The organism is Streptomyces achromogenes subsp. achromogenes (assembly GCF_000720835.1).
GTDB lineage: Bacteria > Actinomycetota > Actinomycetes > Streptomycetales > Streptomycetaceae > Streptomyces > Streptomyces achromogenes.
On sequence record NZ_JODT01000023.1, the window covers coordinates 1 to 56,012 of the forward strand.

Genomic DNA, 56,012 nt, shown 5'->3' on the forward strand with positions numbered 1-56,012 from the left:
CGGTCGCGGCCAGCACGGCACCGTTCGCCGCCCGCTGGGAGACGACCAGCTGCCCCTTGACCGCTTCACGCACCCGGTCCCGGTCACGCGGATCGACGGACCACGCGGTGTAGTCCTTCAGGTGCGGGAACCTCGCCTTCTGCGCGTCGGTCAGGGCCGTCTTCTCCAGCCTGATCCAGCGCTCGTCGTCGCTGCTCAGGGTCCCGTCCCGGACGGTCAGGGAGCCGTCGCGGGAGTACAGCAGCTGGGTGGAGGCGGCGCCCGCCACGCCGTTCCAGGCGACGGTGTCCCGGTCGATCCAGACCGCCTTGGAGGTGGTGAGGTCGAGGGCGGCGGCGGTGCCGGCCGGCTGCGGCAGCAGGTGCTTCTCCTGGCCGTTCACCAGCCACACCTCGTGGCCGTCGGCCTTGAGGTCCAGGTCCCGGTCGGTCGGGAGTTCCTTCTCGTCGCCCTTGTGGATGATGTAGCCGAGGTGGGTGGCACCCTCGGTGAGGGGCACCTCGAAGACCGCGCCATAGGCATCAGTCTTCACCGGCTTCAGCGGCTGCGACCAGTCGGTGGGGTGCGCGGCGCCCGTCCAGACGTGCAGGCCCCAGCCGTCGTAGTCCCCGTCGGCGCGGTGGTAGTGCAGGACGGCCTTGGTGGTGTCCTGGGCGGGGTACTCCGGCCGCTCGGTGCGTACGTCGGCCTTGCCCTGCTCGATCCACACCTCGCCGGTGCGGGTGACGTCGATGGACCGGTCGGCGGACACGTCCTTGTTCCCGTCCTTGTCGACAACCAGGAAGCCGACGTTCGAGGCGCCCGGCTCGAGCTTGACGTAGGCGAAGGCGCCGTAGGCGTCCCGGCCGGTGAAGGGGTGGCCGGCCGGCCAGGTGGTGGCCTCGCCGTCGGCCAGGTCGCCCCAGGCGTACAGGCCCCAGTCGGCGTAGTCGCCGTCGGCGCGCTTGTAGTGGACGATCGCGTAGTCCCGGGAGGAGGCCCTGGGGACCTCGGGCGCGGGCGGGGTGCCGCTGGTGCTCGCGGCCGTGGCGCTCGCGGTGTGCCCGGCCGCGTCCACGACGACGGCCTTGTAGCGCAGGGGGGTCCCGGCGGGCACGTCGGCGCCGAGGGTCTGGGTGACCTTGTAGGGGGCGTGGTCGGCGGAGCCGAGCGTCTGCCACGGCCCGTCGCCCACCTGGGCGGCGAAGACGACCCGGGCGAGCTGTCCGCCGGTGACGTCCGCGCTCGGCTCCACGGTGCCGGTGGCGCCGGGGGCGGGGGCCGTCAGGGTGAGGGACGGTGCGGTGGCGGGGGCGGCGGGCTTCCCGGTCGCCTCGTAGACGACGGCGGACCCGGCCGGGACGGTGACGGTGAGCTTCCGGTCGCCGTCGGACCGCACCGAGCCGCCGGCGCCGTGGATCCCTCGGTACGTCATGTCCGCCGACCCGGTCGCGAAGGTCGCCGTCCGCTCCGACCCGGCGTTGTTGAAGGCGACGACGTACTCCTGGCCGGACGCGGCGTCGGTGCGGGTGAAGGCGTAGATCCCGGGGCCGTCGGCCGCGTACCGCTCGGTCTGCACGCCGTCCGTGAGGGCCGGATGGGCCTTGCGGAGCCGGGCCAGGTCCGCGATCTGCCGGTACAGCGGGGCGCTGGTGTCGTAGGCGGCGCTCGCGTGGGTGCGGTCGGTGCCGATCTCGTCGTCGTCCAGGTAGTCGGCGACCTTGGAGGCGAACATGGTCTGGCGGGCGTCCTTGTCGCCGCCGGAGCCGGTGAAGCCCTGCTCGTCGCCGTAGTAGACGACGGGGTTGCCCCGGCTGAGGAACATCAGCTCGTTGGCGAGCCGGTCCTTGGCGAGGATCTCGGCGTCGGTCGCGTTCGGGTTGTCCTGCTTCAGGAAGGTCCCGATGCGGCCCATGTCGTGGTTGCCGAGGAAGGTGACCTGTTCGTAGGCGTTGGCCTTGTCGGTCGTGTACTTGTAGTCGGCGCCGAAGACGGCCGCCAGCTTCCGGGCGCTGCCGCCCTGGGAGGCGTAGGCGCGGGCCGCGTCCTGGAAGGGGAAGTCGAGGGTGGCGTCGAGCCGGCCCCGGGTGACGTAGGGGGCGGTGACGGAGGGGTCGGCGGAGTAGACCTCGCCGAACATGAAGAAGTTCTTCCGGCCGCGCTCGGCCGCGTAGCGGTCCAGGGCGGTGGCCCACTGGGTCCAGAACTCCATGTTCACGTGCTTGACGGTGTCGATCCGGAAGCCGTCGACGGCGAAGTCCCGCACCCAGCGCTGGTAGATCCGCTCCATGCCGTGGACGACCTCGGGGCGCTCGGTCCACAGGTCGTCCAGGCCGGAGAAGTCGCCGTAGGTGGTGGACTCGCCGGCGTAGGTCGAGTCGCCCCGGTTGTGGTACATCGCCGGGTCGTTGAGCCAGGCCGGGACCTTGGTCTGGCCGGTCGTCCTGGGGGTGTACGGGAAGGAGCCGGTGCCGACGGGCGGGAACCGCTTCGTGCCGTCGGCGTAGTCGGCGTCGTCGAAGGGCCGGCCGTCCTTGGTCAGGTAGGGGAAGGCGCCCTTGGAGAGGTAGTCGTAGGACTTCTCGTCGTAGTCGACGACATCGGCGGTGTGGTTGGTGATGACGTCGAAGAAGACCTTCATGCCCTTGGCGTGGGCCTTGGAGATGAGGTCCTTCAGGTCCTGGTTGGTGCCGAAGTGGGGGTCGACCTGGGTGAAGTCGGTGATCCAGTACCCGTGGTAGCCGGCCGAGGCGTTCTCACCGGTGCCCTGCACGGGGCGGTTCTTGAAGATCGGAGCCAGCCAGATGGCCGTGGTGCCGAGGCCCTTGACGTAGTCCAGCTTCCCGGTCAGGCCCTTGAGGTCGCCGCCCTGGTAGAAGCCCTTGTCGGCGGGGTCGTAGCCGGTGCTGAGGCGGGAGCCGGTCAGGCCGCCGCGGTCGTTGGACGGGTCGCCGTTGGCGAAACGGTCCGGCAGGACGAAGTAGAACTGCTCGCGGGTGTCGTCGTGCCGGGCCGGTACGGCGGCGAGCACGGCGTCCGAGGGGGGCGCGGGCGGGCCGGCCGCGCGGGCGGCCAGGGGCGGGAGCAGGGTGGCGGCGAGGGCCGCGGCGGTGACGGCCGCCGCTCTCGCGCGGCGCCTGCGCGGCGCCTGCCGTCTTGGTATCACTGGGTCACTCCTCAGCAGTTCGGCTTGCCGGCGTAGAGCGCCAGGGCGGTGTCGGCGGCCAGGGTCGCGGTGAACCGGCCACCGGCGTCCACGGTCACCGGGGTGTTGCTCTGGACGTCGCAGTACGTCCCGGCGGGCAGGGAGGTCTGGTAGGTGCGCGTTATGCTCCCCGGCTCGTGGTTGACGGCCACGTACCCCTTGGTGCCCCGGCCGAAGGCGATCCGGTTGCCGCCGTTGTCCCACCAGTTCGTGACCGCCTGGCCGCGGGTCGCGTTGCGGAAGGCGACCATGGACTCGATCTGCGGCCAGGCGTGCTGGCACTTCCAGCCGTTCTGCCAGCAGGCGTCCACCTGGCCGCCGCTCGGCGGGCCGGCGTCGGCGTCCGACCACTCGTAGCCGGAGTTGACGTCGGGGGCGCCGTACGGCCAGGCCAGCATGAAGACGTTGGCCAGCGTGTAGCTCGCGCCGCTCTTGTAATTGAGCGTGCTGCCGTTGCGCTCGGTGTCGTGGTTGTCCACGAAGACGCCCGCGACCGAGCCGCTCAAGTAACCCCAGCCCTCGCCGTAGTTCTTCAGGTACGCCAGCTTCTCGGCGGTGAAGACCCGCTTGAGGTCGTAGGCGTAGCGGAACTCCTGGACGTCTCCGTTGCCGGTGTACTCGGCGGGCTGGACGGCCTCGCCCGCGCCGTAGACGACCTCCTGCTTCCAGTAGACCGACGGATTGGTCAGACGGCTCTTGACGTCCGCCAGGTCCGCGGCCGGTATGTGCTTGGCCGCGTCGATCCGGAAGCCGTCCACGCCCAGGCTCAGCAGGTCGTTCAGATAGCCGGCGATCGTCTTGCGGACGTACTCCTCGCCGGTGTCCAGGTCGGCCAGGCCGACGAGTTCGCAGTGCTGGACGTTCCAGCGGTCGGAGTAATGGGAGATCTGGGCGGTGCAGTCGTCGAAGTCGTAGGACGAGTACAGGCCCGGGTAGGCGTACTTGGTGTACGACGAGCCGCCCGTGCCGGTGCCCGAGCCGGCCGACATGTGGTTGACGACGGCGTCGGCGACGACCTTCACCCCGGCCGCGTGGCAGGTGTCCACCATGTTCTTGAACGCGGTGCGGTCGCCGAGCCGGCCGGCGATCCGGTACGACACCGGCTGGTACGACGTCCACCACTGGGCGCCCTGGATGTGCTCGGCGGGCGGGGAGACCTGGACGTGTCCGTAGCCGGCGGGTCCGAGGGCGGTGGTGCATTCCCTGGCCACGGAGGCGTAGTTCCACTCGAAGAGGACGGCGGTGACGTCCTTGGTGCCGGGCGGCGCGGCCTCGGCGGTGGTCGGGGTCATGCCGATCAAGGCGGCGGCGGTGAGGGCGACCGCCGTGGGGAGTGCGCTGCGTGCCATGTGGGGTCCTTCGACGGTGAAGGCAGTGGGGTCCGCTGAAGCGGTTTGCTGAAACTTTGCAGCAGGCTTGCGGTGACGCAGAGGGTAACGGCCCGCCGCCCGAAAGGCAGCGGGCCGTCAGGAAGGTGATGCGGGACGTTCCCGGACGGGGCGTCAGGGTGCCCCGCCGGTGCGGGGGTCAGCGCTCCGCGGTCCACCAGACGGTGGTGTCGGCGGGCACCTTCGCCTCGCCGTCCGCCTCGGTGACCTCGCCGCTGGTGAGCAGGACCCGGCCGTAGGACGGGATCGTCACGGACTCGCCGGTGGTGTTGGCCACGCACACGAAGTCGCCCCGGCGGAAGGCCAGGACGCCCTCCGGCGCGCGCAGCCACTCCACCGACTCGCCCGCGCCCAGGTCCGGCCGCTCCCGGCGGACCCGCAGCGCCGCCCGGTACAGCTCCAGCGTGGAGCCGGGGACACCGGTCTGCGCCTCCACGCTCAGCTCGGCCCAGACCGGCGGCTGGGGCAGCCAGCTGCCGCCGTCACCGAAGCCGTAGGAGGAGCCCGTACGGGTCCACGGGATCGGCACCCGGCAGCCGTCACGGAAGCCGTCCTGGCCCGCGCCCCGGAAGTACGCCGGGTCCTGGCGCACCTCGTCGGGCAGGTCCACCACGTCCGGGAGGCCCAGTTCCTCGCCCTGGTAGACGTAGGCCGAGCCGGGCAGGGCGAGCATCAGCAGGGTGGCGGCGCGGGCGCGGCGCAGGCCCAGCTCGCGGTCGCCGGCCGTGCGGATCTGGGTGCCGAGGCCGGGCGGGTTGGCGAAGCGGGTGGCATGCCGGGTGACGTCGTGGTTGGACAGCACCCAGGTGGCGGGGGCGCCGACGGGGCGCATCGCGTCCAGGGTGCGGTCGATGACCGTCCGCAGTTCCTTCGCGTCCCAGGCCGTCCCCAGGTACTGGAAGTTGAACGCCTGGTGGAGTTCGTCGGGGCGGACGTAGTTCGCGGTGCGCTCTACGGTCGGGGTCCACGCCTCGGCGACGAAGATGCGGTCTGGGGGTCCCCCCTGCACGGAGTGCTTGGGGGCGTACTCGTCGAGGATGCGGCGCCACTGGCGGTAGATGGCGTGCACGCCGTCCTGGTCGAAGAACGGCATGACGTCGTTGCCCAGCAGCTTGACCTGGTCGTGGGCGCCGAGGTCGGGCAGGCCCTCCGCCTTGACCAGGCCGTGGGCGACGTCGATGCGGAAGCCGTCCACGCCCATGTCCAGCCAGAAGCGCAGGATCGAGCGGAACTCGTCGCCGACGGCCGGGTGGTCCCAGTTGAAGTCGGGCTGCTCGGGGGCGAACAGGTGCAGGTACCACTCGCCGGGGGTGCCGTCCGGCTCGGTCACCCGGGTCCAGGCCGGGCCGCCGAAGATGGACTCCCAGTCGTTGGGCGGCAGTTCGCCGTTCTCCCCCTTGCCGGGGCGGAAGTGGTAGCGCTCGCGCAGCGGGGATCCGGGGCCCTCGGCGAGGGCGCGCTTGAACCACTCGTGCCGGTCGGAGGAGTGGTTGGGGACCAGGTCCACGATGATGCGCAGGCCCAGCGCGTGGGCGTCGCGGATCAGCGCGTCGGCGTCCAGCAGGGAGCCGAACATCGGGTCGACGGCACGGTAGTCGGCGACGTCGTAGCCGGCGTCGGCCTGCGGGGAGGCGTAGAAGGGGCTGAGCCACACCGCGTCCACGCCGAGATCGCGCAGATACGGCAGGCGGGAGCGTACGCCCTCCAGGTCGCCCATGCCGTCGCCGTTGCTGTCGGCGAAACTGCGCGGATAGACCTGGTAGATGACCGCGTCCCGCCACCAGTCGCGGCGGTCGGCGACGGAGACGGTGGCGAAGTGGCGGGCCGGTGCGGCGGAGTGCTGCTGGCTCATGGCGTCCTTGATACGTAACTGGGTCATGACGGTCGGTCTTCGGGTGGCCGGGTGCGAGGCGGGCCGCGGTGGCAGCGGGGTCGGATGGGCCACCGCGGCCCGCCTGGCCTGGTGGGGCGTCAGCCCTTGGTGCCGCCGGCGGTGAGGCCGGTGACCAGGTTCTTCTGCACGAGGTAGAAGAACACCGTCACCGGTATCGCGATCAGCACCGCGGTGGCGGCCATGTAGTTCCACTGGGCGTCGTGCTCACTGACGAAGGTCTGCAGGCCGACGGCGAAGGTGTACTTGGAGTCGTCCAGCAGGAAGGTCGTCGCGAAGGCGACCTCGCCGACGGCGGTGATGAAGGTGTAGAACGCGGCGACGGCCAGGCCCGGGCGGGCCAGCGGCAGGATCAGCCGGAAGAAGGTGCCGAAGGGGGTGAGCCCGTCCACCCGCCCGGCCTCGTCGATCTCGAACGGGATGGTGTCGAAGTACCCCTTGAGCAGCCAGGCGCTGTACGGCACGGCGGTGGAGCAGTTGATGGCGATCAGCGCCCAGTAGGTGTCGATGAGGCCGAGCTCGCTGAAGATCTCGTACATCGGCACGATCAGGATGGCGATCGGGAAGGCCTGGGTGAGCAGCAGGACCCACATCAGCGGCTTGTAGCCGGGAAAGCGCATCCGGGAGACGGCGTAGCCGGTGGTGGCGGCGACGAGGACACCGACCACGGTGGTGCCGAGGGCCACGATCAGCGTCGACTTGAACCAGTCGAGGAAGCCGGTGTGCTGGAGCACGAAGCCGTAGTTGGAGAAGGTCAGCTTGCCCGCGATGCCGCCCGGGTGGAGGTAGTCGTCCTTGTCCGGGCCGAGGGACAGGTAGCACAGCCAGGCCACCGGGGCGAGCGCGATCAGGCTCGCCAGGACGAGGCCGCCGTGCAGCAGGGCGGTGCCGAGCGGTCCGCGCTCGCCGCGCCGGCGGGTGCGGCGGGCGGGTACGGCGGCGGGGGCCGGCGCGGTCTTCGTGGTGTCCAGGGTCGTGGTGCTCATGGCGGCGGCTCCTGCGGCGTCAGACGGCGAGCTGGTCATTGCGCTTCAGCCAGCGGAAGTAGAAGGAGGTGAAGACGGTGAGGATCGACAGCAGCAGCACGCCGTAGGCGGCGGACTGGGCGAAGTCGCGCGGCTGCTGGCCGAAGCCCAGCTGGTAGGCCCAGGTGACGAGGATCTGGGCGTCCGGGGCGGAGTTCTTGCCGAACAGCAGGAAGATGATCACGAACTGGTTGAAGGTCCAGATGACGCCGAGCAGGACCACGGTGGAGCTGACCGCGCGCAGCCCGGGCAGGGTGACGTGGCGGAAGCGCTGCCAGGCGCTCGCGCCGTCCATCTCGGCGGCCTCGTAGAGCGTGGAGTCGATGGACTGCAGCCCGCCGAGCAGCGAGAGCATCATGAACGGCACACCGCACCAGGTGTTCACCATGATCGCGGCGAACCGCTGCCAGAAGGTGTCCTCCAGCCACGCCGGCTGGGGCAGGTGGAGGGCGCCGAGGAGCTGGTTGAGCGCGCCGGAGTCGGCGAGCATGATCCGCCAGGAGAAGACGGTGACGAAGGTCGGCACCGCCCAGGGCAGGACGAGCAGCAGCCGGTAGACGGTGCGGCCGCGCAGCTTCTGGTGCAGCATGAGGGCGAGGCCGAGCCCGAGGGTGTAGTGCAGGGCGACGCAGGCGGCCGTCCAGAACACGGTCCACAGGAAGTGCGACCAGAACCGGTCGTAGGCCGTCGGGCCGAACAGGATGTCCTGGTAGTTGTCCAGGCCGATGAACTCGTAGGTGGCGTCGATGTGGTTGACGCCGATCGTCCGCGCCGAGTTGAGGCTGTTGGCGTCGGTCAGGGTGAGGTAGAAGCCCCGCGCCAGCGGATAGCCGACGAGGACGCCGAGCACGATGACCACCGGGGCGATCATCGCGTAGGCGTACCAGTACTTCTGGAAGCCGTTCTTGACGCGCTGCCCCAGCCCGGGACGAGGCGCGCGGTCACCGCGGCGCTTGCCGGTGGCGCGGTCGATGGCGACTGTCATGGTTCGACACCTTCAAAGGATCAGGAGGACGGGCTGGGTGCGGGGCGGTGGCCGCCGGCCTCCTCCCCCGCGTGCGGCGGGGGCGGCCGGCGGCCACCCGGGCTCACTTGCCGAAGCCGTCCACCAGCTTGGAGATGGCCAGCTCGGCGTTGTCCAGGCCCTTGTCCAGCGACTCCTTGCCGCCGGCGACCTTGGCCAGCTCGGTGTCGAGCGGGACCCACAGGGAGCTGTACTCGGGCAGGGCCGGGCGGGGCTGGGCGGCGGCCAGGACACCCTGGTAGCCGGCGATGCCCGGGTCGGCCTTGACCTTCGCGGTGTAGGCGTCGGAGCGGGTGGGCAGGGTGGAGTTCTTCACGGCGACGGTCTCCTGCGCCTGGGCGGAGGTCATGAAGTTCACGAACTTCAGGGCCGCCTCCTGGTGGGCCTTGTCCGAGCCGGCGTAGACCGACAGGTTGTGGCCGCCGGTCGGGGCGCCCGCCTTGCCGGTGGAGCCGGCCGGGACGGTGGCGATGCCCAGGTTCTTCTTGTCCTTGAAGGCGCTGCCCTTGTAGAAGTTCGTGATCTCCCAGGGGCCCTGGATGATCGCGGCGACCTTGCCGTTGACGAACGCGTCCTGGATGTGGGCGTAGGCGTCGGCGGTGGCGTCGGCCTTGTGCAGGCCCTTGCCGGAGAACAGGCTCTGCCAGGTGCCGTAGCCCTTCTGCGCGGCCGGCGAGTTCACGGTGATCTTCTTGGCGGCGGCGTCGACGGTGTCGGTGCCCTCGCCGTAGAGGAAGGGCTGGGCGTAGTAGGCCTGGGCGGAGCCCCAGTAGCCGTCGGCCCCCGTCTTGTCCTTGATCTTCGCGGCGGCGGCCTTCAGCTCGTCCCAGGTCCCCGGGGCCTCGGTGATGCCGGCCTTCTCGAACAGGGCCTTGTTGTAGACCAGCGCGAGGGTGTCGGTGACCAGCGGCACACCGTAGGTCTTGCCCTCGTACTGGGCCTGCTTGATCAGGCTCGGCTGGAACTTGGCCTGGTCGGCGAGGGCCTCGGTGCCGTCCAGCGGCAGGAAGAAGCCCTTCTTGGCGAAGGCCGGGGTCCAGCCGACCTCGGAGCGCAGCACGTCCGGGGCACCGGTGGCGCCGGCCGCGGTGTCGAACTTGTTCTGCGCCTGGTCGAAGGGCACGTTGACGTACTTGACCTTGATGTCCTTGTGCGCGGCCTCGAACTGCTCCACCAGGGCCCGGTACGTCGGGGCCTCGTTGGTGGCGTTGGAGGTGTCCCACCAGGTGATCGTGACCGGGCCGTCCGACTTCCCGCTGTCGCCGTCGCTCCCGCCGCACGCCGTCGCCGTCAGGGCGAGGGACGCCACCAGCGCGGAGGCCGCTATGCCACGCCGCATGAGTTCTCCTTGAGGGTTGAAGCCCGAGTGGTACAGGGGGCGGTGCCGTCCGCCCCTTGCGACTTGCCGACTGCGCCGTTGCCGCGGCCGGGCGACAGGGAACGTAACAGCGATGTAAGCGCCGCGAAAGACCTTGCAGAAAAAAAGTGCAAGGGAACACGATGGTTACCCGGTCGTAACCGTTCGGCGGCCGATGGACACTTGTGCAAGACTCTGCAAGCTCTTGCCACCATGATTCGAGGGAGCCGCGATGAGGCAGCAACCCACTGCGGGGCCTCCGGCCGTCCGCGCCCGGCGTCCGGCCGGTGTGCAAGGGCGGGGCCGACCGGTACAGTCCAGTGGCGTGACCACACGGCTTGCCGACATCGCTGCGCAGGCGGGGGTGAGCGAAGCGACCGTCAGCCGGGTCCTCAACGGAAAACCGGGCGTCGCCGCCACCACCCGCCAGTCCGTGCTCGCCGCCCTGGACGTCCTGGGCTACGAGCGACCGGTACGGCTGCGGCAGCGCAGCGAGGGCCTGGTCGGGCTGATCACGCCCGAGCTGGAGAACCCTATATTCCCGGCCCTGGCGCAGGTCATCGGTCAGGCGCTGACCCGCCAGGGCTACACCCCGGTGCTCGCCACGCAGACCCCCGGCGGGTCGACCGAGGACGAGCTGACCGAGATGCTGGTGGACCGCGGGGTCGCCGGGATCATCTACGTCTCCGGGCTGCACGCCGACACCACCGCCGACATGCAGCGCTATGAGCGGCTACGGGCGCAGGGCGTGCCGTTCGTGCTGGTGGACGGCTTCTCGCCGCGGGTGCAGGCGCCGTTCATCTCCCCCGACGACCGGGCGGCGATGACGCTCGCGGTGACGCACCTGGTGTCCCTCGGGCACACCCGGATCGGGCTCGCCCTCGGGCCCAAGCGGTTCGTGCCGGTGCAGCGCAAGATCGAGGGCTTCGTGCGGGCCGTACAGGACCAGCTGGGGCTTCCCGCGCAGACCGTGGAGAGCGAGCTGATCCAGCACTCGCTGTACACACTGGAGGGCGGCCAGGCCGCGGCGGCGGCGCTCATCGAGCGGGGCTGTACGGCGGTGGTGTGCGCCAGCGACATGATGGCGCTGGGCGCGATACGCACGGCCCGGCAGCGGGGGCTGGAGGTGCCCCGGGACGTGTCGGTGGTCGGCTTCGACGACTCCCCGCTGATCGCCTTCACCGACCCGCCGCTGACCACGGTCCGCAAGCCGGTCCCGGCGATGGGGCAGGCGGCGGTGCGCACGCTGCTGGAGGAGATCGGCGGCACCCCGGCGCCGCACAGCGAGTTCGTGTTCATGCCGGAGCTGGTGGTGCGCGGCTCGACCGCCTCGGCTCCGCACGGTTCGCGCGCGACGTAGGGCCGCGGGACCCGTGCGCGCCCTGGCCGCACGGTTCGCGCGCCCGGGTCGCGGGGCCCGCGTCCGGCCCAGAAGGTGCGCGGCGGAGCCGGGCTTGGGATGATCGGCCGGGGAAACAACCTTTTCTGGCAGACTCTGTGACCATGAGTGACTCGACCGTGACAGAGCCGGACGGTCGCGAGGAGGTGGCCGCTCCGCGGGCCGTCACGGGCGAGAACAGGCCGGGTCGGCCGCGGCGGCCGCGCCCGCGCCGGCCCCGGCTGTGGTTCGAGATCCTTCTGGTCGCGGTGAGTTACTGGACGTACTCGCTGGTACGCAACGCCGTTCCGGAGCAGCGGGCCGCCGCGCTGCGCAACGCGGACTGGATCTGGCGGTTCGAGCACGCGATCGGCGTCGGCGTGGAGCAGACGGTCAACCACGCCGCCAACTCGGTGTCTTGGCTCATCATCGGGATGAACTACTACTACGCGACACTGCACTTCGTCATCACGCTCGGGGTGCTGGTGTGGCTGTACCGGTGGCATCCCGGCCGGTACGCGGCGACCCGGCTGGTGCTGTTCGCGACCACCGGTGTGGCCCTGCTCGGTTACTACCTGTTCCCGCTCGCACCCCCTCGGTTGATGCGCGGCGGGCACTTCGTGGACACCGTGATGGTGCACCACACCTGGGGTTCGATGGCCTCCGGCGACCTCAAGCACATGTCCAACCAGTACGCGGCGATGCCCTCGATGCACATCGGCTGGTCGCTGTGGTGCGGGCTGACGGTGTACGCGCTGGCGTCGGTGCCGTGGGCGCGGGTGCTGGGGCTGCTGTATCCGGCGGTCACGCTCGTGGTGATCGTCGCCACGGCCAACCACTTCTGGCTGGACGCGGTGGGCGGGGTGCTCTGCCTCGCCTTCGGCTTCGCGGCGGCCCGCGTCTGCTACGGCAGCCCGCCGTACGCGCTGCCCCGGCTGGTCCCCCGGCCCGCGGGGCGGGCGTGGGGGTCGGCGCCGTCCTTGTAGCCCGGGGGCCGCGGTCTGTCGGCGGGTGGGGGCTGTGGTCTGCCGGCCCGTGGGGGCGGCGGTCTGCCGTCAGTCCCCGTAGAACAGCTCGTCCACGACCGTGCGGGCCCGGCGGGCGGTGCGGCGGTAGGCGTCCAGCATGTCTCCGGCGTGGCCGGCGCCGTAGCCGAGGTAGCGGCCCACCGCCGCCAGCTCGCGCGGCTCGGTGGGGAAGGTGTCCCCGGCCCGGCCGCGCACCAGCATCACCGCGTTGCGCACCCGGCTCGCCAGCACCCACGCCTCGTCCAGGATCTCCGCGTCCTCGGCGGACAGCAGCCCGGCCGCGCGGGCGGCGGCCAGCGCCTCGCGGGTGCGGGTGGTGCGCAGGCCCGGCTCGTGGTGGGCGTGGCGGAGCTGGAGCAGCTGGACCGTCCACTCCACGTCGGACAGGCCGCCGGGGCCCAGCTTGGTGTGCAGCTTGGGGTCGGCGCCGCGCGGCAGCCGCTCGGACTCCATCCGCGCCTTGAGCCGGCGGATCTCGCGCACCGCGTCCTCGGTGAGGCCCTTGGCCGGGTAGCGCAGCGGGTCGATCAGCTCGACGAAGCGCCGGCCCAGATCGGGGTCGCCGGCCACCGGCTCGGCCCGCAGCAGCGCCTGTGACTCCCAGACCAGGGACCAGCGGCGGTAGTACGCCTCGTACGACTTCAGGGTGCGCACCAGCGGCCCCGACTTGCCCTCCGGGCGCAGGTCGGCGTCGATGAGCAGCGGCGGGTCGGCGCTGGGCAGCTGGAGCAGCCGGCGCATCTCGGCGACGACCCGGTTGGCGGCGGCCGACGCCTCCTGCTCGGCCACGCCCTCCCTCGGCTCGTGCACGAACAATACGTCGGCGTCGGAGCCGTAGCCCAGCTCGTGCCCGCCGAAGCGGCCCATGCCGATGACCGCGAACCGGGTGGGCAGGGTGTCGCCCCAGCCCTCCCGGACGACCGCGCGCAGGGTGCCGGCCAGGGTGGCCTTGGTGAGGTCGGAGACGGCCGCGCCGACCCGGTCCACCAGGGCGCCCTGGTCCGCCTCGGCGGGGCTGGTCTCGGTGCCGTAGGAGCCGACGATGTCGGCGGCGGCGGTGCGGAACAGCTCGCGGCGGCGGACGCCACGGGCCGCCGTGACGCCCTGTGCGGCGTTCTCGGCGCGGCCCACGGCCGCCAGGATCTCCTGCTCCAGCGCGGCGTGCTGCCGGGGGGCGAGGCCGCCGCCGTCGCCGTCGCCGAGCAGGGCCACCGCCTCCGGGGCGCGCATCAGCAGGTCGGGGGCGAGGCGGCCCGCCGACAGCACACGGGCCAGGTTCTCCGCCGCGGCGCCCTCGTCGCGCAGCAGCCGCAGGTACCAGGGGGTCTTGCCGAGCGCGTCGGAGACCTTGCGGAAGTTCAGCAGGCCGGCGTCCGGGTCGGCGGAGTCGGCGAACCAGCCGAGCAGCACGGGCAGCAGGGTGCGCTGGATGGCCGCCTTGCGGGTCACGCCGGAGGCCAGGGCCTCCAGGTGGCGCAGGGCGGCGGCCGGGTCGGCGTAGCCGAGGGCGATGAGGCGTTCCCGGGCCGCCTCCGCGCTCAACCTCGCTTCACCCGGCGCGAGTTGGGCGACCGCGTCGAGCAGCGGGCGGTAGAACAGCTTCTCGTGCAGGCGGCGTACGACCGTGCTGTGCCGCTTCCACTCGCGGGTCAGCCCGGCCACCGGGTCGGTGCGCAGGCCCAGCGAGCGGCCGAGGCGGCGCAGGTCGGCCTCCGCCTCCGGGACGAGGTGGGTGCGGCGCAGGCGGTACAGCTGGATGCGGTGCTCCATGGAGCGCAGGAAGCGGTACGCCTCGTCCAGCCGGGCCGCGTCCTCACGGCCCACGTAGCCGCCCGCGGCCAGGGCCCGCAGGGCGTCCAGGGTGGTGCCGCTGCGCAGGGCGGGGTCGGTGCGGCCGTGCACCAGCTGGAGGAGCTGCACGGCGAACTCCACGTCGCGCAGGCCGCCCGGGCCGAGCTTGAGCTCCCGGTCGATCTCGGCGGCGGGGATGTTCTCCACGACGCGGCGGCGCATCTTCTGCACGTCCGCCACGAAGTTGTCCCGTTCGGCCGCCTGCCAGACGAGGGGGTGCAGCGCGTCCAGGTACGCCTGGCCGAGCGCCGGGTCGCCGGCCACCGGGCGGGCCTTGAGGAGGGCCTGGAACTCCCAGGTCTTGGCCCAGCGTTGGTAGTAGGCGACGTGGCTGCTGAGGGTGCGCACGAGGGGGCCGTTGCGGCCCTCGGGGCGGAGGTTGGCGTCCACCGGCCAGATGGAGCCCTCCACGGTCGTCTCCGAGCAGATCCGCATCAGGTGGGAGGCGAGTTTCGTGGCGGACCTCAGTGCCTGGGGTTCCGGGGTGCCCTCCGCCGGTTCCGCCACGAAGATCACGTCGACGTCGGAGACGTAGTTCAGTTCGTGGCCGCCGCACTTGCCCATCGCGATCACCGCGAGGCGGCAGGCGGCGGCGTCCTCGGGGGCGGCGTCCTCTGCGAGGGCCAGGGCCGTGCGGAGGGCGGCGGTGGCCAGGTCGGCGAGTTCGCCTGCGGTCTCGGCGACGTCCGTGGTGCCGCAGACGTCGCGGGCGGCGATGGAGAGCAGGCAGCGGCGGTAGGCGACGCGGAGGGAGACCGGGTCGGTGGCCTCGGCCAGGCCGCGTTCGAACTCCGTGACGCCCGGGTGGAGGTCGTGCGGTTCGTACGTGACCAGGGCGTGCCAGTCGGTGGGGTGGCGGGTGAGGTGGTCGGCGAGGGCGGTGGAGGCGCCGAGGATGCCGAGGAGGCGGTCGCGGAGGGGTTTGGCCGCGATGAGGGTGTCCAGCAGTTCGCGGTGGGCGGTGGGGGTGGGCTGGGCCTCCAGGAGGCGGACCAGGCCGTGCAGGGCGAGGTCGGGGTCGGCGGTGGCGCCGAGGGCTTCGAGGAGGACGGGGTCGTCGCGGACGGTGGTCAGTTCGGGGCCGTCCAGGAGGCGTTCGGCTGCGGAGGGGTCGGTGAAGCCGTGTCGGAGCAGACGGGTGAAGGTGCTGCTTCTGCGCCCCGGCGTCATGTCCGTGGTCTCCTCGTGGTGTGTGCGGCGTCCTGGCCAGAGCGTAACCGGCGGGGGGTGGGGGGCTTCGGCCGTGGGCCGGGGGGTGGCGGTGATTCGTTGTCTGCGGGTGCGTGGCCTTCATGCCTGCGGCGGCCTGTGCGGGTGCGTCGTGGTTGCGGTCGCGCCCACTGCCGTGTGTGCGTCGGGGCCGCGGCGGGCAGTGTCCGTCCTCGGGCCGGCGCCCTGTTTCTCGTGCGTTGCCGGGCTTTTCGCCGGCCGCTGCGGGCGGACACAACCCGCCACGTCCCCTTCCCGCCGTGTGCGGCCTCGGGTTCGTGGCCCCTACCCGTCATCGGCCCACCGCCGGGCGCGGGCTCGGGTCGCTTCCGCTACGGCTCCGTCCGTGTCTCTTCCGGCGCTGTCCTCTGGTGGGGGATTCCGCTCCTGGTCAGTAGTTCTCGCATCGTTGCGGCTGCCTTCGGGGAGGCGTCTCCGCAGCAGTTGTTGAAGAGGAGGTGGATTTCGGTGGCGGTCGTCGCCGCGGTGTGGATGCGGGGGAGCCACTCCTCGAGTTCCTGTTCGGTATAGGTGTGGCGGAAGCGGTCTTCCTTGGTGCCGGTGCGCCAGTGGGGGCTGCGGCCGTGGAAGCGGACGATGGTGAGGCCGGTGGTGACGGGGACGGGGTACCGGGGGTCGGGGGTGTCCGTGGCCACCGCCGTGGCGTTGAGGTCCTTGAGGAAGGCGTTCGTACGGGGGGCGTGGGCCGGGTGCCACCAGGCGGGGTCGCGGAACTCGACGGCGAACGGCCAGTCGTGGGCGCGTTCGCGGGCGGTGCGGATGAAGGTCTCGGCCTCGGGGCCGGGGTGGAGGGAGGCCGGGTACTGGAAGAGGAGCGTGCCCAGGCGGCCGGAGTGCAGCAGGGGGGCGACTGCTTGTGCGTAGCGGGTCCAGACTTCCGTGCGCAGGGCCTCGTTCCTGGGGTGGCTGCGCAGGTCCGGGGGGAGGGCCGCGGGGCGGGTGGGGTGGCCGGTGAGGAGGGAGAACGCCTTGACGTCGAAGCGGAAGCCGGGGGGTGTGCGCTCCGCCCAGTGGGTGGTGGTGCGGGGGGACGGCAGGGCGTAGTACGGGGAGTCCGCCTCCACCACGGGGAAGCGGGTGGCGTAGTGGCGCAGGCGTTTTTCGGGGGTGCCGGTGCCCGGTGGGTACCAGCCGCTCTTGAGCAGGCTCGGGTCGGTCCAGCCGCAGGTGCCGATGAGGATGTCCGCCATGGGAGCGGGGGTACCCGGCGTTCATCCGGTCTTCACCCGCGGGGTTGGCCCGCGTGGGGCGCGGGAATGTTGGCGTGTGCATGCTCTGTCCGCACCGCCAGCCGTCCATCCATCACCGGAGGTTGATGTGTCCGGCAGTTCCGTGTACCGCCGTGCCCGGGCCCTCGTGGCCGGCGCGGCGGCCCTCGCCGCCGCCTCGTTCGGCCTGTGGACCGGCCTGGGCCAGGGGTCCGCGCACGCCGCGGGCGCCGTGCCCCGCCCGGACCACGTCGTGGTCGTGGTCTTCGAGAACCACGCGTACAGCCAGGTCATCGGGTCGTCCAGCGCGCCGTACATCAACTCGCTGAAGGCGGGAGGTGCCAACCTCACCCAGTCGTACGCCGAGACCCACCCGAGCCAGCCCAACTACTTCGCGATGTTCTCCGGCTCCACGCAGGGGATCACCGACGACAGCTGCTACACCCCGGGCTTCTCCTCGGCGCCCAACCTGGCGTCCGAGATGATCGCCGCCGGGCGCAGCTGGGCCAGCTACAACGAGACCCTGCCGAGCCAGGGCTCCACGACGTGCGGCAGCGGTGACTACGCGCGCAAGCACAACCCGTGGTTCGGGTTCGGCAATGTGCCGACGTCCAGCGCCAAGACCTTCGCGCAGTTCCCCACCGACTACTCGACCCTGCCCCAGCTGTCGTTCGTGGTGCCGAACCTGTGCAGCGACATGCACGACTGTTCGGTGTCCACCGGTGACACCTGGCTGAAGAACAAGCTGGGCGCCTACGCCACCTGGGCCAAGACCCACAACAGCCTGCTCGTCGTCACCTTCGACGAGGACAACCGGCTGAGCGGGAACCGGATCCCGACCGTGTTCTACGGACAGCCCGTCCTCGCCGGGTCCTCGTCGAGCACCACCTACAACCACTACGACCTGCTGCGCACCCTGGAGGACACCCAGGGTCTGACCACGCACGCGGGCAACGCGGCCGCCGCCGAGGACATCACCGGGATCTGGGCGTCCTGACGTGTACGTAGCGGACAGTCGTGCCAGTACGTCCGCTCATGACGCCGTCCGGCCCCCGGCCGGGCGGCGCCGTGCGGCGGTCGCGCCGACCGTGCTCGCGCTGGGGACGGTGAGCCTGGTCACCGACGTCTCCTCGGAGATGGTGACGGCGGTGCTGCCGCTGTACCTGGTGAGCGGTCTGGGTCTGTCGCCGTTGGGGTTCGGGCTCCTGGACGGCGTCTACAACGGGTTCTCCGCGCTCGTCCGGCTGGTCGGCGGGCACTTCGCCGACCGGGGCGGCGGGCGGCACAAGTGGATCGCCGGGCTGGGCTACGGCATCTCCGCCGTGTGCAAGCCGCTGCTGCTGGTGGCGCACTCGCTGACCCCGATCGGGATCGTGCTCGCCGCCGACCGGACCGGCAAGGGGCTGCGGACCGCGCCCCGGGACGCGCTGATCTCGCTGTCCAGCACGCCCGAGACGCGCGGCCGGGCCTTCGGTGTGCACCGGGCGATGGACACCGCCGGGGCGCTGCTCGGGCCGCTGGTGGCGTTCTGGATCCTGCGCGCCACCGTGGACGGCTACGACGCGGTGTTCACCGTCAGCTTCTGTGTCGCCGCGGCCGGTGTGCTGGTGCTGGTGCTGTTCGTGCCCGGCGGGCGGGGTGCGCGGGCAGTGGGGCCCCGGCCCACGCTGCGGGCCGCCTTCGCCCTGCTGCGCCGCCGCGAGCTGCGCCGGATCACCGGGTGCGCGCTGCTGCTGGGCCTGGCCACGGTCAGCGACTCCTTCGTGTACCTGCTGCTCCAGCGGCGGCTCGGGGTGCCCGACCGCTGGTTCGCGCTGCTGCCGCTCGGCACGGCCGCCGCGTTCCTGCTGCTGGCGGTGCCGCTCGGCCGGCTCGCGGACCGGGTGGGCCGCTGGACGGTCTTCCTCGCCGGGCACGGCGCCCTGCTCGCCGGGTACGGGCTGCTGCTCGGCTCCTGGCGCGGCACCGCGCTGCCCTGGCTGGTGCTCGCCCTGCACGGCTGCTTCTACGCGGCCACCGACGGGGTGCTGATGGCCGCCGCCTCCGACAGCGTGCCTCAGGCGCTGCGCTCCTCGGGGCTGGCCGTCGTACAGACCGGGCAGGCGCTGACCCGGTTCGTCTGCTCGCTGCTGTTCGGCGCGGCCTGGACGGTGTGGGGCGACCGGGCGGCGCTGGCCGGGGCGGCGGTGGCGCTGGTGGGCTGCGCGGCGTTCGCGCTGGCGCTGCGTCCGAAGGGGGTGGTGGGCGCGTGAGCGTACGCAATCGGGTCCTGGTTCTCGTCTCGGCCCTCGCCGTGCTCGCGGGGGTCGGGCTGGCCGCCGTCCTGCACGCGTCCGCGCGGGCGGAGCGCCGCGACCACACGCAGGCGGGCGGGCCGCGCGTCACGTCCGGCGCGGTGTCGCTGCGCGGGTCCGGGCGGCTGGTGTTCCGGAATTTGGCGTGGGGGCCGCACCGGGACGAGCTGACCAGCGTCCCCGCGGACGACCCGGACGGGCCGCGCACCGCCGCCGGGCTGAAGTGCCTCAGGTTCTACGCCGCCGCGGGCACCGGAGTGTGTCTGCAAGCCGTGCACGGGCCGGTGTCGGACACCTACCGCGCGCTGGTCCTGGACGCCTCCCTGCGCACCCGGGCCCGCTACGACGTGCCGGGCATCCCCTCCCGCGCCCGGGTCTCCCCCACCGGGCACTTCGCCGCCTGGACGGCGTTCGTGGGCGGCGACTCGTACGCGGGGACGAACTTCTCCACCCGGACGGCGGTCGTGGACACCCGCAGCGGCACGCTGATCCCGTCGCTGGAGGCGTTCCGGATCGTCAAGGACGGGCGGGCCTACCGGGCGGCGGACGTCAACTTCTGGGGGGTGACGTTCGCGGACGACGACCGCACGTTCTACGCCACGCTGGCGACGAAGGGCCGCACCTACCTGGTCCGCGGCGACCTGCGCGCGCGTACGGTCACCACCCTGCACGCCAACGTGGAGTGCCCGTCGCTGTCGCCGGACGGCACCCGGGTCGCGTACAAGAAGCGGGTCGCGGGGCTGCCGAAGGACGCGCCCTGGCGGCTGTACGTCCTCGATCTGCGGACGATGCGGGAGACCGCGCTCGCCGAGCCGCGCAGCGTGGACGACCAGGCGGTGTGGCGGGACGCGCGCACGCTCGTGTACACGCTCCCCGGGGACTACGGCGCCGACCTGTACCAGGTGCCGGCGGACGGGTCGGGCCGGGCCCGGGAGATCAGCCCGGCCGCGGTGTCACCGGCGTACCTCGGTTAGCCGCCCGCTTGCGGCTACGCGGTGGTGGGACCGGCGCTGTCCGGGTGACCTGCCGTCGCCGTCACCCGGCCGTCCGGCGGGCCGCGCCGGAGACTTTCCGCGGTGGCGGCCGGGCGGCCGCCGGGAGAGGGCAGGGCACCGGATGAGTGAGAGCAGGATCCTGGTGGCGGTGCCGGAGCACCCGCGTGCGGAGGGTGCCGGCGCCGAGCAGTTGCGCAAGATCCGGGAGGCGGTGGAGGCGGACGGCTTCGGGGTGCGCTGGGCCGTCACCGCCGAGGACGCCGACGCGGTACTGCGCACCGAGGCGGGCCTGGCGGCGGCCCTCGTGGCGTGGGACCTGCCCGGGGGCGCCCGGGCCGGCGACGGTCCCGGGGCGGCGCTCGCCGGGCCGGCCGGCACCCTCGAGGAGAGCCCGGGCGGGGCCGCCGTACTGCGCCGGATCGGGCGGCGCTACCGGGATCTGCCGGTGTTCCTGGTCATGGCCGAGGAGGGCGTGCGGGAACTGCCGCTGTGGGTGTCGGAGACGGTCGTCGGGTACGTCTGGCCGCTGGAGGACACCCCCGGCTTCATCGCGGGCCGCATCACCAGCGCCGCCCGCCACTACCGGGAGGACGTGCTGCCGCCGTTCTTCCGGGCGCTGCGCCACTTCCACGACGCGCACGAGTACTCCTGGCACACCCCGGCCCACTCCGGCGGTGTCGCCTTCCTGAAGTCGCCCGCCGGGCGCGCCTTCCACGACTACTTCGGCGAGCGGCTGCTGCGCTCCGACCTGTCGATCTCGGTGGAGGAGCTGGGCTCGCTGTTCGAGCACACCGGTCCCATCGGCGAGGCCGAGCGCAACGCGGCCCGGGTCTTCGGCTCGGAGCTGACCTACTTCGTGCTGCACGGCGACTCCACCTGCAACCGCCTGGTGGGCCACTTCAGCGTCACCCGGGACGAGCTGGCGCTGGTGGACCGCAACTGCCACAAGTCGGTGCTGCAGGGCCTGGTGGTCTCCGGCGCCCGGCCGGTCTACCTCATCCCGACCCGCAACGGCTACGGCCTGGCCGGCCCGCTGCCCCCGGCCGAGCTGGCGGCGGAGTCGATCGCGGCCCGGATCGCCGCGCACCCGCTCGCCGAGGGCGCGTCCTCGCGCGAGCCCCAGTACGCGGTGTTCACCAACTCCACGTACGACGGCCTGAGTTACGACGCCGTACCGGTCGCGAAGGCACTCGCGGCCAGCACTCCCCGGGTGCACTTCGACGAGGCGTGGTTCGCCTACGCCCGCTTCCACCCGCTGTACGCGGGCCGGTACGGCATGTCCGTGGACGAGGCGGCCTTCCCCGGCCCTCGGCGGCCGACGGTGTTCGCCACCCAGTCCACGCACAAGCTGCTGGCCGCGCTGTCGCAGTCGGCGATGGTGCACGTGCGGCCGGCGCCCCGGGCCCCGGTGGAGCACGACCGGTTCAACGAGGCCCTGATGATGCACGGGACCACCTCCCCGCTGTACCCGATGATCGCCTCGCTGGACGTGGCGACGGCGATGATGGACGGGCCGCAGGGCGAGTGGCTGGTGGACGAGGCGGTCACCGAGGCCGTCCGGTTCCGGCAGGAGATGGTGCGGCTGGGGCGGCGGGTGGCGAGCGCCGGGGACCGGCCGCCGTGGTTCTTCGGCGTCTGGCAGCCGGAGGAGGTCACCGATCCGGCGACGGACGAGCGGCTGGCCTTCGACGAGGCCCCGCCGGAGCTGCTGGGCCGGGAGCAGTCCTGCTGGCTGCTGGAGCCGGGCGCGGCCTGGCACGGCTTCCCCGGGCTGACCGAGGGCCACTGCATGCTGGACCCGGTCAAGGTCACGCTGACCTGCCCGGGGATCACGGCGACCGGTGAGATGGCCGAGGAGGGCATCCCGGCGCGGGTGCTGACGGCGTACCTGGCGACCCGGAGCATCGTGGTCGAGAAGACCGACAGCTACACCACGCTGATCCTGTTCTCGATGGGCATCACGAAGGGCAAGTGGGGCACGCTGCTGGACGCCCTGATGGACTTCAAGGCCCTCTACGACGGCGACGCCCCGCTGGACCGGGTCCTGCCCGAGGCGGTCGCCGCGCACCCGCGCCGGTACTCCGGGATGACCCTGCGGCAGCTGTGCCAGGAGATGCACGACCAGCTGCGCTCGGCCCGCCTGGTGGAGCTGCTGGACACCGCGTTCCAGGAGCTGCCGGAGCCGGTTCACCCGCCGCAGTACTGCTACCAGCGGCTGGTGCGCGGCGGCACGGAACGCGTCCGCATCGCCGACGCGGCGCACCGGGTGGCGGCGGCGATGGTCACGGTCACCCCGCCCGGCATCCCGGTCCTCATGCCCGGCGAGTCCACCGGCACCCCCGACGGCCCCCTCCTGCGCTACCTCACCGCCCTGGAGGCCTTCGACCGCCGCTTCCCGGGCTTCCGCAGCGAGACCCACGGGGTGACGATCGACGAGGACACGGGGGATTACGAGATCGAGTGCCTCAGACAGGACTGACGCGTGCGAAGGGCCGGCGGTCCGCACGACCGCCGGCCCCCGGGCGTTCCGGTGGCGCTCAGCCGAGGACCCCCGTCCAGCGGAGAGCGCGCACGATCCCCATCACGACGAGCACGGTCAGGAACACGGCCTCGCCCGCGTGCCGGCGCGAGCAGAACAGGCGCGGTGTCCGCCGCGGGCTCTCCGGCAGCGGGCCGCCGCACTTCAGGCACGTACGCCGCCCGGCGTGCCGCGCCCGCTCTTCCCCACCCATGGGGAGTGACCCTAGCGGGCCCGGCCTGCGCCTACAGCACCGGCAGGTTCTTCCGCAGTTCGAAGGCCGTGACCTCGCTGCGGTACTCCTCCCACTCCTGGCGCTTGTTGCGCAGGAAGAAGTCGAAGACGTGCTCGCCGAGGGTCTCGGCGACCAGGTCGCTGCCCTCCATGAGGGTCAGGGCCTCGCCGAGGTTCTGCGGGAGGGGTTCGATGCCCATCGCGCGGCGCTCGGCGTTGGACAGGGCCCAGACGTCGTCCTCGGCGCCCGGCGGGAGCTCGTAGCCCTCCTCGATGCCCTTCAGGCCGGCGGCGAGCAGGACGGCGTAGGACAGGTACGGGTTCGCGCCGGAGTCCAGGGAACGGACCTCCACGCGCGCCGAGCCGGTCTTGCCCGGCTTGTACATCGGGACGCGGACCAGGGCGCTGCGGTTGTTGTGGCCCCAGCAGATGTACGACGGGGCCTCGCCGCCGGCGCCCGCCGTGCGCTCGGAGCCGCCCCAGATGCGCTTGTAGGAGTTCACCCACTGGTTGGTGACCGCGGAGATCTCGGCGGCGTGCCGGAGCAGGCCCGCGATGAAGGAGCGGCCGACCTTGGAGAGCTGGTACTCGGCGCCGGACTCGTAGAACGCGTTGCGGTCGCCCTCGAAGAGCGACAGGTGGGTGTGCATGCCGGAGCCGGGGTGCTCGGAGAACGGCTTCGGCATGAACGTCGCGTGGACCCCCTGCTCCAGCGCCACCTGCTTCATGACCAGGCGGAAGGTCATGATGTTGTCGGCCGTGGACAGCGCGTCGGCGTAGCGCAGGTCGATCTCCTGCTGGCCGGGCGCGCCCTCGTGGTGGGAGAACTCCACCGAGATGCCCATCGACTCGAGCATGGTGATCGCCTGGCGGCGGAAGTCCATGCCGACGTTGGTCGGGGTGTGGTCGAAGTAGCCCGAGTTGTCGGCCGGGGTGGGGCGGGAGCCGTCCAGCGGGCGGTCCTTCAGCAGGAAGAACTCGATCTCGGGGTGGGTGTAGAAGGTGAAGCCCAGGTCGGAGGTGCGGGCGAGGGCCCGCTTGAGGACGTAGCGCGGGTCGGCGAAGGACGGGGAGCCGTCCGGCATGAGGATGTCGCAGAACATGCGGGCCGTACCGGGGGTCTCCGCGCGCCACGGCAGGACCTGGAAGGTGGCCGGGTCCGGCTTGGCGATCATGTCGGACTCGTAGACCCGGGCGAAGCCCTCGATCGCGGAGCCGTCGAAGCCGATGCCCTCGTCGAAGGCCTGTTCCAGTTCGGCGGGAGCCACGGCGACGGACTTGAGGAAGCCCAGCACGTCCGTGAACCACAGGCGTACGAACCGGATGTCGCGCTCCTCCAAGGTCCGGAGCACGAACTCCTGCTGCTTGTCCATCTTCCGCTTCCCCATCCTTGCTGGTCAGGCCGCCTGTCCCCGTACTGCGGGAGGCGGTCGGGCACCTGAGCATCCCACCACAACAGCATTTCACGCGCGTTGCGGAGCGTGATCGCCCGAGCGTCCTCGCGCCGAAGGCCTGCTGTACGGCACGTGTACTGCGCTCTCGCCCATCTTGCCTGCTCGCACCGACATCCGTAATGGGCGGCCGGGCCCGGGCCCGGCCGGCGGGGTGCGCGGCGCTCTCAGCCCTGGGAGGCGGCCTCGATCACCGTGTCCAGCAGGGCGCGGGAGCGCTGGAGGTCCCGGATCATGCGGTCGATCCGGGCGCGTTCCACCGTCAGTTCGCTGACCAGGCACTCGTCGGCGGTCCGGGAGGGCCTGCCGTCGCTGTCGCGCATGCACGGCAGCAGCTTGGCGATCTTCGAGCTGCACAGTCCCGCCGCGTACAGCTCCTGGATGCGCCGCACCCGGGCCACGGCGGCCTCGGTGTACTCGCGGTGGCCGCCCGGGGTGCGGCGGGCCGACAGCAGGCCCTCCTGCTCGTAGTAACGCAGTGAGCGCTCGCTCACTCCGGTACAGCGGGCCAGTTCCCCGATGCGCATGATGCAGATCACAACTTTCCGGCTTGAATCTGACACTGACGTCAACTTTTACGGTGTTCCCATGACGTATGGGACCACCTCCTGCCCCACCGACAGCCCCACGGCCGTACGGCGCCGGCTCACCACGTCCGGCCGGGCCGCGCGCGGCCGGTAGCGAGCGGCACGGCGGCCCGGGGCGGCAGGACGGCCGGCCTCCGGGTGCCGGCGGCGGCCCCTTCCGGACAGCGGCTCCGGCGCGCGAGGCCACGCCTCCCGGCGCCCCGCGCCGCACCGGCCGCCCCCGATGTCCCACGGTGCGGGCCCGGCCGGCACCACGCCGGCCCGCGGCCTCGGCGCGGCCGTCCGGCCGTCCGGCCGCCCGCGTGCCGCCTCGCTCGTCACCAGTACGCCTGAACCTCTGCACGATCCGCACCACAAGGAGAAAGCCTGGTGAACACCGAGCCCGAACTCACCGTCCACGCATCCGGCCTCGCGATACCGCTGACCGCCGACGACGCCCGACTGCTCGGGGAAGATGCCGAGTTACTCGCCGCCCTGTTGGGCCGGGCACTGCACGGCATCGCGCTGTTGCGCGCGGGGCGCGCGTCCGTGGAAGACCTCACGGAAGCCATCGAACGCACCACCGAACTGATGGAACGGCTGAACGGCATCCGGCGCGCCGAGGTACGCGAGTTCGCCGCCCAGAAGGGCACGCACGGCGCCCTGGCCAGGGCGATGCACCTCACGAGCCGTGCGACGGCTCAGTCCCGCCGCAGAGCGCTGCTGCGGGAGCTGCCGGACGTGATGGAGGAATGGGCCGTCGGCGAGCACGACTGACGGCGACACCGACAGGACCGAAGGCAGGACCGAAGGCAGGACCGAAGGGGGGCGGGGTCGCCGCCCGGGTTCTTCAGGAGGTTCGCCGCCCGGGTCTGCGGGGCGGATCGTCGGCCTGGTCCTCAGGGCACTCCGAGAGGCCTACGGGGCCTTGGTGCCGTCACATGGCACAGGCCCGCCCCGACGGGGTCCCGCGCGCCGGAACATGGCGCGGGTGAGCCCCGCCGGCCCCGACCGCGGACGTCCCACCGCCCTGGCCGCGGACGCCCCGCCGCCCGCCACGGGAACGGCCCTAGCCGGACCGTTGTCATGGACAGCGATCCGGCTGACGGGGGGGAGGTGGCGGCTCGCTTGTCAGCGCTCCGCGACCTGGGCTTCCTGCGCCCTGGCGGCGGTCCCCTGGGCGACCAGCGGGGTCTCGACGGGGTCCTGGGCCTTCTCCGGCCTGTCGGCGAGCTTGAGCCAGACCACGCCGACGATGATCAGGCCGAGCCACAGGGCCTGGACCCCGTTGAGGGACTCGTCGAAGAAGACGGGGCCCAGCAGAGCCGCACCGGCCGCCCCGATCCCCGCCCAGACGGCGTAGCCGATGCTGACGTCGATGGTGCGCAGCGCGACGCTCAGGGCCCACAGGGTCAGCAGGAAGAACACGACGGCGACCAGCGACCAGGTCAGCCGGGTGAAACCGTGGCTGCCGCCGACGGACAGCGCGTAGCCGATTTCGAACACTCCGGCGAGCAGGAGCGTGAGCCAGGAGTTGGCCGAGGTGCGGCCGGTGTCGGACATGTGGGTGGGTCCTCTCGTGAAGGGGGATGGTTTGCGGGCGGGCCGCTCAGGCGGCGCCGCTGAGCTGGAGGCCGACGACGCCGACGATGATGGCGAGGATGCCGAGCGCCTTGCGCCAGTTCAGGCGCTGGCCGAAGAGCAGCGCGCCGAGCAGGGTGATGCCGACACCGGCGACGGACGTCCAGATGGCGTAGCCGACACCGACGTTGAAGGTCAGCAGCGCCTTGCTGAGGAAGAAGGTCCCGAGGGCACCGCTGACCAGGGTCGCGATGGTCCACTTGCGGTTCTTGAAGCCCTCCGCCTTGCCGGCGGCGATGGCGACGGCGATCTCGAAGATGTCCGCGATAGCGAGGTAGAGCCACTGCATGAGAAGTCCTTGTGTTCGGTGGAGGCCGGGCTTACGGGGGCAGCCGGCCGTGGAGGGACGCCGTATGGGGCGAACGGTGGTGGCCGCGGCGGACCGGTGAGCCGCCGGGACACCGGCGGGAGTGCGCACCGCGCCGGGACGATCGGGACGCGCGGCACGCCCGCCGAACGCGACGGTGCACCGGGGAAGCCGGGACGTTTCGCTTCAGGTCAGCAGCCGTCGATCCCGCAGGCGGCGCCCCCGGCGACCGCCTGTTCGGCCTGGGCGTCGAGCACGGCCTTGCGGACCTGCGCCGCGGTGGGTACGCCTTCCAGGCGGTGCCGTTCCGCGACGATGATCGTGGGGGCGACGGAGACGCGGTACGCGGCGGCCGTCCGCAGCGCCTCCTGATGGGCCTCGGCATAGGTCCCGGCCGTCAGCGCCTCCGCGAATCCGGCTGCGTCCAGACCCAGTTCGGACGCGATGTCGGTGAGGACGTCCAGTTGACCGATGTCCCGGTTCTCCTGGAAGAAGGCCCGCAGCATCCGCGGGGTGTACTCCGCGGCCTTGCCGTGCTCGGCCGCGTACTGGTAGCCCTCGAACGCCAGCCGGGTGTAGGGCTGCGGCGAGACGGTGGGCAGGGTGATGTCCACGCCCATCCGGCGGGCCATCGGATACACCGAGCGGGCCCAGATCGCCGGCAGGTACTCGTCCTCCGGCCGCAGCGTCGGGGTCGGGTAGGGCCGCAGCTCGAACGGCATCCACTCGATCTCGACGTCCAGGTCGTGGGTGGCCTCGTGCAGCGGGCCCTCGGCCAGCATGCAGAACGGACAGACGTAGTCCGACCAGACCTTGATGCCGACCTTGCCGGTTTCCGTCCCGGTCACATCCGCCTCCGGTTGAGGGCGAGGAATTCCTCGAACGGCTTCGTCGCTTCCGGGAGCGGCAGCGAGGTGACCTCGATCTGCCAGTCCGCGGGGTCCTTGGCGAAGATGGAGTACGACCCCGAGTAGTCGAAGCCGTACCGCGCCGCCGTCTCGCGGTCGGCGACGTGGACGATGTGGCCGACGTTGAAGTGCAGGGAGGCCATGTAGCACAGGGCGCAGGGCTCGCCGGAGGCGATCAGGGTGGCCCCGGCGGTGGCGTGCAGCCCGTAGGTGGCGGCGGCCTCGCGCAGGGCGACCACCTCCGCGTGCGCGGTGGGGTCGTCGTCCTCGCGGACCCGGTTGACGCCGGTGCCGAGGATGCGGCCGCCGTTGACCACCACACCGGAGAACGGGATACCGCCCTTGGCGACGTGTTCGCGGCTGATCCGCACCGCCTCACGGGCGTACTCGGTCAGCTCGCTCTCCGAGAGCTCGAAAGTGGACATCCGCACTCCCCGGCTCAGACCGTGGCCGGGCGACAGGAAAAACCGCCGCCGAGGGCCAGGACGGAACAGACCGGCCGTAACGAAGCGGTCTCCCCCTTCGGCGGACTCGCGGATGTCATGGGATCCAACACGGGAACCTCCATACTTGCTTGTACGTGCATATTCCTGCGCCCCATGGAGCCCGGCGGCAGGGGTCTGGGAGCAGCACGAAGCTTGCATGAACATGTATCTTGTTGTCAATGCGCCGCTGAGAAGGAGTTGCACCATGACCACGACCTCCTATACGCCGGCCGCCGCGTCCGACCAGGCCATGTGGGGAAAGGTCCTCGCCCTGCACGCGCACGTCGAGCGCCGGCTCACCCAGGCCCTGCAACGCAAGCACGGCATCGGGCTCTCGGAGTTCCGCGCCCTGGAGTGCCTGGTCCACGCGAAGGCCGGCGAGCTGCGCATGCAGGAGCTCGCCGACAAGGTCGGCCTGGGGCAGAGCTCGGTGACCCGGCTGGTCGGCAGGCTCTTCGCGGCCGGTTTCGCCTTCCGGGACCTGTGTCCGGGGGACAAACGCGGCGTGTACGCCGTCATCACCGACGAGGGCAAGGAGCGCTACGCCGATGCCCGAGGCACCTATTCCGAGGTCCTGAGCGCGGCGCTGAACACCGCCGGCGCCACCCCCGAGCTGGCCGGCACGGTCCAGGCGCTGCGCAGCGCCCATTGAGCGCCCCCTTCCCGCCACCCGGCTCCCCCACGAAAAATTCCTCGAAAGCCGTCCTCCGGGACGGCTTTCGGCGTTTGCACACCCCTTCCGGCCTGCCCCGGACGGGCCCCCGGCCCCGCTCCTCCACGACGCCTCCCGGCACTCCGGCACCGTGACGACAGGCGTTGCAGCCGGAACACTTGGTTCACCAAGCAAATACGGAGCGCAACCATCCGCCTCCGCGGTGTGAGATGCATCACTGTATGCAGGTCAATAACATGCTTGATTCTGCATACAGCTCGGGTACGGTTGATCACGCCTTGATCACGGGGAGTGACGCAGAGCCCTTCGCACGGTCACCATCGGGCTCCGCGGGTTCTTTGGCGCGATTCATGCGCCGCCTCCCTCCCGTTCCGATCAATCTTCGCTTGGACAGGTGCACGACTTGGCAGGTGCACGAATGGGGGAACCATGTCTTTGTTACGCCTTTTAGACGTGCTCGCCGGGCACGCCCGGCGCCGGCCCGATCAGGTGGCCCTGGTCCGGGGTGAGCAGCTGGTGACGTACCGGCAGCTGGCCGGTCTCGCCGAGGACTTAGCCGGTGCCCTGGCCGGCCTCGGGCTCGACCGGCGGCAGCCGCTGTGCGTGCCCGCGCACAAGACGCCCGCGACGATCGCCCTGCTCATCGGCGCCTTCCAGGCCGGTTACGCGGTTCTCGCGCCCTCGCCCGAACTGGGCGCCTCCGCCCGTGCGGCGCTCGCCGCGCAGGCCCGGTGCTCCCTGGTCCTGACCGTCGACGACCACGGGGTGCTCGACACCTCCCCGGTCGTCGCGGACGAGCGGGCCGCCCGGGGCTTCGACCCCGTGGACCCCGCCACCGCTCCCCTGCTGCTCACCACCTCCGGCTCCACCGGCACGCCGAAGATCGTGCCCATCCCGGATGACGCCTTCGAGCGGTTCGCCGACTGGGCGGCCGACCGGTTCGGCCTCACCGAGCGGGACACCCTGCTGAGTTACGCGCCCCTGAACTTCGATCTCTCCCTGCTCGACGTCTGGACCGCCCTGCGCCTGGGCGCGCGGTCCGTCCTCGTGGCACAGGAGTCCAGCGCGGACGCCCGTCACCTGCAGGAACTGGTCACCCGGCACGAGGTCACCTTCGTCCAGGGGGTGCCCATGCTGCACCGGCTGCTCACCCAGGACGGTGCCGTCCATCCAGGCGTCCGCACGGTGATCTCCACCGGGGACGCACTGCCGCCGACGCTGCTGAAGCAGATCGGGACGGCCTTCCCCGGGGCCGGCTTCCACAACGTCTTCGGGTGCACCGAGACCAACGACAGCTTCCTCCACGACATCGATCCCGCGCGGGCCGGCGAGGAGACCCCCATCGGCCGGCCGCTGCCCGGGGTGCGGGCCCTGCTGCTCGACGACGAGGGGCGCATCCTCGACGGCCCCGGCACGGGTGAACTCCTGGTGACCACCCCGTTCCAGACCCGCGGCTACCTCGAACGCTCCCGCAACGAAGGCGTGTTCGTGGCCGCTCCCGACGGCGGCGACGAGGTCTTCTACCGCACCGGCGACCTCGTCAGCCGGGACGCCGACGGCCTGTACCGGCTGCGCGGACGCACCGACTTCCAGGTCAAGGTGCGCGGGGTGCGGACGAACGTGCAGGAGGTCGAGAACGTCCTGGCGGCCCATCCCGACGTCGCCGAGGCCGCCGTCGTGGCGATCCCCGACGCGGAGGCCGGCTACCGGCTGCACGCCCAGGTGACCCGGCGGCCCGGCACGTCGCTCACCTCGCTGCGGCTGCGCACCCACAGCGCCGAGCGCCTGCCCCGTCACGCCATCCCGTCCTCCGTGCTCGTGGGCGACGTCCCGCTGCCCCGCACGTCCACCGGCAAGCCCGACCGCAACCTCATCAAGGCGGCACGACAGAAGGGAAACCCCTCATGACCTCCCTGGCAGAAGAGATCCGCGGCTATGTCGTCGCCGAGTTCCTCGACGGCGAGGACACGGCGGACCTGACCGCCGACTTCGACCTCATCACCAACGGCGTCGTCGACAGCCTGGGCGTGGTCCGGATCGTCTCCCACCTCTCCCGGACCTACTCGATCCCGGTCGACGACATCCCCCTGGTCCCGGACAACTTCCGCAGCATCGGCGCGATGTCGGCGTTCGTCGAGGACGCGACCAAGGCCGCCGCCTGAGCCGGCGCCCGCCTTCCCACCACACACCCACAGGTGCTCCCGGAGCGCTCCTCGGGGTTCTTCCGGGAAACCCCTCACACCCAAGGAGACTGACATGATCGTCCGCAGCATCAGCGATCTGGCCCCCGTCGAGTGGGGCAACGGCACCAGCCACCGACTGCTCACCGAGGCCGACGGCATGGGATTCACCGTGTGCGAGACCCTCGTCCGCAAGGGCACCCAGAGCGCCCTGCAGTACCGCCGTCACCTCGAGGCCTGCTACTGCACGGGCGGCTCCGGCGAGGTCGTCACGGCCTCCGGCGAACGCTTCAAGATCACCGAGGGCACCATCTACGCCCTCGACGAGCACGACCCGCACTACCTCATAGCCTCCGACTACGAGGACCTGAGACTGGTCTCCGTCTTCAGTCCGGCCCTGCGCGGCGACGAGAAGCACACGCTGTCCCCCGACGGCTTCTCCCAGTACTGAGTTCCCGCGGTGCGGGGCCCGCGCCGACGGCGGCGCGGGCCCCGGCCTCGGCCCCGACCAGCGACGTACCGGAAGGCAGCACCCGCATGACACCCGCACCGTCCGCACCGCGGACCTCGGACACCGCAACCGGCACGGGCCCCGGCACCGGAACCGGCACGGACACCGGCACGGACACCGGCACGGACCTGTACACCCTGGCCGCCCCCTGGGCGGACGAGCTCAACCGCGACATCGACGAGTGGGACGCCCGCGCCGAGTTCCCCTGGGACAAGTGGAAGGCGGTCCAGCGCTCCGGACTGCTCACCGTCCCCTTCGAGCCGCGCTACGGCGGCCGTGGCGCCGGCCTGACCGACACGATGCGCGCCCTGGAGGGCTTCGGGCGCACCTGCCGCGACGCCGGCCTCGGCTTCTCCGCCTCCACCCAGATCGTCAGCGTCGGTGTCCCGTTGCAGGCGTTCGGCTCCGAGGAGCTCAAGTCCCGCTTCCTGCCCGGGATCGTCGCCGGCGACCTGGTCACCGCGCACGCCATCACCGAGCGGGACAACGGCTCGGACGCCCTGAACATCTCCACCACGGCGGTCCGGGACGGTGACGACTACGTCATCGACGGCGGCAAGATGTTCATCACCAACGCGCCGATAGCCGACCTCTTCCTGCTGTACGTGCGCACCGGCGCGCCCGGCCCGTTCGGGCTGAGCGTCTTCCTGGTCGAGCGGGACACCCCCGGCCTGCGGGTCGGTGAGCCGCTGGACAAGATGGGGCTGCGCACCTCGCCGCTGAGCGAGGTGACCTTCGAGGGGCTGCGCGTGCCCGCCGCCCGGCGCATCGGCCAGGAGGGCGCCGGCTTCCTGATCCTCGACCATGTGATGAAGCGGGAGATCCTCTTCTCCTTCTCCCTCACGCTGGGCGAGATGGAGCACCGGCTGGAGCGCGTGGTCCAGTTCGCCAAGTCCCGCCGCCAGTTCGGCGAACCGATCGGCTCCTTCCAGGGGGTCGCGCACCGGATCGCGGACATGAAGATCGCGGTGGAGACCGCCCGCAAGTGGCTCACCGACACCGGGGCCAAGGTGGCGGCCGGCCAGGACGCGTCGCTCGACGTCGCCGCGACCAAGACCGTGGTCAGCGAGGCCAACAAGCGCACCGCGCTCGACGCCGTCCAGATCTTCGGCGGGCAGGGCTACCTCACCGCCACCGGCATCGAGCGGGACGTCCGCAACGCGGTCGGCGGAACCATCTACTCCGGCACCAGCGAGATCCAGCGCAACCGCATCGCCTCCCTCCTGGGCCTGTGATCCGGGCCCTGACGAAAGGATCAGCATGACCGCGCTCACCGCGGACGACCTGCGACGACTCACCGCGCCCACCGACTTCCTCGACTACGAGAGCGACCCCGTCCAGTCCTTCGTCGACGAGGCGGTCGGCGACCGCGGCGCGGACAAGCGCCGGCTGGCCGTGGAGCTGTACTACGCCGTCCGCGACGAGGTCTTCTACGAGGTGTACGGGGCCGACCTGTCCGAGCGGGGGCTGCGGGCCAGTCACACCGCGGCCACCCGCAAGGGGTTCTGCCTGCACAAGTCGGCGCTGTACGCGGCGGCCTGCCGGGCCGTCGGCATCCCCGCCCGGGTCCACTACGGCGATGTGCGCAACCACCTCGCCTCGGACCGGCTGCGCGCCCACATCGGCGGGGACGTCTTCTTCCACGGCCTCAACTCCGTGTACCTGGACGGCAAGTGGGTCAAGGCCACCCCGGTCTTCAACAAGCTCCTGTGCCGGCTGTACGGGATGAAGCCGCTGGAGTTCGACGGCGTCACCGACAGCCTGCACCACCCCTTCGACGACCAGGGCCGCCAGAGCATGGAGTTCCTGACCGACCACGGCGGCTTCGACGACGTGCCCTACGAGTTCGTGATGGCGAACATGCGCCGCAAGCACCCCGGCTTCCTGGACGCCGCCGGCACCGGCACGGTCCGCGGCGGTTCGCTGGCCGCCGAGGCGTCCGTCTGACCCGGCCCGACGACAAGGAGACACCGAGATGAGCACCATCCGAGCGCAGAAGGACGGCTGGGAGGCGCGGGCGCGCGTCGGCGTGGTCGTGCCGCACGCGGACGTCGGTCCGGAGTCGGAGTTCCAGGCGATGGCGCCCGAGGACGTGTTCGTGCACGGTTCGCGCGTCCACTTCGGCGCGATGCGGGCCGGGGGCGAGATGGACCCGAAGATCCCGCACGACCCGGTGCGGGCCTTCGTGGAGCCGCCGCACATCGACGACGCGGTGGAGCTGCTGGCCGCCTCCCCGCTCGACGTGATCGCGCTCGGCTTCACCAGCTCCGCCTACGTCCTCGGGGCGAGCGGCGAGAAGGAGCTGTTCGCCCGGCTGGAGGAGCGGACGCGGGGCCTGCCGCTGACCGGCACCACCACGGCGGCCGTGGCCGGTTTCACCGCGCTCGGCGCCCGGCGGATCGCCCTGGTCAACCCGCCGTGGTTCGACGACCGGCTCTCCGGGCTCGGCGCGGACTACTTCACCGAGCAGGGCTTCGAGGTCGTCCACCACGGCCCGTGCGGGCTGCCCAGCAACCAGAAGCTGATCACCCCCGGGGCCCTGTCGGAGTGGATCCGTGCCACGGTCGCCCCGCGGCGGCCCGACGCCGTCCTGGTGGCGGGCAACGGCATCCGGGCGGTGGGCGTGATCGACGCCCTGGAGCGGGAACTGGGCTTCCCGGTCCTGACCGCCAACCAGGTGCTGTTCTGGCACGCCCTGCACCTGGCCGGGGCGCGGGAGGCGGCCGAGGGGATCACGGGGTACGGCAGGCTGTTCGGCACCCGGCCGGCGGGGGGCGCGGCATGAGCCTGCTGGCGGCCGACGGACACGTGGCCCTGTTCGTCACCGACGAGGGGGACGCCCGCCAGCTCCCGCTGGTGTGCTGGCGCGACAACGGCACCGCCGTGCACGGGATGGTCCTGTACCGGGGGGCGCTGCGACAGGCCGAGCAGGTCCCCGGCTTCCGCCGCTACGCCGGTCCCCTGGAGCACGACACCCCCGCACCCCTCGGGTACGTCTCCGGCTACCCCCTGGAGAGCGACACCCTCGTGCGCCGGGGAAACGTCTCTTTCCACCCCTGACGGACGGCTGACGGGCGTGGAGGGGTGAGCGACTCCACGCCCGTTTAATTTGCATCTCAGATGCAACTTTCCCTAGCGTGGCGGTGACCCGACATCTCACGAGGAGTCGTGATGCTGACCGAGCAGTCCGCAGCCACCGTCCGTGCCACCCTGCCCGCCGTCGGCGCGGCCATCGGCGAGATCACCGAGCGGTTCTACGACCGTCTCTTCGCCGCCCACCCCGAACTGCTGCGGGACCTGTTCAACCGGGGCAACCAGGCCGCCGGCACCCAGCGGCAGGCCCTCGCCGGTTCCATCGCCGCCTTCGCCACGCACCTGCTGGACCACCCCGACCGGCGGCCGGACGCGATGCTCGCCCGCATCGCCCACAAGCACGCCTCCCTGGGCGTGGCGCCGGAGCAGTACCAGGTCGTCCACGAGCACCTCTTCGCCGCGATCGTGGAGATCCTCGGCGAGGCCGTCACCCCCGAGGTGGCCGCCGCCTGGGACGAGGTCTACTGGCTGATGGCCAACGCGCTCATCGCGATCGAGAAGCGGCTCTACGAGGAGAGCGGCGGCCCCGGCCCGCGCCCCTGGGAGGTGGTCGAGCGGGTCGAGGAGACCGCGGACGTCGTCACCTTCCGGCTGCGCCCGGCGGACGGCGGCCCGGTCACGGCCTTCCGCGCCGGCCAGTACGTCTCCGTCGGCGTCACCCTGCCCGACGGCGCCCGGCAGATACGGCAGTACAGCCTGACCGGGGCACCGGCCGAGTCGGTGCGCCAGTTCAGCGTCAAGCGGGTGCACGGCGGCGCCACCCCCGACGGCGAGGTCTCCACCCACCTGCACGCCCACGTGCGGCCCGGTGACGTCCTGGAGCTGTCCGAGCCCTACGGCGACCTCGTCCTGGACGCCGGCGACGACACCCCGCTGCTGCTCGCCTCGGCGGGCATCGGCGTGACCCCGATGATCGCGATGCTGGCCTGCCTCGCCGAGGGCGGCTACCAGGGCCCGGTCACCGTGGTCCACGGCGACCGCTCCCCCGCCGACCACGCCCTGCGCGCCGACCACACCGCCTACGCCGGCAAGCTGTCCGACGCCGGCACGCACTTCTTCTACGAGCGGGACGCCGCGCCGGGCACCCGTACCGGCCTGGTCGACCTGGCGGACATCGCCGTACGGCCCGGCACCCGCGCGTACCTGTGCGGCCCGCTGCCGTTCCTGCGCGCCGTCCGCGCCCAGCTGATCGCCAAGGGCGTGGCCCCGGCCGCCATCCACTACGAGGTGTTCGGCCCCGATCTGTGGCTGGCGCAGGGCTGACGGACGGCCCGACCAGCCCCGCGGAAACCGACCGGGACCCGGCCGCCGGCGTTCGGCCCATCGGACCAGCCGAGTAGCACGCGGCAGGTCCGTCGCCCACGATGAGGGCACCAGACCCTCATCCCAGGGACGGCACCATGCCTACAGGACGACGCACCGGGCCCACAGGACGACGCACCCGCCCCGCCGGCCGTGCGCGCCGGACCGCCGCAGCGAGCGCCCTCGGCGGCGTCCTGCTCGCCGGCGCGCTCGCCGGCTGCGGCGGCGACGGCCAGGACACCGGTACCCCCGCCCGTACCGGCACTCCCCGTACCCCGAACGCCTCCTCCTTCAGCGGGGAACTGCCCTCGGCCCTGGCGTCCTCGGCGTCCGCGGCCGTCAGCTCGGCGAGCGTCTCGGCCTCCGCGGCGGCCTCCTCCGCCTCGGCGCGCGCCTCGGAGTTCGAGGCGTCGGTGGAGGCCGAGACCCAGCGCAGGAACGCGGCGGCGGAGAAGGAGCTCAAGAAGGTCCACGGCCGCGGCAACGCGCTCGCCGAGGTGGGGATGACGGGCATCCCCAGGGCGGAGACCGGGGGCATCCTCGCGGTCCGGGTCACCATCACCAACAAGACGGACAGCGAGGCGTCGTACGCCGTGCAGGTGGACTTCAAGGACGCGGACGGCAAGGTCGTCGAGACCCGGTACGCCGCCGCCGAGCGGCTGCGGCCGGGCAAGAAGGAACAGCCGATCGTCTTCAGCCACCGGCCGCCGGAGCCGCGGCTGACCCCTGTTCTCGCCAAGGCGCAGCGCTACTGACCCACTCGCGTGACGCCGGGCCGGTTCGTCTGTTCCCGGGACCGGCTCAGTCCCCTTCCGCAGGCCCCCGCGAGATACCCAGCAGCAGGGGCCCGGTCGGGTCGGCGACGATGTCGGCGATGGTGACCGGGTCCAGGGTGGCGAAGAACGCCTCCTGGGCCCGGCGCAGCGCCCCCCGCAGCAGACAGCCGGAGCGCAGCGGGCAGCCCGGCGCGCCCTCGCAGTCCACCACGTCGCCCTCGCCCTCGAAGGTGCGCACCACCGCGCCCACGGACGCCGTGCGGCCCTTCTCCGACAGCGCCAGCCCGCCGCCCCGGCCCCGGCGGGCGTCCACCAGGCCCAGGTGCTGGAGCTCGGCGACCACCTTCGCGGCATGCGTGTACGGCACCCCCATGTCGGCGGCGACCTGGCGGGTCGTGGGGGTGGCGTCGGCGGCGACCGCGAGTCGCATCAGGACGCGCAGGGCCAGATCGGTGGAGCGCAGCAGCCGCATACGGCGAGCGTAGGTACTGCGCATCCTGGCGCCAAATCATCCGTGCCGCTGTGAGATCCCTACGGAAGTCGGCCCTTCCCGCATTACGATCAGCGAGCCCCACCGTCCCCACCCACTCCTCTCCAGAAGGACACGTCTCATGGGCTCCGGCAAGAACAGCAGCACCGCTGCGCGCAAGGCACGCATAGACGAGATGCGGCGCGCCGAGCGTGCCCGGGACCGCCGCAACCGGATCCTCGTCATCGCCGCCAGTGTGGTGGTCGTCGCCGGTCTCGTCGTCGGCGGCGTGGTGCTCGTGGACTCGCAGTCGGACGGCAAGGACTCCACCGCGAGCGGTGACGCCAAGGGCTCCGGCGACACCGGGCACTTCACCACCGGCAAGGACGGGGTGCGGACCTGGTCCGGCAAGCTGGCCCGGACCCACGTGACGACCAAGGTGTCGTACCCCATGCACCCGCCGGTCGGCGGCAACCACAACCCGGTCTGGCTGAACTGCAACGGTGACGTGTACACCGCGCCGGTGCCGGAGGAGAACGCCGTGCACTCGCTGGAGCACGGCGCGGTCTGGGTGACGTACACCGCCAAGGCGCCCAAGGCGGACGTCAACGCGCTCGCGGCGAAGGTGAAGAGCACGCCGTACTCGATGATCAGCCCGTACGAGAAGCAGGACGCCCCGCTGCTGCTGTCGGCGTGGGGCCACCAGGTGGCGGTCAAGAGCGCGAAGGACCCGGAAGTCGACAAGTTCTTCGCGACCTACGTCCAGGGTGACCAGACGCCCGAGCCGGGCGCCTCCTGCACCGGCGGGGTCGTGAAGTGAGCGGGCGTTCCCTCGGCTGGGTCGCCGGGACCGCGGCGGCGGTGCTCGTCACGGCCGGCGCGATCACCTACGCGGTCGCCCAGGACGGCGGCGGCTCCCCGGCGCGGACGCCGGACGCGGCGTCGGCCGACGCGGGCTTCGCGCGGGACATGGCCGTCCACCACCAGCAGGCCGTGGAGATGTCGTACATCGTGCGGGACCGCACGAAGGACGAGGAGGTGCGGCGGCTCGCGTACGACATCGCGCAGACGCAGGCCAACCAGCGCGGGATGCTGCTGGGCTGGCTGGATCTGTGGGGGCTGCCGAAGGTGTCGGCCGACCCGCCGATGACCTGGATGGGCATGGGCGACATGCCTCCCGGCAAGGACGGCGCGCTGATGCCGGGGATGGCCACCAACACCGAGCTGAAGAAGCTCCAGTCGCTGAACGGCAAGCAGGCGGAGGTTCTCTACCTCCAGCTGATGACGGAGCATCACAAGGGCGGCATCCACATGGCCGAGGGCTGTGTGGACAAGTGCGCGGTCGGGGTGGAGAAGCGGCTCGCGCAGGGCATGGTGGACGCGCAGCAGTCGGAGATCGAGCTGATGGCGGGGATGCTCAAGGAGCGGGGCGCGCGCCCGCGTTCGTGACACAAGGGATGAAATCCTCCCACCTGAACGCTGCTTGATCGTCTCTTGACTCCCCCGTTCCCCTGGCATGAACGGTTCATCGCAAGAGTGGCCCCACCAGCCACTATCCGCAGGTGAACCGCATCGCAGGGGGTTCTATGAGATCCGACCGCGCCACCATGCGCGCCGGTGTCGGCATGGCGGCGACACTGCCGCTGATCGCCGGCGCGCTGGCGCTGGGCATACCCGCGGCCCACGCCGCCGACGGCCCCGCACGTGACGTGCTGAAGGGCACCAAGCCGCTGTGGGCCACGGCCAAGGCGGACAAGGGCGCGACCCCGGACGGCGCCCGGGTCACGGCCCGCGTCTACCTGGCCGGCCGGGACGCGGCCGGCCTCGCCGCCTACGCCAAGGCGGTGTCCGACCCCGCTTCCCCGCTCTACGGCAAGTACCTGAGCGCCAAGCAGACCCAGGCCCGCTTCGGCGCGACCAAGGCCCAGGTGGCCGCGGTGAAGTCCTGGCTGACGTCGGCCGGTCTGACCGTCACCGAGGTCACCCCGCGCTACGTCGCCGTCTCCGGTGACGTGGCCGCCGCCGAGAAGGCCTTCGGCACCCAGCTGCACGACTTCACCAAGGGCGGGAAGACCTACCGCGCCCCGGCCGCGACGGCCACCGCGCCCGCCTCCCTCAAGGGCGCCGTCCTCACGGTCACCGGCCTGGACAACGCCCCGCACAAGGCGCGCCACGCCGACCAGCTCCCACCCCCGGACGCGGTGTTCAAGAACTCCGGCCCGTTCTCCTCGTACTACGGCTCTCAGCTCGCGACGACGCTCCCGGACGCCTACGGCCGGAAGATCCCGTACGCGGTCAAGGGCTACACCGGCAAGCAGCTGCGCGCCGCGTACGGTGCGGGCACGTACACCGGCCGCGGGGTGCGCATCGCGATCACGGACGCGTACGCCTCGCCGACGATCGCCTACGACGCCGCGCGGTACGCCGTGAAGAACGGCGACGCGGCCTGGAAGACCGGCCAGCTGCACCAGGTCCTGCCGAAGAACTACACCAAGACCGAGGAGTGCGGCGCGGCCGGCTGGTACGGCGAGGAGACCCTCGACGTCGAGGCGGCCCACGCGGTGGCGCCTGCCGCCGACATCACCTACGTCGGCGCGGCCTCCTGCTACGACGACGACCTGCTGGACTCCCTCGGCAAAATAGTCGACAACCACCTGGCCGACATCGTCTCCAACTCCTGGGGCGACATCGAGGCCAACCAGACGCCTGACCTCGCCACCGCCTACGACCAGGTCTTCCAGCTGGGCGCGGTGCAGGGCATCGGCTTCTACTTCTCCTCCGGCGACAACGGCGACGAGGTCGCGGGCACCGGTACCAAGCAGGTCGACACCCCGGCGAACTCGGCGTGGGTGACGGCGGTCGGCGGCACGTCGCTGGCGGTCGGCAAGGGCGACACCTACCTGTGGGAGACCGGCTGGGGCACCGAGAAGTCCTCGCTGTCGGCCGACGGCAAGAGCTGGGAGAACTTCCCCGGCACGTTCACCTCCGGTGCGGGCGGTGGCACGAGCAGGACGGTTCCGCAGCCGTACTACCAGAAGGGCATCGTCCCGAAGTCCCTCGCCACGGCCAACAACGCCGCCGGCAACCGGGTGGTCCCGGACATCGCGGCGATCGCCGACCCGAACACCGGGTTCCTGGTGGGCCAGACGCAGACCTTCCAGGACGGCACGGAGCGGTACGACGAGTACCGCATCGGCGGCACGTCGCTGGCGGCGCCGGTCATCGCGGCGGTCCAGGCCCTGGCCCAGGAGGCGCGCGGCGGCGCACCCCTCGGCTTCGCCAACCCGGCGATCTACGCCAAGTACGGCGAGAAGGGCGTCTACCACGACGTCACCGACAACCCCACGGGCTCCGGCCTCGCGGTGGCCCGCGTCGACTTCGCCAACGGCCTCGACGCGACGGACGGCCTGCTGTACTCGGCCCGCACCCTCGGCCACGACAGCTCCCTGTCGGCGGTGAAGGGCTACGACGACGTGACGGGCGTGGGCTCACCGGCGAACGGGTACGTGGAGTCTTTCCGACGACACTGAGTCGCCGTGCTGCCCGGGGGCGTGAGGTGCACTGCCTCACGCCCCCCTTGGCGCCGCCGGCGCTCCGAACGAGAGACTGACAGCCCGCTTTTCCGGACACCGGGTGCACGCCGGGATACGGTGGGCTGCCTGAGCGACTGCTGAGCGGCCGTGCCGCTACGGGGCGGGCGCCTCCTGGAAGGATGAGTCCGTGGCCACGTACGTCTGCCCCAGTTGTGACATCGACTTCGGCTACCCGCAGGGCCTGGCCATCCATCAGGAGCTCGGCTGCGAGTGGGGCGACGACGGGACCGACGGCGGTCCCCAGTACTGCTGCGGCATGATCTACGAGGACGGCGAGTCCACCTGCCTCAGCTGCGGAGAGCCGCTGTAGCTCTGCGTTTCGCGGGGTCAGCGGCCGGAACACTGGATACGCGGCAGCCCGAGGGAACGCAGGGTGCCGGGCGGCACATCAGCTCCTTCGAGTACGTCGGCCAGCCGTAGGGCACGGTCGGCGATGAGCAGGTCACGGGGTTCGTCGGGTACGACGTGTCCGGCGCGGGTCAGCCATGCGGCGATCTCGCGCCAGGAGTAGAACTCCGTACCACCGGAGGAGGCTTCCGGTTCGGGGAACCCGTGGTGCCTGGCCAGTTCGAACAGCTCCGGCCCACAGCGCTGGGCCGCCTCCGCCAACGTCACGGTGTCGCCGTAGCGCACGCCGACCGCGCGTAGTCCTGGGATGAGCAGGATGTCGCGCGCCACCCGCGCGACGGCGTCCAGGAGCGTCGGGGCCTCGATGTCACACGACAGCTCCCGCAGCTTGTCCGGGTCCGGGCGGTGAGGGTAGTCCTCGGGGTTCTCAGGTCCCAGCGTGTACGACACCGAGCCGTCCGCGAAGGCGTCGCAGTGGTCGAAGGCGTCGGCCTGCTCGGGAGTGAGGGGCTGATTGACCAGGAGGGTGAAGCTCCACTCGGACACGGCGACGCCCTTTCAGTGCTGGTGGCCCTGGACGAAGCGGTCAATACGCTTTGCCTCGTTTCCAGGATTCTTCGGGGTGCCCGAGACGATGTGACGCGCTCCGCACGAGCAGCACACCACCCAGCCCCATCGATGCCCGTTCTTGTCCGGCACCACCTGGCAACCCGCTCTCCTCGCCCGGTCGAGAGCCGCCGCGACATCTCCGTCTTGGTGCCGTCCCTTGGAAATCACGGCAGGACACTACCGGCCGTATGGAGTCAACCACGGTGTGCGACACGTGAGCCGTCGTGTCGCTCGCTACTGCGACTTGAGGGAGGTGATGAAGGGGGTCCAAGCGGTGGCGGGGAGGATGAGGGCGGGGCCGTCGGGACGCTTGGAGTCTCGGACGGGGACAAGGCCGGGGATATTGTCGGCGACCTCTACGCAGTTGCCGCCGTCACCGTTGCTGTAGCTGCTCTTGAACCAGAGAGCGTCACTCAAGTCGATCCGGTTGCTTGCCATTTCGGTAATCCTCTGCCGCGGCCTTGATCTTGGCGAGGGACGTGTCTGGTGACAGCGCGACGGCCCTGAGCCGATCGTATGCCTTGCGGTACTGCTTCACGAGCGCCGGATCATCGATGGTGTCGCCGCTGTAAGAGGCCTCGGTATAGATCAGCTGCGGGGCGTCCGGAAAGGACATGATCATGACGGAGGCAGCCATCAGGGGATACGCCCCCTGCTTCCGCGGAACGATCTGCGGAGTGATGCGGCGCCGGTCCGCCAGATCCACGATGCGATCGAGCTGCGCGGCCATGTCCGCCGACGCCACGATGGCGTCTACGAACAACGACTCATGCAGGATGGCCCAGTACTCCGGGACAGAGTGGTCGTCCTCGAAGAGGCGGGCGCGGTCGAGTCGCGCCCGCACCTTCTCCTCGACCCATTCGTCGGAGGCCGATGGGTGGGACGACTGGACCAGAGCCCGCGCATACGGAGCGGTCTGCAACAGTCCAGGCAGGGTGCTGGGAGACCATTCCTCAATGGACTCGGCGTACTTCTCCGCCTCCAACACCTTCTCGAAGTACGCGGCATGCCCGGTCCGCCGCGCCTTCCGCACGTCCTCGCAACGGCGCTCGAAGAAACCGTCCGTCCCCAGGACCCGATCCGCGTGCCGGGCCAGGTCGAGGGGCATGCGTCGCTCTCCTCGCTCGATGTCGCTGAGGTAGGTCTTGCCGTAGAAGCTGCCCTTGAGGAACGCATCCAACGACAGCCCCGCCGCCTCCCTCTTCCACCGCAACTCCTTGCCGTAAAAGGCGGGGACGCTGACCGAACCGTCGATGTCCTTGCCGCGCGCCATCGTTCATCCTCCTCCGCTGCCGTGATCGCGAACGCGAAACCCCTTTCACGGTAGCGAGCCCGGCGACATTCTGTGAGGCGTTCGTCACACACCGCACAGAAGGTTGCAGCCCCCACATGTCAGACCACTCCCCCGCGCCCTACACCGTCGCCCTCTGCGTAGAAGAACTACGCGCCACCCTCGCCCTGCACGGCATCACGCTCCCGTCCCTCCAGGTCGACCTGCCGAGCTTCGCGGATTCGCACAGCGCCGGTCTCGTGTCGCTCGGGAACTGCAACACGACCACGGCCCGGGCCCTCGCCGCCGCGCTGCGAAAGGCGGCGGACGAATGATGACGTCGCTGGAGTTCCACCTGCTGGCGACGCCGAAGGCCGCGCCGGACCTTCGTCACCAGCTGCGTGAGCATGGTTACGACGTCCGGCTGTGCGTGACCGAGTTGCTGACGAATGTCATCGACCACTTGGGCGACGGTACGCCGGTGACCGTGCGCGTCATCGGTACGGCGCCCCATCACGGCCGTACCCGGATCGAGGTGACCGATCCTGATCCGCGCGCGTTGCCCGTTCTGCTCTCCGCGACGGCGTCGGAGGAGTCGGGGCGGGGTCTGGCGCTCGTGGACGCCTTGGCCGAGTGCTGGGGCGTGGTGCAGGGGCCCGACTGCAAGACGGTGTGGTGTGAGCTGAGGAACTGAAGAAGTTGCCGTGGGGCCGCCCGCTTCTTGGCCAGTGTCGTGCCTCCGCGAGGTGAGTCAAGGGCGCTGCGCGTCGCCTTCGGCGATGGCCCTGCGGGCCACCCTTGACACACCTCGCTCCAGCACGGGGAAGAAGCGAGCGGGCAGCCCGGGGAAAGTGGCCGGCTGAACCTGACCGGGCCCTGCCGTCGGCTGCGTTCGCGTCCTGGGTCGGGGATGCGCGCCCGCGCCTCGCCAGCACGCCGGGGCGGTCTGGCGGCTGACGGCCGGGCGCACGGGCCCCAGGCTCGCCTTCGGACTCCGTCGGCGGCCGAGGCAACCGGGCTGCACCCACTCCACCAGGTAGGTTGTTTTGGAATACCTGTCCATAACCACCCCCCTCTCGCCGAAACCGCACTACGATCGTGTCGCCCTCGCGCACTCGTCCCCGCCGGACCCGCCCCGTCCGACCGGCCCGCTGCGGTCGTACGGATCGATCTCCCTGTCGGCCTCGTCCGCCCGGCGGTCCGCACCGAAGGGCGGGGTGAAATAGCCCGTGGGGGCGCCACAGCCGCCGTTGGTCATGGTGTATTTGTACGAGACGATCGAGAACGTGCCCGGCTTGGTGATCACCTTGTCCGGGTCGTCCCAACTCATGACCAGCTCGCGCCGGATGATCGTGCGCACGATCTCGTCGCCGCCGCCCGCGTCCGCGCGGGCGACCGGGTAGACGAAGGTGACGTCGGCGGTCACCTGGAGCGCGCCGCGCTCGCCCTCCTGGTAGGTGAGCCGGCCCCGGGTCTTCACGACGCTGCCGACCAGACGGGCCTGGGAGGGTCTGAAGCGACTGAAGAGGAGCAGGGGGTCGCTCTTCTCGCCCGGGGTCCGGAAAGCGGTCTTCAGGAGGTCTTGGACGTCCCGCTGGTGCGGATTGATCAGCGCGATCGCCTCCTCCGGGCGCTCGCCCCGCAGCACCCCACGGTCCAGGCTCGACGCAACGAGGAAGTCCCGGCTGCGGGCGAGGGCCCGCTCGACCTCTGCCGTGCTCATCCAGCCGACCGCCCTGGCCTTCGGCACGGTGATCCCCGCCGCCCCACTCGCCCAGCGCGCCGCCGGCGAACCACGGAACGGCTCCTGCGCGGTGGGTCGTTGGGCCGCCTCCGCCGGGGGAGCCTGGGTCGGGCGGCCGGACTCGCCTGCCAACGGCGCGGAGTCACGGTCGTCGCCGGCGAACAGGTCCACTGTCCGCCCCGGCGCGAGCGCCACCACGAGCAGTGTCAGCAAGGCCAGCAGTCCGACCACGTACCAGCCCGTGCGCCGCTTGGGTCGCGCGGGCGTGTAGCTGCGCCAGCCCTCCGCACCTCGAGCGGGGTCCGTACGCAACCGCTTTGCCACGTCGCGGGCCCGTGCCGACGGCTCCTTGGGCGCGTCGGCGGCGCCCGCCACCGACTCGCGCAGAAACCGCTCCCACTCCTCGTCGGACCTGGACGAGCCGTCCGGTCCCGTACCCGCGCCCATCCGCCAACCCCCTGCAATCGGTAGACCCGCAGCCCGCTCCCCCGGGACGCGTCCGCATCATGGCACGGAGCACTGACAGCGAGCCTGGCTGGGCGGACGGCGTGGGCGTCCCTCTTTCAACTCGCCACATCGCAGCCGTATCCGGTCGATGGTTGTTTTGGAATGCCTGGTCCAGAGAGAGGGTCCCCCACCCGCCCCCCCGCCGACCCCCGGGAGCTGTCCGGCGCCTGCGGCGAGTCGGCCGTGGCCAGTTCATCGCGCAGCGCCTCAACCCCCCGCGCCTGCTCCGGCTGTTCACGCCGATCCGGCCGAGCAGGAGGTTCGCGATCAGACGGACGGCGGACGGCCGGCGGATGGGATATGATCATCACAAGCAAGCGGGCGAACACAGCCTCGCTAGCGGTGCGTTGGTGGTCCAAGGAAAGACGCCCCACTTCCTGTGGGGAGATGCAGGTGCAAGGCCTGCCCGGCGCTCGATCGAAAACCCGCCCCGAGGATTCTCGGAGCGGGTTTTCTGCTGAAGCGGCACGGTATCGGCGAGTTACGCGGCGGACGCCCAGGGGTGTCCCGGGTGCACACGGGTGAGCAGTTCGGCCAGGGTCTCGCGCTGCGCGGCGGTCATGTGCGGGACGGTCGCCTCGAAGTCCGCCTGGTCCTTTCGCCGGGCGTGCTTGGCCTTGAACAGCAGGACCAGTTCGGGTGCCAGGTACGGGATGCCGTCCCGGGTGCGGTGGATGATCTCGCTGTAGGGAAACCGGATCCTCTCGTCGCGCCGGCAGATCCAGGTGTCACCGTCGTGCGGTTCGCGGAACACGTCGAGCAGGTAGTTTCCCGTGGCCGGATCGCGGAGCCATGTCTGATGCACGGCGGCCAGGGCCTCCGCTGGGGCGCCCTCCCAGATCCGGCCGCTGCCCACCGCGTCGAAGACGTAGCCGGGGAAGCGGCGGCGGACCTCCGGAAAACTAGCGGCCGGAATCGCGATCTCGATGTCTCCATGAGCGCGCGTCCGCTTGCCCCGGAACAGGTCCAGCGCCCACCCAGCGGCCACGCACCAAGGCGCACCGATCCCGGCCAGCCGCCGCGCGACCTCACTCGGGGTCCAGCAGGACGACCACCTGGCGTGGAGGGCTTCGATCTCGTCGGGTGACACCTCGATGCCACCGCTGGGCAGCTGCTCGCTCACCCCGGGAACCTACCAGCGGAGTTCAAGCCCCTGGCGGTGGCAGGTGCTCGGAGCCGGTGAGCCGTTTTGGAATGCTTGTCCACAAACAACCCCCCTCACCGCCACCCCCCATTACCACCACCGCCTCCCTCCATTACCACCACCGCCCCCTCCATTACCGCCGCCGCCACCGCCACCACCGGCGCCATCACTGCCACCACCGCAGTCACCCCTCCCCCCACCCCACCCACTCACCCACCGGCCGTATGCCGCCAAGCCCACCCGGCGTGCGGGCGAGAGGCGAACGCGCACCCGCCACCGAGGCGGAGCCGCTTAACCTGCCCGGCGTGCTGGCGAGGCGTGAGCGCGCACCCCTGCCGACGGGGTCTCGTAGCCCACCCATGGGTCCGGTACCGGGCTGGGCCACTGTTCCTTCGGGCCGCTCGCTCGCTTCTACCCCGGGCTGGAGCGAGGTGTGTCAAGGGTGGGCCGGAGGCCCATCGCCGAAGGCGACGCGCAGCGCCCTTGACTCACCTCGCGGAAGCCCGACACTGACCAAGAAGCGAGCGGCCCCACGGCCACTTCGCAAGAAACGCACCTAGAGGAACACATGGGCATCGAACTGGAGCTGCGGCAGCGGAACACCGTCGTACGGCGATCGTACGAGCACGGAGAAACCCTCGCGCTCGCACTGGACACACTCGTCCCGCCGGGACAGGGCCGGCTCTCGCAGATCGACCCCTACCGCGACACCCGGTTCACCGAGAGCGACGCGCAGGCCGCCCTCCCCGAGATCGCCGCCCTGGTGGACAAGTGCACCAGCCCCTTCCAGGAGGCCGCGCTCCTCGATCTCGCCGAGATGCTGAAGGCATGCGCCACGACACCCGGCGGGTGCCTGTGGTTCATCGGTGACTAGGAGTCTCCACGGCCGACGGCACATGCGCGGCCACCACTCGCCCGCCGTGCGCCACCGCACGTCGGCGGTCCACCCCGTACGCCACGCCGGCCACGCCCAGACCCAGCACCGCCAGCAGCGCGCCGGCCGGCGCGGGGGACGTCGTACCGAAGCCCGCCGAGAGGGCCAGGCCGCCGAGCCACGCGCCGCCCGCGTTGGCCAGGTTGAACGCCGCCTGGTTGGCCGAGGAGGCGAGGGAGGGGGCCGCGGACGCCTTCTCCATCACCATCAGCTGGAGCGGGGAGCCGGTGACGAACGCGGCCATGCCCAGCAGGGCGACCGCCAGCGCCGCGCTCCACTCCGCCCGCATCAGCAGGGGGAACAGGAACAGGACCAGCACCAGGGAAGCAAGGCCGCCGAACAGGGTGGCCCGTAGGGAGTGGTCCGCCAGGCGGCCGCCCAGCAGGTTGCCCGCCGTCGCGCCCACGCCGAACAGGGCCAGCAGCAGGGTCACGCTCGTCTCCGCGTAGCCCGCCGTGTCCGTCAGCATCGGGGTGACGTAGCTGTACGCCGCGAACAGCGCGCCGAAGCCCGCCACCGTCGTACCGAGGGCCAGCCAGACGGGAAGGGAGCGCAGGGCCGCCAGTTCGCCGCGCAGGCCCGCCGTGGGGGCGGGGGCGTGGTCGCGGGGGATCAGGAGGGCCAGGGACGCTATCGCGGCCAGACCGATCGCGCTCACCGCGAGGAACGTCGCCCGCCAGCCCAGGTGCTGGCCCATGAGTGTCGCGGCGGGGACGCCCGCGATGTTGGCGACGGTCAGGCCGAGGAACATCAGGGACACCGAGCGGGCCTTGCGCTCCGGCGGGACCATCGCCGTGGCGACCACCGCGCCCACGCCGAAGAAGGCGCCGTGCGGCAGGCCGCTGAGGAAGCGGGCCGCGAGCAGCGAGGCGTTGCCGGGGGCGAACGCCGACAGCGCGTTGCCCGCCACGAACAGGGCCATCAGCGCGATCAGCACCGTACGGCGGGACATGCGGGCGGTGAGCGCGGCCAGCAGCGGGGCGCCGATGACCACGCCCAGCGCGTACGCCGAGACCAGGTGCCCGGCGCTGGGGATCGAGATGTGCAGGTCGTCCGCGACGTCGGGCAGCAGGCCCATCATCACGAACTCGGTCGTACCGATGCCGAAGGCGCCCACGGCTAGGGCGAGCAGGGCCAGGGGCATGAGGGACCTTTCAGAGCGGAGAAGGGGGAACGGAAAGTTTCGCAGTATGTTCCCGTGCCGAACAAACGCTCTCGTGGTCGGTATTCCAGCGGGTTACGAGCCTGTGTCCAGCTTCACACGGGCCGCCACCGGCAAGTGGTCGCTGTTGGTGCGCGGCAGCGTCCAGCTGCTCTCCGGCTCCGCGCCCCGGACCATGATCTGGTCGATGCGGGCCATCGGGAACGACGCCGGCCAGCTGAAGCCGAAGCCGCTGCCCGCCGCGCCCTGCGTGGAGCGCAGCTGGGAGGTGACGGCGTTCAGCGAGCGGTCGTTCATGGTGCCGTTGAGGTCGCCCAGCAGCACCACCCGGCGCAGGGGCTCGTCGGCGATGGCCTCACCGAGTGCGTCGGCGCTCTTGTCCCGCTGCCGCGCGGTGAACCCGGCCTCGATCTTCACCCGGACGGAGGGCAGGTGGGCGACGTAGACCGCGACCGGGCCCTCGGGGGTCGCCAGGGTGGCGCGCATCGCCCGCTTCCAGCCGAGCTTGATGTCGACGGCGCGTACGTCGGTCATCGGGTACCTGCTCCACAGCCCGACCGTGCCGACCACCGCGTGGTGCTTGTACGCCGGCGCCAGCGCCTTCTCGTAGACGGGGACGGCGGAGGCCGGCAGCTCCTCCAGGGCCAGCACGTCGGCGCCGGACGCGGCCACGCCGGTGGCGGTGGCGGCCGGGTCGGGGTTGTCGGCGTTGACGTTGTGGGTGGCCACCATGAGATCGCCGCCGCTGCCCGCCTTGTCGGTCAGCAGCCCGCCGAAGAGGTTCAGCCAGACGATCGCCGGCAGCAGTACGGCGATGAGCGCGATCGCCGACTTGCGCACCACGCCGAGCACCAGCAGCACCGGGATGGCCAGACCCAGCCAGGGCAGGAAGGTCTCGGTGAGGCTGCCGAGGTTGCCCACCGCGTTGGGGATGTGGGCGTGCACCAGCATCACCAGGGCGAGCAGCAGGGCCAGCGCGGTGAGGACGGCGCCGCGGCGCCAGATGCGCGGATCGCCCCGCCAGCCGGTGAACAGCCGGTGTGCCAGGCGTCGGAGCCGGGACCCCGGTCGCTCGGGCCCCGAGCCGCCGTCCGCCGTCTCCGTCATGTACGCCTGCTGCGCCATACCGTCTGCCTCACTGCCTGCCGTGCACACCGTTCATCCCCCGTAGTCCCCGACCCTAGGGGATGATCGGCTCCGTTCCGCCGTCCCATGACGGCCGTACGGAAGACGAGGACGTGCGATGCGGTGGCGGGAGTTCCGGTAAGGCACCGGGCGGGCGGCGTCTGTGACGAAACGCGCACACGAGTGCTACGAGGCTGTGGAGCTGACGGGTCGTAGGCCGGCCAGGACCGAGTCGACGATCTGTTCCGCGAGGTCCTCGCACAGGTCGGCTTCGGGGCGCATGACGGAGCGGACCAGGATCGGTCCGACGAACAGGTCGTTCGCCAGGTCCACGTCGATGTCCGCGCGCAGTTCGCCGCTCTGTTGCCCGCGGCGCAGCACGTCCAGGACGAGCCGGCGCCGGGGCTCTATGACGTTCTCGTGGTACGCGGACCAGATCCTCGGGTTGGTCTTCATCTGGACGTGCACGTTGTGCAGCAGGACCGAGGAGCGGCTGGCCAGTCCGCGCTGGCGCAGGTTCTCCAGCAGGGCGAGGAGGTCGTCGCGCATGGAGGTGCCGGGGAGTTCCGGCTCGGGTGGCTCGGCCGCGCGGACCACCTCGATGAACAGTTCCTCCTTGCCGCTCCAGCGGCGGTAGATGGTGGCCTTGCCGACCCCGGCGGTGCGGGCGATCCGCTCGATGGACAGCTCCGCGAGGGGCACGCCCTCCTCCAGGAGCTTCATCACCCCTTCCAGGATGGCGCGCTCCGCGGCTTCGCTGCGCGGGCGGCCCCGCACGGGTGCGTCCGGTCGCGGCCGGCTGCCGGCAAGGCTCACGTCGTTCCGTCCTCTCGGTGTGCTGCGGTGATTGTCCCGCAGCGGCCTCCTTCCCCCCGTTGAACCGTGCCCGGCCCCGGCGTGGTGCCGTGATGCCGTACCCGGTCCGGCTCCCCCGTCGTACCGCGCCCGGCCCCCGGTCTCCCCCGTGGGCCACGCGCGGATGATTCGTTTTCCGTCGGTGTCGCGCCGGACCTCGGTGTCCCTCGCGCTTCCCCTTGGTGTCGCGCCCGGACTTCGATGTCCCTCGCGCTTCCCCATGGTGTCGCGCCCGGACCTCGGTGTCCCTCGCGCTCCCGTGATGCCGTGTCCGGACCTCAGTCCAGCGCGGCGACCCTCTCCTGCTCCTTCTCGCCCTGCGGCGCGGCGGGCGTCCGGCCCGGCAGGAACAGGGCCGTCACCACGGCGCCGACCAGCGCCACGCCCGTGCCGCACAGCGCGGTGACGTGCATGGCGTGCAGGAACGCGTCGTGGGCCGGGGTGACCAGGGCCTCGCCCCGCGGGCCGAGCTTCTCGGCGATGCCCAGGGTGGCCTCGATGGACTCCCCGGCGGTGTCGCGCAGGTTCGGCGGCAGCGCGCCGAGCTTGCCCTCGATGCCGTTGCGGTAGGAGGTGGCGAGGACCGAGCCGAGGACGGCGATGCCGAGGGCGCCGCCGACCTGGCGGAAGGTGTTGCTCAGCGCGGAGGCGGAGCCGGCCTTCTCCCGGGGCAGCGCCTGCATGATCACGACCGAGGTCGGGGTCATGATGTGCGCCATACCGGTGCCCATGAGGAAGAAGACGACCTCCAGCAGCCAGATCGGGGTGTCCGCCTCGAAGCCGGCGAACGCGGCCAGCGTCGCCGCGATCAGCAGCAGGCCGCCGGTGGTGGTGGCCCGGTTGCCGAACCGGTCGACCACCAGCCGGGCGCGCGGCGCGAAGAGCAGCTGGGCGACGGCGAGCGGCAGCATCAGCAGGCCGGACTCCAGCGGCGAGTAGCCACGCACGCTCTGGGTGTAGAAGACGCCGAAGAACGTGACGCCCATCAGCGCGAAGAAGACCAGCGCGATGGCGCTCATGGCGGCCGAGAAGACCTTGTTCTTGAAGTAGGTGACGTCCAGCGAGGGGTGCTTGGTGCGCTTCTCGAAGGCGACGAAGACGGCCAGGACCACGACACCGGCGATGATGGTCGCGAGCACCTTGGGGTCGGTGAAGTCGGCCAGCTCGCCGCCCTTGATGATGCCGTAGACCAGCAGGACGAGGCCGACGACGGACAGGACCACGCCGATGGGGTCGAGGCGGCCGGGCTTGGGGTCGCGGGAGTCGGGCACCAGCCAGGCCATCAGGATCAGCGCGACGATCACGATGGGCACGTTGATCAGGAAGACCGAGCCCCACCAGAAGTGGTCGAGCAGCGCGCCGCCGGTGATCGGGCCGATGGCGATGGCGAGGCCGACGCCGCCGGCCCAGATGCCGATGGCCTTGGGCTGCTCGTGCCGCTCGAAGACGTTCATCAGCACGGCCAGGGTGGCGGGCATCACGAAGGCGGCGCCGAGGGCCATCACCGCGCGGTAGGCGATCAGCTGGTTCGGCGAGCCGGACTCGGCGGCGAGCGCGGAGCCGATGCCGAAGACCAGGGTGCCGCCGAGCAGCACCTTCTTGCGGCCGATCCGGTCGCCGACGAGCCCTGCGGTGAACAGCAGGCCGGCGAAGACGAGGGTGTAGGAGTTGATCGCCCACTCGATCTCGCTCTGGGTGGCGCCGAGACCGGTCGGCGCCGGGGTCGCGATGGTCTTGATGGCGACGTTCAGGATCGAGTTGTCGAGGACGACGATCAGCAGGGCGAGCATCAGCACGCCGAGGATGGCCCAGCGGCGCCGGTGCACGGCTTCCGGTATTCGGGAGGCAGGGACGGGACTTGTCATGCGTACGAGCCTATGGTCATTTCGATACGGAACCGTCTCGTATCTAAATTTCTTTACCAAGCTCTTACGCGGAAAGGGGGTTCAAGGGAGCGCGGCGGGCGGCCCAAGGGATCAGCGGGACCCCCTCTGGCCCTGTCTGGCACGAGGTGCCACCATGGAGGGGATCCGGGGACGCCGTCAGGGCGCCTCGAGATGACGTAAGGAGCCGTTGCCATGACGCAGCTTTCGGCTGCCCAGACGAAGCCTTCCGACGGCAGCAAGGCGCTGTACGGGGGGAAGGGCACCCGCCGCATCACCGTCCGCGACATCGCCCTCGCCAAGGAGCGGGGCGAGAAGTGGCCCATGCTCACCGCCTACGACGCGATGACCGCGTCCGTCTTCGACGAGGCCGGGATCCCGGTGATCCTGGTCGGCGACTCGGCGGGCAACTGCCACCTCGGGTACGACACCACCGTGCCCGTCACCCTCGACGAGATGACCATGCTGTCGGCCGCCGTGGTACGCGGCACACAGCGCGCCCTCATCGTCGGCGACCTCCCCTTCGGCTCGTACCAGGAGGGTCCGGTGCAGGCGCTGCGCACGGCGACCCGGCTGGTGAAGGAGGCCGGGGTCGGCGCGGTCAAGCTGGAGGGCGGCGAGCGCTCGCACGAGCAGATCCGGCTGCTGGTGGAGTCCGGCATCCCGGTCATGGCGCACATCGGGCTGACCCCGCAGTCCGTGAACGCGATGGGCTACCGCGTGCAGGGCCGTGGCGAGGAGGCGGCCCAGCAGCTGCTGCGGGACGCGAAGTCCGTGCAGGACGCGGGCGCGTTCGCGGTGGTGCTGGAGCTGGTGCCGGCCGAGCTGGCGGCCGAGGTCACGCGGGTGCTGCACATCCCGACGGTCGGCATCGGCGCCGGTCCGCAGACGGACGCGCAGGTGCTGGTGTGGACCGACATGCTCGGTCTGACCTCCGGCCGGGTGCCGAAGTTCGTCAAGAAGTACGCGGATCTGCGTGAGGTGATGACCGGCGCGGCCAAGGCGTTCGCCGAGGACGTGGTCGGCGGCGCGTTCCCGGCGGAGGAGCACTCGGTCCACTAGTCCACCGCGGCACCACCGGACGGCCCGTCGATCTTCCCCCGTCGGCGGGCTGTCCCTTTTTCGGCCATGAGGCTTCCGGCGGCTCCGACGCGCCAAGCTTTGGCCTCAACTTCCCTGTCCCGCGCGGTAGTTGTAACGGACTGGCGTCGAAATCCCCGCGGGGGCTGCCCCGTTCCTGGCTCAGTGGTGCACTTGACAGTGTGGGCCGTCTCACACTCGGGGGAGAGACAATGAGCCAGCCACCGGCCGTCTGCGCCGACTGTTCCACCGCCACCGTGCCCGGAGCGGCCTTCTGCGGCGCGTGCGGGGCCACGCTGGCCGCCACCCGGAGTGAGGACGCGGACGCGGACCGCCCGGCTTCCCGCCTGGCCGTGCCCCGCTGGACCGGCGGCCGGGACCTGACCCGGTACATGTGCGCGGCCGTCTTCCTGGACCGGCAGTACGCCGACTCCCTGATCCGGGACGTCGCCGCCGAACCGCACCTCGGCGTGGCGCCGGCCCCGGGGTGCGACGTACCCGTGGTCCTGCGCTACGCCTACGAGGCGAACGCGCGCCGGCACGCCAGGGACCTGCTGCTGGCCGTCGAGTTCCTGGTGCTGGTCCTCGGGCTGCTGGTGATCCACAGCGGCCTCGCCGTGTTCCTCATGCTCCTGGCCGGCTGGCTGACCACGCTGGTCTTCGCCCTCTCCACCCAGTACGGCGAGCGCCTCCAGCGGCTGCGGCCCGACCGGTTCGACCCGGCGCAGGCACCGCCGCCGCCCAACGAGTCCGCCGCCCGGCGGCTGCGCCAGATCGACGAGTACGCGCGCGGCAACCTCACCGTCTACAGCGGCTTCTCGCCGTTCACCGGATACGGCCAGGAACTGGACTCCTGGTCGCTGGTCTTCGACGTGACCGCCTCCGAGCAGGAGGGCGTACGGCCGCGGGACTTCGACGTCGCGGACCTGTACGCCCACATCGCCCGGCGGGTCGGCGAGCTATCGCTGCCCTGCCTGGAGCTGGAGGAGCGGGTGTTCGTGGAGGGCTCGGCGCTGCTGGGCGACACCCGCTTCCTGCCGGACCCGCTCGGCCGCCCGGTGGCGCGGATCGGCGCCGACCGGCTGGACGCGCTGAAGCGGGACCCGGAGGAGACCGCCCGCGCCTATCTGGTCACCCACTCCTCGGGCTGGGGCGGGGAGCTGGTGACCTCGGTGTTCCTGCGGCTGGTGCGCTCGGACTCCAATCTGTTCGTGGAGGCCCTGCCCACCGTGCTGTGCCCGCTGCTGGACCGCTACCGGACCATCGACTCCCTGATGCCGGCCCCCTCGCCGCGCGAGTTCCTCTCGATGGCGCTGCAGACCCTCGCCAGCACCCCGTTCGTGATGATCGCCTCGCCGGGGCGCGCGGTCACCGGCTTCTTCCCGGACTTCGGGATGCGCAAGCGGCTGAAGAAGCAGCACCGGCAGATCACCCGGCTCGGGGTGTTCGACTACGGGGCGCGCAAGAGCGTGCGGCAGCTCGCCTCCGCCACGGACCACCACCGCTACTTCCAGAAGGTCGACTCCGGCATGGTCCTCAAGACCGTCGAACGGCGGATCCTGGACGCGCTGGTGGAGTTCGCCCTGGAACACGACATCGACGCGGGCGATCTGATCAAGCGTCAGGAAACCATCATCAACAACGGCATCATCGCCACCGCGGGGGCCAGTGTCGAGTCGAGCGCGGTCGCCTCGGGCGACAAGTCCCGCATCTCGACCATCCTGAAGAAGATCCCGCGGCCCAACACCGACTGACAGCCACCGCACACGGAACGGACGAACGGGGACCGGCATGCACCAGCGCAGCAACGACGGCGTCATCGCGACGGGGAACGCCCAGGTCAGGAACACGGTGGTGGCGAGCGGCAGCAACGCCCGCGTCGACTTCCGGGTCACGGAGGAGGAGTCGGAGCGGGCCGGGGGCCGTCCGCTGACCCCACAGGAGATCAGCGACCTGCTGGCCCGGTTCGTCGAGGAGCTGCGCCGCTCGGACCACCCGGAGCGGGAGGACCTGGCCGAGTTCGCCGAGGACGCGCGCGAGGAGCTGGCCGCGCCCGAGCCCCGTACGGGCAAGCTGCGCCGGGTCGCCAAGGCGCTGGTGGAGGCCGTGCCCGGGTTCGCCGCGCTGGCCTCGCTGGCGGTGACCATCGAGGAAGCCGTCCGCGGCCTGTAGACGGAAAGCGGCCCGGAGACGGAAAGCGGGGGGCCATGCACTTCTGTGTTCACTGCGGCGCGCGCGTCGAGGACGCCGCGCGGCCGGACTGCCCGGACTGCGGGGCGCCGCTCGCCCCGCCGGAACCGCCCGGGGGCAGCGGGTACGTGCGGGTCGGCGCCACCCGGCTGCCGGTCTGGCTGCCCTGGGCCCTGCTGGCGGTACTGGTGGCCGGCGGGGTGACACTCGGGGTGGCCGTCGCCGACGGCCCCGACACCCCGTCGGCGGGCGGCTGGTCCACCGTCGGCGTGTCGCCGAGCGGAAGCTACGACGGCTGGAGCTGGACGCCGTCCCCCACCGACGGCGGGTACACCACACCGGCGGCCACACCCGACTACGACGACAGCGGCGGCTACGACGACACCCCGACTCCCGAGCCCTCGGAGGAGGAATCGGCGGAGGACCAGGACGCGAGCTCGGTCGTCACCACGTACTACGACCACCTCAACGCCGGGGAGTTCCAGGCCGCCTGGTCCATGGGCGGCGACCGGCTCTACGGCGGCTCCTACTCGGACTGGGTGGCGGGCTTCTCCACCACCGCGCGCATCGGCGTCTCCGTCTCCGACAACGGCGGCGGGGA

At 71.5% G+C, this 56,012-nt stretch carries 53 protein-coding genes (1 of these 53 running past the window's edge); 28 read left to right on the top strand and 25 right to left on the bottom strand.

The window, feature by feature from the left end; translation table 11 throughout:
- The 6 genes from IH25_RS0123445 to IH25_RS0123470 form a co-directional block, all read right to left on the bottom strand.
- The coding region (locus IH25_RS0123445; RefSeq protein WP_037655479.1) for an alpha-amylase family glycosyl hydrolase at positions 1 to 3,145 on the bottom strand (3,145 nt) is incomplete at its 3' end.
- A gap of 11 nt (positions 3,146 to 3,156) precedes the next feature.
- Positions 3,157 to 4,533: an alpha-amylase gene (locus IH25_RS0123450; RefSeq protein ID WP_030613921.1), complete on the bottom strand. Its 1,377-nt coding sequence runs from the start codon at positions 4,531 to 4,533 to the stop codon at positions 3,157 to 3,159.
- 178 nt (positions 4,534 to 4,711) lie between these two features.
- Positions 4,712 to 6,424, bottom strand: coding sequence for a glycoside hydrolase family 13 protein (locus tag IH25_RS0123455; protein ID WP_030613924.1), 1,713 nt, complete (start codon positions 6,422 to 6,424; stop codon positions 4,712 to 4,714).
- 119 nt (positions 6,425 to 6,543) lie between these two features.
- Positions 6,544 to 7,449: a sugar ABC transporter permease gene (locus IH25_RS0123460; protein ID WP_030613927.1), complete on the bottom strand. Its 906-nt coding sequence runs from the start codon at positions 7,447 to 7,449 to the stop codon at positions 6,544 to 6,546.
- Positions 7,450 to 7,468: 19 nt separating this feature from the next.
- On the bottom strand, positions 7,469 to 8,473 hold the full coding sequence (locus IH25_RS0123465) for a carbohydrate ABC transporter permease (protein WP_030613928.1): 1,005 nt from the start codon (positions 8,471 to 8,473) through the stop codon (positions 7,469 to 7,471).
- 103 nt (positions 8,474 to 8,576) lie between these two features.
- Entirely contained in the window at positions 8,577 to 9,851 is a 1,275-nt protein-coding gene (locus IH25_RS0123470; RefSeq protein WP_030613930.1) for an extracellular solute-binding protein, read from the bottom strand.
- A gap of 343 nt (positions 9,852 to 10,194) precedes the next feature.
- Between IH25_RS0123470 and IH25_RS0123475 the strand changes: the two genes are divergently transcribed.
- Entirely contained in the window at positions 10,195 to 11,229 is a 1,035-nt protein-coding gene (locus tag IH25_RS0123475; protein ID WP_030613933.1) for a LacI family DNA-binding transcriptional regulator, read from the top strand.
- A gap of 143 nt (positions 11,230 to 11,372) precedes the next feature.
- Entirely contained in the window at positions 11,373 to 12,233 is an 861-nt protein-coding gene (locus IH25_RS0123480; RefSeq protein ID WP_209445358.1) for a phosphatase PAP2 family protein, read from the top strand.
- A 69-nt stretch (positions 12,234 to 12,302) separates the two neighbouring features.
- Here IH25_RS0123480 and IH25_RS0123485 read toward each other — a convergent pair whose 3' ends face one another.
- Complete coding sequence (locus IH25_RS0123485) at positions 12,303 to 15,296, bottom strand: bifunctional [glutamine synthetase] adenylyltransferase/[glutamine synthetase]-adenylyl-L-tyrosine phosphorylase (protein ID WP_030613937.1); 2,994 nt, start codon at positions 15,294 to 15,296, stop codon at positions 12,303 to 12,305.
- A gap of 371 nt (positions 15,297 to 15,667) precedes the next feature.
- Positions 15,668 to 16,546 (bottom strand): DUF72 domain-containing protein, encoded by an 879-nt coding sequence (locus tag IH25_RS0123490; RefSeq protein WP_030613939.1) that lies wholly within the window; start codon positions 16,544 to 16,546, stop codon positions 15,668 to 15,670.
- A 127-nt stretch (positions 16,547 to 16,673) separates the two neighbouring features.
- Between IH25_RS0123490 and IH25_RS0123495 the strand changes: the two genes are divergently transcribed.
- The 4 genes from IH25_RS0123495 (at position 16,674) to IH25_RS0123510 (ending at position 22,332) form a co-directional block, all read left to right on the top strand.
- Positions 16,674 to 17,561: an alkaline phosphatase family protein gene (locus tag IH25_RS0123495; RefSeq protein WP_030613942.1), complete on the top strand. Its 888-nt coding sequence runs from the start codon at positions 16,674 to 16,676 to the stop codon at positions 17,559 to 17,561.
- Between the two features lies 1 nt (position 17,562).
- Positions 17,563 to 18,816 (top strand): MFS transporter, encoded by a 1,254-nt coding sequence (locus tag IH25_RS0123500; RefSeq protein WP_030613945.1) that lies wholly within the window; start codon positions 17,563 to 17,565, stop codon positions 18,814 to 18,816.
- A complete protein-coding gene (locus IH25_RS0123505; RefSeq protein WP_030613948.1) occupies positions 18,813 to 19,832 on the top strand; it encodes a TolB family protein in 1,020 nt (339 codons plus the stop codon). Before IH25_RS0123500 ends, IH25_RS0123505 begins: the two co-directional genes overlap by 4 nt.
- Before the next feature lie 142 nt (positions 19,833 to 19,974).
- Positions 19,975 to 22,332 (top strand): Orn/Lys/Arg family decarboxylase, encoded by a 2,358-nt coding sequence (locus tag IH25_RS0123510; protein WP_030613950.1) that lies wholly within the window; start codon positions 19,975 to 19,977, stop codon positions 22,330 to 22,332.
- A gap of 58 nt (positions 22,333 to 22,390) precedes the next feature.
- Here IH25_RS0123510 and IH25_RS40775 read toward each other — a convergent pair whose 3' ends face one another.
- From IH25_RS40775 to IH25_RS0123525, 3 genes are all read right to left on the bottom strand, one after another.
- Positions 22,391 to 22,585: a hypothetical protein gene (locus IH25_RS40775; protein ID WP_030613952.1), complete on the bottom strand. Its 195-nt coding sequence runs from the start codon at positions 22,583 to 22,585 to the stop codon at positions 22,391 to 22,393.
- 31 nt (positions 22,586 to 22,616) lie between these two features.
- Complete coding sequence (gene glnA, locus IH25_RS0123520; protein ID WP_030613954.1) at positions 22,617 to 23,978, bottom strand: type I glutamate--ammonia ligase; 1,362 nt, start codon at positions 23,976 to 23,978, stop codon at positions 22,617 to 22,619.
- 245 nt (positions 23,979 to 24,223) lie between these two features.
- Positions 24,224 to 24,583, bottom strand: a complete 360-nt coding sequence (locus IH25_RS0123525; protein WP_030613956.1) for a MerR family transcriptional regulator — start codon at positions 24,581 to 24,583, stop codon at positions 24,224 to 24,226.
- A 429-nt stretch (positions 24,584 to 25,012) separates the two neighbouring features.
- Between IH25_RS0123525 and IH25_RS0123530 the strand changes: the two genes are divergently transcribed.
- Entirely contained in the window at positions 25,013 to 25,399 is a 387-nt protein-coding gene (locus tag IH25_RS0123530) for a hypothetical protein (RefSeq protein WP_030613959.1), read from the top strand.
- Between the two features lie 354 nt (positions 25,400 to 25,753).
- On the opposite strand, the gene IH25_RS0123535 is transcribed toward IH25_RS0123530, so the two are convergent.
- The 4 genes from IH25_RS0123535 to IH25_RS0123550 form a co-directional block, all read right to left on the bottom strand.
- Positions 25,754 to 26,185, bottom strand: a complete 432-nt coding sequence (locus IH25_RS0123535; protein WP_030613962.1) for a DMT family transporter — start codon at positions 26,183 to 26,185, stop codon at positions 25,754 to 25,756.
- A 46-nt stretch (positions 26,186 to 26,231) separates the two neighbouring features.
- Entirely contained in the window at positions 26,232 to 26,552 is a 321-nt protein-coding gene (locus IH25_RS0123540) for a DMT family transporter (protein ID WP_030613965.1), read from the bottom strand.
- 209 nt (positions 26,553 to 26,761) lie between these two features.
- Positions 26,762 to 27,418: a DsbA family oxidoreductase gene (locus IH25_RS0123545; protein WP_030613968.1), complete on the bottom strand. Its 657-nt coding sequence runs from the start codon at positions 27,416 to 27,418 to the stop codon at positions 26,762 to 26,764.
- Positions 27,415 to 27,903 carry a nucleoside deaminase gene (locus tag IH25_RS0123550; RefSeq protein WP_030613979.1) on the bottom strand — a complete coding sequence of 163 codons (489 nt, stop codon included), beginning with the start codon at positions 27,901 to 27,903 and terminating at the stop codon, positions 27,415 to 27,417. The genes IH25_RS0123545 and IH25_RS0123550 overlap by 4 nt, the downstream gene beginning before the upstream one ends.
- Before the next feature lie 265 nt (positions 27,904 to 28,168).
- Between IH25_RS0123550 and IH25_RS0123555 the strand changes: the two genes are divergently transcribed.
- From IH25_RS0123555 to IH25_RS0123600, 10 genes are all read left to right on the top strand, one after another.
- On the top strand, positions 28,169 to 28,615 hold the full coding sequence (locus IH25_RS0123555) for a MarR family winged helix-turn-helix transcriptional regulator (protein ID WP_030613982.1): 447 nt from the start codon (positions 28,169 to 28,171) through the stop codon (positions 28,613 to 28,615).
- Positions 28,616 to 29,065: 450 nt separating this feature from the next.
- Complete coding sequence (locus IH25_RS0123560) at positions 29,066 to 30,544, top strand: AMP-binding protein (protein WP_030613984.1); 1,479 nt, start codon at positions 29,066 to 29,068, stop codon at positions 30,542 to 30,544.
- Positions 30,541 to 30,798, top strand: coding sequence for an acyl carrier protein (locus IH25_RS0123565; RefSeq protein ID WP_030613987.1), 258 nt, complete (start codon positions 30,541 to 30,543; stop codon positions 30,796 to 30,798). Before IH25_RS0123560 ends, IH25_RS0123565 begins: the two co-directional genes overlap by 4 nt.
- Before the next feature lie 94 nt (positions 30,799 to 30,892).
- The gene (locus IH25_RS0123570) at positions 30,893 to 31,267 is read left to right on the top strand and encodes an ectoine synthase (RefSeq protein ID WP_030613990.1); all 375 of its coding nucleotides are present in this window, start codon (positions 30,893 to 30,895) and stop codon (positions 31,265 to 31,267) included.
- Positions 31,268 to 31,353: 86 nt separating this feature from the next.
- Positions 31,354 to 32,562, top strand: coding sequence for an acyl-CoA dehydrogenase family protein (locus IH25_RS0123575; RefSeq protein WP_078844376.1), 1,209 nt, complete (start codon positions 31,354 to 31,356; stop codon positions 32,560 to 32,562).
- 25 nt (positions 32,563 to 32,587) lie between these two features.
- On the top strand, positions 32,588 to 33,274 hold the full coding sequence (locus IH25_RS0123580; RefSeq protein ID WP_030613996.1) for a transglutaminase-like domain-containing protein: 687 nt from the start codon (positions 32,588 to 32,590) through the stop codon (positions 33,272 to 33,274).
- Positions 33,275 to 33,302: 28 nt separating this feature from the next.
- Positions 33,303 to 34,112: a maleate cis-trans isomerase family protein gene (locus IH25_RS0123585; RefSeq protein WP_030614000.1), complete on the top strand. Its 810-nt coding sequence runs from the start codon at positions 33,303 to 33,305 to the stop codon at positions 34,110 to 34,112.
- Positions 34,109 to 34,387 carry a DUF6253 family protein gene (locus IH25_RS37755; protein WP_037655482.1) on the top strand — a complete coding sequence of 93 codons (279 nt, stop codon included), beginning with the start codon at positions 34,109 to 34,111 and terminating at the stop codon, positions 34,385 to 34,387. Before IH25_RS0123585 ends, IH25_RS37755 begins: the two co-directional genes overlap by 4 nt.
- Positions 34,388 to 34,498: 111 nt before the next feature.
- A complete protein-coding gene (locus tag IH25_RS0123595; protein WP_030614002.1) occupies positions 34,499 to 35,683 on the top strand; it encodes a globin domain-containing protein in 1,185 nt (394 codons plus the stop codon).
- 137 nt (positions 35,684 to 35,820) lie between these two features.
- On the top strand, positions 35,821 to 36,477 hold the full coding sequence (locus tag IH25_RS0123600) for an FxLYD domain-containing protein (RefSeq protein ID WP_030614005.1): 657 nt from the start codon (positions 35,821 to 35,823) through the stop codon (positions 36,475 to 36,477).
- 46 nt (positions 36,478 to 36,523) lie between these two features.
- Here the strand turns inward: IH25_RS0123600 and IH25_RS0123605 are convergent, their stop codons facing one another.
- A complete protein-coding gene (locus tag IH25_RS0123605; RefSeq protein WP_030614008.1) occupies positions 36,524 to 36,970 on the bottom strand; it encodes an RrF2 family transcriptional regulator in 447 nt (148 codons plus the stop codon).
- A 139-nt stretch (positions 36,971 to 37,109) separates the two neighbouring features.
- Here IH25_RS0123605 and IH25_RS0123610 point away from each other — a divergent pair, with 139 nt between their 5' ends.
- The 4 genes from IH25_RS0123610 (at position 37,110) to IH25_RS0123625 (ending at position 40,870) form a co-directional block, all read left to right on the top strand.
- On the top strand, positions 37,110 to 37,787 hold the full coding sequence (locus tag IH25_RS0123610; RefSeq protein ID WP_030614009.1) for a DUF3105 domain-containing protein: 678 nt from the start codon (positions 37,110 to 37,112) through the stop codon (positions 37,785 to 37,787).
- A complete protein-coding gene (locus IH25_RS0123615; RefSeq protein ID WP_030614011.1) occupies positions 37,784 to 38,416 on the top strand; it encodes a DUF305 domain-containing protein in 633 nt (210 codons plus the stop codon). Before IH25_RS0123610 ends, IH25_RS0123615 begins: the two co-directional genes overlap by 4 nt.
- A gap of 137 nt (positions 38,417 to 38,553) precedes the next feature.
- Positions 38,554 to 40,497: a S53 family peptidase gene (locus tag IH25_RS0123620; protein ID WP_030614013.1), complete on the top strand. Its 1,944-nt coding sequence runs from the start codon at positions 38,554 to 38,556 to the stop codon at positions 40,495 to 40,497.
- A gap of 190 nt (positions 40,498 to 40,687) precedes the next feature.
- Positions 40,688 to 40,870 carry a hypothetical protein gene (locus IH25_RS0123625; protein WP_030614015.1) on the top strand — a complete coding sequence of 61 codons (183 nt, stop codon included), beginning with the start codon at positions 40,688 to 40,690 and terminating at the stop codon, positions 40,868 to 40,870.
- A 17-nt stretch (positions 40,871 to 40,887) separates the two neighbouring features.
- On the opposite strand, the gene IH25_RS37760 is transcribed toward IH25_RS0123625, so the two are convergent.
- From IH25_RS37760 to IH25_RS0123640, 3 genes are all read right to left on the bottom strand, one after another.
- Entirely contained in the window at positions 40,888 to 41,454 is a 567-nt protein-coding gene (locus IH25_RS37760) for a hypothetical protein (RefSeq protein WP_037655484.1), read from the bottom strand.
- Between the two features lie 297 nt (positions 41,455 to 41,751).
- Positions 41,752 to 41,955: a DUF397 domain-containing protein gene (locus IH25_RS0123635; RefSeq protein WP_030614023.1), complete on the bottom strand. Its 204-nt coding sequence runs from the start codon at positions 41,953 to 41,955 to the stop codon at positions 41,752 to 41,754.
- Entirely contained in the window at positions 41,927 to 42,790 is an 864-nt protein-coding gene (locus tag IH25_RS0123640) for a helix-turn-helix domain-containing protein (RefSeq protein ID WP_030614024.1), read from the bottom strand. Before IH25_RS0123640 ends, IH25_RS0123635 begins: the two co-directional genes overlap by 29 nt.
- A 116-nt stretch (positions 42,791 to 42,906) precedes the next feature.
- Here IH25_RS0123640 and IH25_RS0123645 point away from each other — a divergent pair, with 116 nt between their 5' ends.
- Together IH25_RS0123645 and IH25_RS0123650 are read left to right on the top strand one after the other, a co-directional pair.
- Entirely contained in the window at positions 42,907 to 43,122 is a 216-nt protein-coding gene (locus IH25_RS0123645) for a hypothetical protein (RefSeq protein ID WP_030614026.1), read from the top strand.
- A complete protein-coding gene (locus IH25_RS0123650) occupies positions 43,119 to 43,481 on the top strand; it encodes an ATP-binding protein (protein ID WP_030614028.1) in 363 nt (120 codons plus the stop codon). The genes IH25_RS0123645 and IH25_RS0123650 overlap by 4 nt, the downstream gene beginning before the upstream one ends.
- 396 nt (positions 43,482 to 43,877) lie before the next feature.
- Here IH25_RS0123650 and IH25_RS0123655 read toward each other — a convergent pair whose 3' ends face one another.
- Together IH25_RS0123655 and IH25_RS0123660 are read right to left on the bottom strand one after the other, a co-directional pair.
- Positions 43,878 to 44,978 (bottom strand): hypothetical protein, encoded by a 1,101-nt coding sequence (locus tag IH25_RS0123655; protein WP_030614030.1) that lies wholly within the window; start codon positions 44,976 to 44,978, stop codon positions 43,878 to 43,880.
- Between the two features lie 541 nt (positions 44,979 to 45,519).
- Positions 45,520 to 46,161 carry a nucleotidyltransferase domain-containing protein gene (locus IH25_RS0123660; RefSeq protein WP_030614032.1) on the bottom strand — a complete coding sequence of 214 codons (642 nt, stop codon included), beginning with the start codon at positions 46,159 to 46,161 and terminating at the stop codon, positions 45,520 to 45,522.
- A 589-nt stretch (positions 46,162 to 46,750) separates the two neighbouring features.
- On the opposite strand from IH25_RS0123660, the gene IH25_RS0123665 reads away from it, so the two are divergent.
- Positions 46,751 to 47,056: a hypothetical protein gene (locus IH25_RS0123665; RefSeq protein WP_030614036.1), complete on the top strand. Its 306-nt coding sequence runs from the start codon at positions 46,751 to 46,753 to the stop codon at positions 47,054 to 47,056.
- Here IH25_RS0123665 and IH25_RS0123670 read toward each other — a convergent pair.
- The 4 genes from IH25_RS0123670 to IH25_RS0123685 all read right to left on the bottom strand — a co-directional run bounded on the left by IH25_RS0123670 (position 47,043) and on the right by IH25_RS0123685 (position 52,123).
- The gene (locus IH25_RS0123670; RefSeq protein ID WP_030614038.1) at positions 47,043 to 48,260 is read right to left on the bottom strand and encodes an MFS transporter; all 1,218 of its coding nucleotides are present in this window, start codon (positions 48,258 to 48,260) and stop codon (positions 47,043 to 47,045) included. The genes IH25_RS0123665 and IH25_RS0123670 overlap by 14 nt on opposite strands.
- A 93-nt stretch (positions 48,261 to 48,353) precedes the next feature.
- Entirely contained in the window at positions 48,354 to 49,403 is a 1,050-nt protein-coding gene (locus tag IH25_RS0123675; RefSeq protein WP_030614040.1) for an endonuclease/exonuclease/phosphatase family protein, read from the bottom strand.
- 186 nt (positions 49,404 to 49,589) lie between these two features.
- Entirely contained in the window at positions 49,590 to 50,219 is a 630-nt protein-coding gene (locus IH25_RS0123680) for a TetR/AcrR family transcriptional regulator (RefSeq protein WP_030614042.1), read from the bottom strand.
- Positions 50,220 to 50,536: 317 nt separating this feature from the next.
- Positions 50,537 to 52,123, bottom strand: coding sequence for an MFS transporter (locus tag IH25_RS0123685; RefSeq protein ID WP_245172865.1), 1,587 nt, complete (start codon positions 52,121 to 52,123; stop codon positions 50,537 to 50,539).
- Positions 52,124 to 52,336: 213 nt separating this feature from the next.
- Between IH25_RS0123685 and panB the strand changes: the two genes are divergently transcribed.
- From panB to IH25_RS38620, 4 genes are all read left to right on the top strand, one after another.
- Positions 52,337 to 53,203 carry a 3-methyl-2-oxobutanoate hydroxymethyltransferase gene (gene panB, locus IH25_RS0123690; RefSeq protein ID WP_030614045.1) on the top strand — a complete coding sequence of 289 codons (867 nt, stop codon included), beginning with the start codon at positions 52,337 to 52,339 and terminating at the stop codon, positions 53,201 to 53,203.
- A 230-nt stretch (positions 53,204 to 53,433) separates the two neighbouring features.
- Complete coding sequence (locus IH25_RS0123695; RefSeq protein WP_030614047.1) at positions 53,434 to 54,975, top strand: zinc ribbon domain-containing protein; 1,542 nt, start codon at positions 53,434 to 53,436, stop codon at positions 54,973 to 54,975.
- A gap of 37 nt (positions 54,976 to 55,012) precedes the next feature.
- On the top strand, positions 55,013 to 55,393 hold the full coding sequence (locus tag IH25_RS0123700; RefSeq protein WP_030614050.1) for a hypothetical protein: 381 nt from the start codon (positions 55,013 to 55,015) through the stop codon (positions 55,391 to 55,393).
- A gap of 35 nt (positions 55,394 to 55,428) precedes the next feature.
- A protein-coding gene (locus IH25_RS38620) for a zinc ribbon domain-containing protein (protein ID WP_051754091.1) crosses the window boundary here: on the top strand, positions 55,429 to 56,012 show its 5' portion. The gene runs 115 nt beyond the window's last position; 584 of the gene's 699 nt are visible here — the first part of the coding sequence; the start codon lies at positions 55,429 to 55,431; its stop codon lies off the right edge, out of view.

Bases quoted from the DNA above. Each gene is read 5' to 3' on its own strand.
- IH25_RS0123450 (WP_030613921.1), bottom strand. From the start codon at position 4,533: ATGGCACGCAGCGCACTCCCCACGGCGGTCGCCCTCACCGCCGCCGCC.
- IH25_RS0123455 (WP_030613924.1), bottom strand. From the start codon at position 6,424: ATGAGCCAGCAGCACTCCGCCGCACCGGCCCGCCACTTCGCCACCGTC.
- IH25_RS0123460 (WP_030613927.1), bottom strand. From the start codon at position 7,449: ATGAGCACCACGACCCTGGACACCACGAAGACCGCGCCGGCCCCCGCC.
- IH25_RS0123465 (WP_030613928.1), bottom strand. From the start codon at position 8,473: ATGACAGTCGCCATCGACCGCGCCACCGGCAAGCGCCGCGGTGACCGC.
- IH25_RS0123470 (WP_030613930.1), bottom strand. From the start codon at position 9,851: ATGCGGCGTGGCATAGCGGCCTCCGCGCTGGTGGCGTCCCTCGCCCTG.
- IH25_RS0123480 (WP_209445358.1), top strand. From the start codon at position 11,373: ATGAGTGACTCGACCGTGACAGAGCCGGACGGTCGCGAGGAGGTGGCC.
- IH25_RS0123485 (WP_030613937.1), bottom strand. From the start codon at position 15,296: ATGACGCCGGGGCGCAGAAGCAGCACCTTCACCCGTCTGCTCCGACAC.
- IH25_RS0123490 (WP_030613939.1), bottom strand. From the start codon at position 16,546: ATGGCGGACATCCTCATCGGCACCTGCGGCTGGACCGACCCGAGCCTG.
- IH25_RS0123510 (WP_030613950.1), top strand. From the start codon at position 19,975: ATGAGTGAGAGCAGGATCCTGGTGGCGGTGCCGGAGCACCCGCGTGCG.
- IH25_RS40775 (WP_030613952.1), bottom strand. From the start codon at position 22,585: ATGGGTGGGGAAGAGCGGGCGCGGCACGCCGGGCGGCGTACGTGCCTG.
- glnA (WP_030613954.1), bottom strand. From the start codon at position 23,978: ATGGACAAGCAGCAGGAGTTCGTGCTCCGGACCTTGGAGGAGCGCGAC.
- IH25_RS0123525 (WP_030613956.1), bottom strand. From the start codon at position 24,583: ATGCGCATCGGGGAACTGGCCCGCTGTACCGGAGTGAGCGAGCGCTCA.
- IH25_RS0123535 (WP_030613962.1), bottom strand. From the start codon at position 26,185: ATGTCCGACACCGGCCGCACCTCGGCCAACTCCTGGCTCACGCTCCTG.
- IH25_RS0123540 (WP_030613965.1), bottom strand. From the start codon at position 26,552: ATGCAGTGGCTCTACCTCGCTATCGCGGACATCTTCGAGATCGCCGTC.
- IH25_RS0123550 (WP_030613979.1), bottom strand. From the start codon at position 27,903: ATGTCCACTTTCGAGCTCTCGGAGAGCGAGCTGACCGAGTACGCCCGT.
- IH25_RS0123555 (WP_030613982.1), top strand. From the start codon at position 28,169: ATGACCACGACCTCCTATACGCCGGCCGCCGCGTCCGACCAGGCCATG.
- IH25_RS0123560 (WP_030613984.1), top strand. From the start codon at position 29,066: ATGTCTTTGTTACGCCTTTTAGACGTGCTCGCCGGGCACGCCCGGCGC.
- IH25_RS0123565 (WP_030613987.1), top strand. From the start codon at position 30,541: ATGACCTCCCTGGCAGAAGAGATCCGCGGCTATGTCGTCGCCGAGTTC.
- IH25_RS0123570 (WP_030613990.1), top strand. From the start codon at position 30,893: ATGATCGTCCGCAGCATCAGCGATCTGGCCCCCGTCGAGTGGGGCAAC.
- IH25_RS0123575 (WP_078844376.1), top strand. From the start codon at position 31,354: ATGACACCCGCACCGTCCGCACCGCGGACCTCGGACACCGCAACCGGC.
- IH25_RS0123580 (WP_030613996.1), top strand. From the start codon at position 32,588: ATGACCGCGCTCACCGCGGACGACCTGCGACGACTCACCGCGCCCACC.
- IH25_RS0123585 (WP_030614000.1), top strand. From the start codon at position 33,303: ATGAGCACCATCCGAGCGCAGAAGGACGGCTGGGAGGCGCGGGCGCGC.
- IH25_RS37755 (WP_037655482.1), top strand. From the start codon at position 34,109: ATGAGCCTGCTGGCGGCCGACGGACACGTGGCCCTGTTCGTCACCGAC.
- IH25_RS0123595 (WP_030614002.1), top strand. From the start codon at position 34,499: ATGCTGACCGAGCAGTCCGCAGCCACCGTCCGTGCCACCCTGCCCGCC.
- IH25_RS0123600 (WP_030614005.1), top strand. From the start codon at position 35,821: ATGCCTACAGGACGACGCACCGGGCCCACAGGACGACGCACCCGCCCC.
- IH25_RS0123605 (WP_030614008.1), bottom strand. From the start codon at position 36,970: ATGCGGCTGCTGCGCTCCACCGATCTGGCCCTGCGCGTCCTGATGCGA.
- IH25_RS0123610 (WP_030614009.1), top strand. From the start codon at position 37,110: ATGGGCTCCGGCAAGAACAGCAGCACCGCTGCGCGCAAGGCACGCATA.
- IH25_RS0123620 (WP_030614013.1), top strand. From the start codon at position 38,554: ATGAGATCCGACCGCGCCACCATGCGCGCCGGTGTCGGCATGGCGGCG.
- IH25_RS0123635 (WP_030614023.1), bottom strand. From the start codon at position 41,955: ATGGCAAGCAACCGGATCGACTTGAGTGACGCTCTCTGGTTCAAGAGC.
- IH25_RS0123640 (WP_030614024.1), bottom strand. From the start codon at position 42,790: ATGGCGCGCGGCAAGGACATCGACGGTTCGGTCAGCGTCCCCGCCTTT.
- IH25_RS0123645 (WP_030614026.1), top strand. From the start codon at position 42,907: ATGTCAGACCACTCCCCCGCGCCCTACACCGTCGCCCTCTGCGTAGAA.
- IH25_RS0123650 (WP_030614028.1), top strand. From the start codon at position 43,119: ATGATGACGTCGCTGGAGTTCCACCTGCTGGCGACGCCGAAGGCCGCG.
- IH25_RS0123655 (WP_030614030.1), bottom strand. From the start codon at position 44,978: ATGGGCGCGGGTACGGGACCGGACGGCTCGTCCAGGTCCGACGAGGAG.
- IH25_RS0123665 (WP_030614036.1), top strand. From the start codon at position 46,751: ATGGGCATCGAACTGGAGCTGCGGCAGCGGAACACCGTCGTACGGCGA.
- IH25_RS0123670 (WP_030614038.1), bottom strand. From the start codon at position 48,260: ATGCCCCTGGCCCTGCTCGCCCTAGCCGTGGGCGCCTTCGGCATCGGT.
- IH25_RS0123675 (WP_030614040.1), bottom strand. From the start codon at position 49,403: ATGGCGCAGCAGGCGTACATGACGGAGACGGCGGACGGCGGCTCGGGG.
- IH25_RS0123685 (WP_245172865.1), bottom strand. From the start codon at position 52,123: ATGACAAGTCCCGTCCCTGCCTCCCGAATACCGGAAGCCGTGCACCGG.
- panB (WP_030614045.1), top strand. From the start codon at position 52,337: ATGACGCAGCTTTCGGCTGCCCAGACGAAGCCTTCCGACGGCAGCAAG.
- IH25_RS0123695 (WP_030614047.1), top strand. From the start codon at position 53,434: ATGAGCCAGCCACCGGCCGTCTGCGCCGACTGTTCCACCGCCACCGTG.
- IH25_RS0123700 (WP_030614050.1), top strand. From the start codon at position 55,013: ATGCACCAGCGCAGCAACGACGGCGTCATCGCGACGGGGAACGCCCAG.